Genomic DNA, 54987 nt, shown 5'->3' on the forward strand with positions numbered 1-54987 from the left:
TGTGTCCTGCGGCAAGCACGATCTTTATTCATTGCCAAAGAGTACAAGCACGGAACCATCACGCCAACCTGGCTGCGTGAGCTTGCCAAGCTCTCGACATTTGATGAAGGCCCAAAGCTCGCCCGGGAGTACCTCGCCCGTCACGGCATCACGCTTGTCATCGAAAAGCACTTCAAACGTACTTTTCTCGACGGCGCTGCGATGCTAGACAACGATCGACCAATTGTTGCTTTGACGTTGCGACATGACCGCTTCGACAACTTCTGGTTTGCTTTGCTCCATGAGTTGGCGCACGTTGCCAAACACCTGACCCCAGAGTCTCCCGTGTTCATCGACGACCTGGATCGCAGCAACCCCCAAGAGGTTGAAGCGGAAGCTGATGCTATGGCCCAGGAGGCGTTGATCCCTGAAAAGAGTTGGCGCACCGCCAAAGTACGTCAAACACTACTCTCTGAGGATGCGATCTCTTTCGCAGATGAGATCAGCGTGCATCCCTCCATCGTGGCGGGACGCTTGCGCCATGAAGAGAAGAACTTCCGCTTGCTTTCGCATCTCATCGGTAAGACGGGGCAGGTCAGCCAGATCCTGAGTCAATGAACAAAAATCCCAAAAAGGGAAACAACCATTTGCGTTGATCCTTTTTCGGGATTATCATAGAATCTACTCACCAGTACGGAATCGAACTCCCGAACGAGCCAGTGGCCGTGCTGATAGAAGTCACGGTGTTGGCAGCTGGGTTTGTACCCAGTCGTCAACACCAAAGAAAAAGGCCCCGAAGTGCTACCAACACTTCAGAGCCTTTGGTGAGGTGAATAGGGGGCTACCAAACCACCCATGCACATCATGTCTTGAACGGACAGCGGATTTTACCAGTTCGCGGTGTGCTGGCAAGCCCAAACCCCCTCAACTTTCATGAGGAGTTGGCCATGGCCTACCACCGATGGAAGAGCGTCTTTGTGCGCGCATACACCCGGTTCCGGTTCGGACGCCGGGAGGCTGTGTGCCAGCACTGGCGATCTCATCCGGGTCAGATGCAATTGTTTGCCTGATCCATCCCTGACGGGACTCAGCAGGACCTGACTCCCGTCTCCCCTCTTTCCGCGAACTGATAAGGAAAATCCTATGTCCTCCAAGAAACCGACGAACGAACACACCTCCGCCCGCGTGGCATCGACCGCTGCCAAGCTGTTGAGCAACCCACGCACACCTGCATCCGTCAAATCCGTGGCGGCATCGGCACTGACCCAAAAGGCCAGTTCCAGCAAGGCAAAAGGCAAGTAATCGTTGTTGTCACCCGATTTCTGCTCAGCGCCGAAGTCGGGTGACGCAGCGATCAGCTGTGGCACTGACGACAGCAACACCAGGAGGTTCTCTTGTTCTTCAACACTCAACCCTTCCGAATCATTTCTCGCCCCAAGCTGACTGGCCTGGGGGAACACTGGGGCGTTCAACTGCCCGACGGCAACGTCGCGCACCTGACCCCTGAAGGCGAACAAATTGTGAGCTTCACGGAGTTCGCACAAGGCCGCCCTATCAAGGAAGTCCGACGCGCTGCACCCGAGCAGCGGGCGCAAATCATGCAACGGCTCTCCCTATCGCTGCAACACCGGGGCCCCTACCGGCTACTGGACCGCAATTGCGAAACCTACGCCACGTGGCTGCTGGGCGAAAAACCCCGGAGCCCTCAGGTGGAAGGCGTCATTTTCTTGGGCGTGATCGCAGCCCTCCTGCGCTTCGCGTGACCTTGTCCACAAACCTGCGCAGTCCTTCGTTCAGGAGCTACTGACACTGATCACGCTCCTTTCCGGGCGGGCTGTACAGAGATTGAGCAAACCACGCTGGTGAGCAGAGAAATCCAATCTGCTCGAGGGTTTCCATACGAATTTTGTATGGAGCCCACCGATGACAACCAAGTACTGCGCGCACTGCGGCCACCCCTTCGAACCCCGCCCACAGGTTCCCGACCAAGCCTTCTGCTCAGCCCCTGAATGCCAGCGTGCTCGCAAGCGCGAATGGCAGCGGGCAAAACTCCAATCCGATCCTGACTACCGCATCAATCAGCAGGCGGCCCAGCGCGCGTGGTCACAGCGCAATCATGACTATTGGCGCAATCACCGAGACGCACAACAGGCCGACGGCGATCAAGGATCGCAACCGGATACGGCTCATCAGCAGCGAGTCATCGATCCTGTAAAGATGGACGTGTCAGCCCTGCCTTCCGGCATCTACCGGATCACAAGACGGCCAGATTTTCCGAAGGGAACGCCGGGTTCTTGGGTGGTTGAAATCACGCTGCTGTACGAAACCTGTGAATGCAAGATGGATGCGTCAAGAGATGACTTGATCGACAACCAGGGAGTCCGGCCTTAACTTCAAGCCCAAATGGGCTCTCGATCATCCTGGATGGCAACAATTTCAACCATGTGCATTCCGGCCGCGCATTGCAGGCCACGTGTATGCCAATGAGGTGAAAGGCAGGCCCGAGAGCAAGTTCACACAACATAAAGTGATCGGGTCTATGCAGGCAGAAGAGTTCTCCATTCCGGGGGCGGATCAGCCACCGACATTTCGGGCCGCCGAGTACGTGCGGATGTCGACCGAGCACCAGCAGTATTCGACGGAAAACCAAGCCGACAAGATCCGCGAATACGCTGCCCGGCGCAACATCGAGATCGTTCGCACCTATGCCGACGAGGGCAAGAGCGGCTTGCGCATCGATGGGCGCCGGGCGCTGCAGCAGCTGATCAAGGACGTCGAGGCAGGCATCGCGGATTTCCAGATCATTCTGGTCTATGACGTCAGCCGCTGGGGCCGGTTTCAGGATGCCGATGAGAGTGCCTATTACGAATACATTTGCCGCCGCGCCGGAATCCAGGTCGCGTACTGCGCAGAGCAGTTCGAAAACGACGGCTCGCCTGTGTCGACCATCGTCAAGGGCGTCAAGCGCGCGATGGCTGGCGAGTACAGCCGCGAGTTGTCGGCCAAGGTATTCGCCGGGCAGTGCCGCCTGATTGAGTTGGGTTTCCGACAGGGTGGCCCGGCTGGCTATGGGCTGCGACGCGTGCTGATCGATCAGTCCGGCACGCTCAAAGGTGAATTGGCTCGCGGCGAGCACAAGAGCCTGCAAACCGACCGCGTCATTCTTCAGCCGGGGCCGGATGATGAGGTTGCCGTGGTCAACCAGATCTACCGCTGGTTTGTCACCGACAACCTGACGGAGCTGGACGTCGCCGAACGGCTGAACGCACAAGGGACACGTACCGACCTTGGGCGTGACTGGACACGCGCAACCGTCCGCGAGGTGCTGTCCAACGAGAAATACATCGGTAACAACATCTACAACCGTCGATCTTTCAAGCTCAAGAAGCACCGGGTGGTTAACAGCCCCGACATGTGGATCAAGAAGGAAGGTGCATTCGAGGGCATCGTGCCGCCGGAGCTCTTCTACACGGCGCAGGGCATCTTGCGCGCAAGGGCACATCGCTACAGCGACGAGGAGTTGATCGAGAAGCTGCGCAATCTGTACCAGCGCCACGGGTACCTCTCCGGCCTGATCATCGATGAGGCAGATGGCATGCCATCTGCGGCGGCCTATGCACATCGATTCGGCAGTTTGGTTCGCGCCTACCAGGCGGTGGGCTTCACTCCGGATCGCGACTACCAGTATCTGGAGGTGAATCAGTTTCTGCGCAGACTGCATCCAGAGATCGTCAGCCAGACCGAACGGATGATCGCCGAGGTCGGTGGCATGGTCGAACGTGATTCGGCCACCGATCTCCTCACCGTCAACCACGAGTTCACCGTCTCGCTGGTGCTGGCCCGTTGCCAGTTACTCGACAACGGGCGGCGGCGCTGGAAGGTGCGCTTCGACACCAGCCTCGCGCCCGACATCACGGTGGCCGTGCGGCTCGATGAAACCAATCAGGCGGCGCTGGATTACTACCTGTTGCCGCGACTCGACTTCGGTCAGCCCCGCATCCATCTGGCCGATCACAACGGCATCGAGTTCGAGTGTTACCGCTTCGACAGCCTGGACTACCTGTACGGCATGGCCCGGCGCATCCGCATACGGAGGGCCGCATGAACCAAGACAAAGAGCATCGCCACTCAGAATTGCGGATGATCCCGCTGAGCCAGATCGAGGTTCTCAACCCCCGCGAACGCAACAGTCGCGTGTTCGAACAGATCGTCGGCAACATCCAGAGCATCGGCCTGAAGAAGCCCATCATCGTGACGCCACGCCCGGGGAATGATGGCGAGCACTACCTGCTCATCTGCGGCGAGGGGCGTTTCAAGGCCTTCAAGACGCTCGGCCACCAGGAAATCCCCGCGATGGTGATGAACGTCGATGACGAATCGGCTTTCATCATGAGCCTGACGGAGAACATCGCACGGCGAAAATTCAGCCCGTTGGAGCTGCTGATCGGCATCGAACAACTGCGGGATCAGGGCTACGACAAGAAGGACATCGCCCAGAAAACGGGCCTGAGCCCGGAGTATGTCCAGGGCATCTTGTACCTGCTCAAGAACGGCGAAGAGCGCCTGCTGATGGCCGTCGGCAGCGGGCGCATCCCGCTCAACGCGGCGATCACCATTGCTGGCGCGGGCACGGATGACAAGGCAATCCAAGCCGCCCTGCAGGAAGCCTATGAATCCGGCAAGTTGCGTGGCAGCCAACTGATCCAGGCACGTCGGGTGATTGAGCGTCGCCGCACGCAAGGTCGGGCCGTCGGCGGCAAGATGTCATCCCGCAAACCCAATGCGGATGTGACCACGTCGAGTCTCGTGCGCAACTACCAACGTGAAGTCGAGCGCCAGAAACAGCTGGTCAGGAAGGCAGAAACCGCGCAGCGCAACCTGCTGTTCATCGTCGGCGCGCTGCGTCAGTTGCTGGCGGACGAGAATTTCACCAACCTGCTGCGCGCCGAGGGAATGGATTCGTTGCCGCAGTATCTGGCAGATCGGGTCTGGGCGCGGGGGTGTGGCACATGAGCAGACCTCCACTGGGCTTCGTGCCGGAGCCACTATTTCTTGAACTTTCAGCCATCCTGCCATCGCGCAAGACCCCCGAGGGCTTGTTTGCCTCCCGAAAATTCAAGCAGATCCTCGCGTCCATCGAAGCTATCGGGCTGATCGAACCCCTGTCGGTTGGAAAACCCTCCCGCGAGGGCCAGTACATCTTGCTCGACGGACACACACGGCTGGTGGCGCTGAAGCAGTTGGGCTTCGACAATGCGCCGTGCCTCGTGGCCACCGATGACGAGAGCTACACCTACAACAACCGGGTCAATCGTCTCTCCAGCATTCAGGAGCACCTGATGATCCGCCGCGCCGTCGAACGCGGCGTCACCCCGGAAAAGCTCGCGAAAGCATTGGACGTGGACATCAGCCACATCATCAAAAAACTGAACCTGCTCGACGGTATCTGCCCGGAGGCTGCCGAGTTGCTGCGCGACCAAACCTTCTCGGCCAACCTTGGCGCGGTGCTGCGCAAGCTCAAGCCAACCCGGCAGGTCGAGTGCGTCGAACTGATGGTCAGCGCCAACAACATCACGGTGGCCTACGCGCAGGCCTTGGTGGCCGCCACACCCAGCAATCTGCTCGTCGGCGAAACCAAGCCCAAGAAAATGACCGGCGTCAGTGCCGATCAGATGGCCAAGATGGAACGGGAAATGGGCAATCTTCAAGAACAGTTCAAGCTGGCCGAACAGACCTATGGCCAAGACATTCTCAATCTGGTGCTGGCCAAGGGCTATCTCGCCAAGCTGATGGCCAACGAAGCCATCTTGCGGCACCTGACAAAGAATCATCCCGACGTGCTGAACGAGTTCGACAGCATCGTCCGCTTGGTGGCGCTGGACAAGTAAGTGGCGCGTACTCAGAAGTCGTGAGCGAAATCCTTCCTACCGGAAGGTCGTAGTGCTGCCCGCGTGGGCGATACGCTGTTCTTTAACAATCTGGATGTATCAGGGCCATCGTTGCTGAGGCGGACGTCCCGTCTCGTCTGCAATCAGGAGCGATGGCCGACAGGCTTGCCGCTGGCCTGCCCATTCGTAGAGGGGCGTGCGAGTGGGCGAACAGCGGCTCCCTGCCTGATTTCTGGCTCGTTCCCCTGCCGCAACACGATAGTACAGAATCATTTTCTTCCTCTGGCCTAGAGAGCCCACCTATGGGAGAATTGGCAACTCTTGGCAATATATGGTCAATGGCGGCAAAGGCGAAGCAATGGCAAACGCTGAAGATGAGATCCTGACTCTGGACGAGGTTGCCGCCTATCTGAAGGCTGGCAAGCGAACGGTCTATAGGCTGGCTGCAGCCAAGAAGATCCCTGCCTTCAAGGTTGGCGGGACGTGGCGGTTCTTGCGCGCAGATATCGACCGCTGGATCAAGCAGCAGTCGATGGAAGGGCTTGCCCCCGGTCGTGACGGGGATGACACAGCCGATGGCCAAACGAGCGATGGGGAGCGTAAGTAATGCTTGGACTGACTCTACGGGATGAATTTCGGGGCAAGCGCCTCAAAGGGACGGCCATTGAGCTCTCCAACGACTCCAACACCGGCGCGACCCAGATCGCGGCCCGGCAGTTCTTGGAGATTACCTACCCCACGCATGATCTGCTGAAGGGCATCGAGGCCGTTGGCCCCAATCAGGGGCGTCCGGTAGTAGTGATCGGTGAGCGCGGCTTGGGTAAGTCGCACTTGATGGCCGCGCTCTACCATGCCGTCAGCGATGCCACATCGACCGGTGCATGGCTGAGTTCTTGGGCCACTACGCTGGGTGACGCCAACATCGGCAAGATCGCCTTGCGCGATGGAATGTTGGTCATTGGCGAGAGCTTGCACCGTCAGCGCTACAAATTCCTGTGGGACTTGCTGTTCGAGCGCCATCCTCGTGGCGAGTTCATCAAAGGCAAGTGGGAAGGTATGGGGTCGGCCAAGACCGATATCCCCTCCGACAAGCTCATCATTGAGCTGCTGGAGCACACGCCGACGATGCTGCTACTGGATGAATTCCAGACCTGGTACGACGGCCTGACCAATACCAAGCAGTACCCGTGGAAGAACTGGGCGTTCAACTTTATCCAGATCCTTTCGGAGATTGCCAAGGAGCGGCCTGATCTGTTGGTGCTCGTGATCTCCGTGCGCAATGGTGGCAGCGATGCCTACCAGCAGGTTCACCGCGTCAATCCGGTGGCCATCGACTTCAAGGCGGGTGGCAACGCCGAGCGTATCCAGCAGGATCGTCGGCGGATGTTGTTGCACCGCCTGTTCGACAACCGCCTGCAGATTGCCGACGGCACCATTGAATCACTGGTCGCCCAGCACGTCTCGGAATGCTTCCGCCTGCTTGATGTGCCACCCTCCGAACAGGATCGCAAACGCCGCGAGTTCACCGAGTCTTGGCCTTATGCACCGCACCTGCTGCGTCTGCTTGAGGAGCAGGTGCTGATCGCCACTGACGCGCAGGAAACGCGCGACATGATTCGCATCCTGGCCAATCTTTACAAGAGCCGGGGCGAAGCCGTTCCCGTGCTCACCGCCGCCGACTTCCGGCTGGATGACGATACCTCGGGCATTGGCGCGCTGTTGGATTCGGTGTCCAACGAGCACCATCGCACCCTGCGCGAAAAGGCACAGCACAACATCATCTCGGTTACCGAGGCGGTGTACGACCACGCCAACCTTGCGCCACACCTGCAAGAGATCGTGGGCGCACTGTGGCTGCGGTCGATTGCTGTTGGTAACCTCGCTGGAGCCGATCCGGCCACGCTGCAGGTGGACATCACCCGCAGCAAGCCAGTGGACAGTAATGCCTTCCAGGTCGAGCTGGCGACGATTGTCGAGAACAGTTTCAACATCCATCAGGATGGCCCGCGTCTGGTCTTCCGTGAGGAAGAAAACCCACGTGCCAAATTGATGGCTTGCGCTCGTAACGACAAGTTGTTTACAGATGGCTCCGATCAGGCGCAGCTGGCCAAGCAGGTTCGCTACGTCATCGGTGGCAGCGACGAGGTCGCCAAAACCTTCCGCGTGATTGCGCTGCCGAAATCTTGGCAGACGGACCCATGGACATCGCTCGACGAAGCCGAGCAGCCCGAGCGCTGGGACGACCGTTTGCCCGTCCTGGTGCTGCCGGAAGAGCCGGAGAAAGTCGACCAAACGCTGGGGCGTTGGCTCAAGGATCACCTGCAAAAGCGCCGCAACACCATTCGCTTCCTGCTGCCCAGATCGGGTTCCACCAATGCATTCTTGGATCGAGACTTGCTCATCCTCGCACGTGCCGAAATGAAGGCGCAGGAATGGAGCGGCCAGAATCCGGAATACAAAAAGCTGCACAAAGAATTCGAAGGCACACTGCGTGACAACCTGAAGAAACGCTTTGACCGTTTCGCCGTCCTGCACCGCTACGATCACCAGAACCCGCAGCAATCCCTGTTCAGTGTCGAGCACCTGAAAAAGCAAGGTGCGCAAATCCCCGAGGGCATCGAGGAAACGCTGGCCAACGATCTCTTTGTGCCAGAAGACTTCGAAGACCTCGTGCTCGAAGCGGCCTCGGAGAACGCGTCCCTTGGCAAGCTGCTGCGCGAATTGCAGGAGCCACGCCCGGCGGGTCAGGACTGCATCCCTTGGCTGGGTGAAACCGCAATGAAGGAGCGCATCCTTCGTCTGTGCGCACGCGGCAAGATCGCCATCAACCTGCGCAATCTGGAGCATCTGCAAACCCACGCGGGCGAAGACGAGGACACCGCGTGGCGGCGCTTGCGGCCCAAGCTCTCCTACACGGGGCGTCAGCTGGATGAGGTATTCCTGATGGAGCCCTCGGCGGTGCCTGCCACTGGTGGCACTACGCCGCCCGCGCCGCAGCCGCCTGCTGGTGGAAACGGCGGTGATATCTTTGGCGGCGGAGGCACGACTACGCCACCCGCCCCACCTGCCGGTGGCGACAACACTCCCGGTACTGGTACATCGCCGAACGGAGGCGACATTTTTGGTGGCGGCACAAGCACCACCAAACCGCGCATCCCGCTCTCTAACCCGCCAACCTCGCCGCTCAACCTGATCGGCAAGCTCGAAGGCTGGGGCATTGGCCCGGCCACGCCCGTGGCAGAAGTCTCGATCAAGGTGTCTGCCGCCACCGGCGCGCAGCTCAGGGAACTGCTCAAGAAACTGCCCGACGGCATGACTTTCGAGCTGAGTCTTGAGAAGGAGGACAACTGATGGCGCTCGATGCAGGAATATTGCAGCGCCTGACTCAAGGCTCCGCTGCGGACGCGTGGCGCTTCATCATCGAACGCACGCTCGACATCGCCTCACGACCATTGGCAGAGGGCAATGCCCCGGGCGAGGTCATCAAGCGCGACCGCGAGATCGGCGAGCTCGATCTGTTCCTTGCGTCCAGTGGTTGGGATCTGTGGCGATGCTTCGGACAACCCGAGACCAGCGGCGTGGAACGCACCTCCGACCGCCTTGCGCGTTGGTGGGCCGAGCCGAGTTATGGCAACGGTGCTGCCCGCGCCGTGCTGGTTCTGGATGCCTTGAGCCTGCGAGAACTGCCTTGGTTGCTGCAGGGCGCAAAAGAACGCGGCTTCACCCTGCAGGGCGTCACAGCCACCGCCTCCGAATTGCCCGGCGAAACCAACGAATTTGCCCGTGCAATTGGCTTGTCCAGTCGAAGCCAGTTGCAGGCCAACGGTGGCGGTTTGGCTCACAAGCTGCAACCGGCGCAGACCGAAACCATCGATCTGCCGTGGAAGGACTGCGAAGGCTTGGTGGGCAGTGCCTCGGGCGCGAAGAACTGGGTGTTCTGGCATCACTGGCCAGACGCCAAGCTGCACGACTACGGCGCAGGCCAAGGTCTGGAGCTGCTGACCAAAGATGCCGCGCAGCAACTGTCCAGCGACGATTTCTGGGCCTTTGTTGAGCGCCTCGCCACTGGACGGCGCTTGGTCATTACCTCGGATCACGGCTACGCCGCCACGGGTTACTTCCCCGATGCCGATGGTGAGGTCGCCGCCCATCTCAAGCAGACGTTTTCCAGTGGACGCAGCAAATCGGGTAATGGTGACGCAGGCCCCTTTGTTCCTCCGGTCGCGTTGCAAATCGACAGCCCGCACGGCGCTCACCTGTTGGCGCTGGGCCGACGAAAGTGGCGCAGCCAAGGCGGTTACCCGACGCTGACGCATGGCGGCCTCTCGCTGCTGGAGGTGCTGTCGCCCTTCGTTGAACTATCGAAGTAGGTAGATATGACAGCCGCCGAATTGCCAGACGATTTTTTCGCAGACATCCAGGGGGTTTTTCGCAAAACCCCGGTGCTGCTAATCGGGTCTGGCTTTTCCTGCGGCTATGGCCTTCCCGGCATGGGGGCCTTGGCGGAGCACTTGGCAACCGCTGTCCGCGATGTGCTGTCCACCGATGAGGCAAGGAATACCTGGGCGCAATCAGTCGAAGCGATTAAGGAAAATCTGGAGACTGGCCTGAATGGCATTCCGCTTGGCATGGCGGAATGGGGAGAGATCGTGTCAGCCCTACGCGGAGAAACCGCGAAGTTGATTCTTGATAGAGCCATTGCAGCAGAGGCAAAGATTCTTGATGAAAAGGTGGCAGGCGGTCATGCGCCGTCACGTCTCCTGAACCGTTTGTTCAATGGCTCACCGCAAAATGCGGAAAGCATCCACGTCATTACGACCAACTACGATACGTTGGTGGAATTGTTTTGCGATCTCGCGGAAATTCCTCTGGACACTGGATTCACAGGGCTCCGTCGGCGTAAGCCACGCCCCCGACCACTTTTTCAGACGCAATACAGCCGTGTTTTGGTGGCCGACAAACGCCAACAGCAGATCGATCACCGCATCTGTAAAACCGTTCGGCTGTATAAGCCTCATGGCTCGATCAGTTGGCTGACAACGGACGAGGGGCCATTGGAAGTTCTGAATGATGTTTCCATCGCAGAGCGAGCCATTGTCGTACCCGGCCCGTCAAAGTATCAGGATGCATTAGTCAACACGCTGTTCGATGCAATGCGTACCGAGATGAATGCGGTACTCGCCAATGCTCAGGCTCTTTTGTGTATCGGATTTGGCTTCAATGACGACCATTTGCAAGGCGTCATCAAGCGTCGACTGGCCGCAGGCATGCCCGCAATCATTGTCACGCGTGATCCCACCCTAAACATTGAACAACTGCTTGGCGAACACCCTCACGTGATTGCCGTGTTCAAAGACGGTGACGGGGCGGTTTGTCGCTGGAACGGGAAGGCACTGCGGTCACCAGAGCCGCTCTGGCAGCTTGATGACTTTTTGAAAAAATTTGTGGAGTGAGGCGAGGATGAGCATTTTCAATTTCACCGACGAGCAGTCATTGGGCGAAGTCCGCAGTGTTGAAACCTCGCGGATCACCGTGCGGGTAACGGACGGTCAGCGCCTGCAAAAAGCGCGCGTCGGTCGATTGGTTGCCATCCAGTCGATGGGGGATGAATGGCTGATTGGCATCATCGAACGGGTTTGGCGGCACCCGGTGGAACTACCGACGCTGCCCGAAGCTGATCCGCCAGCGGATTTGGTTGGTGTGCCCCAAGAGGAAAACGGCGTGTCGATCAGCTTGGTCGGCACCTATCGCGCTCGAGACGGGCAACGTAAGGACACCTTCACACGAGCTGTTTTCCTCTTGCCGGAAATCAACCGGTCGGTGTTCCCCATTGAAGAAAAATCTCTCGAAGACTTCATGGGCATCTTGAGCGCGTCCTCGAAGGCTGACGCAGCAGCCCCGCTCAAGGTCGGCACCTACACCCTGGACGGCAAGGCCAGCGCCTACATCGATGGCGACAAGCTCTTTCAGCGCCACTCTGCGCTGCTGGGTAGCACTGGTTCGGGAAAATCTTTCACCGTCGCCTCCATCCTTGAGCAGTCCGCACAACTACCTCACGCGAATATCGTCGTACTCGATTTACATGGCGAGTATTCGAGCATGAAATTCGCGTCGCATTACCGCATCGCAGGCATTGGCGACATTAAGACCAAGAAAGACGGCGCGATCTTCCTGCCATTCTGGCTGCTGACCTATGACGAGATGCAATCAGTTTTTGTGGATCGTTCGGGGGACAATGCACCCAATCAGGCACTTGCCCTGATGGATTCGGTCGTTGAAATGAAACGTGCTGCCATCAATGCGCTTGGCAAGCCAGAGCTGCTGGAAGGGTTCACGGTCGACACACCGGTTCCCTACAAGTTGAATGACTTGGTGGAATCCCTCGACCGAAAAAACGACGAGGTCATTCCCACGGGCGAGGAATACGTCAGCGGTGCAAAGAAGGGCCAGCCCAAAACCGAAAAAGGCCCATTGAACGGCAAGCTCTCGCGCTTCTTAATTCGCTTGAAAACCAAGATGAACGACCGCCGCTATGCGTTCATGTACCAAGCGCCGGAGGAGTACGAGACTTACGAGGCGCTGCACGAACTCGCAAAAAAACTGCTCGGCACGGGCAGCGTCAGCGATGGCGTCAATCCCGGCATCAAGATCATCGATTTCTCCGAGGTACCCTCGGACATCCTACCGGTGGTGGTGGGCTTGGTCGGGCGTCTGATCTACCAGATCCAGTTCTGGAGCAGCCCGGGCGAAGACGGTGATGCGCGCCACCCGATTGTCATCGTCTGCGATGAGGCTCACCTGTATTTACCAAGCAGTGCTGCCTCCACCGGGCCACTGGAAAAGCGCGCCCTAGAAAACTACGAGCGCATTGCCAAAGAGGGCCGCAAATACGGTGTTGGACTGATGGTGGTTAGTCAACGCCCCTCGGATGTCAGCACGACCATTCTCAGCCAGTGCAGCAACATCATCAGCCTGCGCCTGGCCAACAAAACCGACCAGGCGGTGGTCAAGCAGCTCTTGCCAGAAAGCCTGGAGGGGCTGATGGAGGTGCTGCCGACGCTGGACGTAGGCGAGGCTGTGGTGGTCGGTGATGCCACCCTGCTGCCGACCCGCATCAAGATGTCGAAGCCCAAACACGAACCGCGCAGTGCAACGATCCCCTTCTGGACCCGCTGGGCTGCGCCCAAGGCAGATGTCGATTTGGTTGCTGCTGTAGAAAACATGCGCAGGCAATCCCGCGCACAAGAAGATTAAGGACGCTTGAATGGCCACCAAAAAAGAACTACTCGCTCAGGAAGTCGCCAAGGCCGTTGGCGCGGGCAAGACGGTTGCGCTTGAAACCGTCGACTTCAACGATCCGAACCGTCCCAAGACTTGCTTGGAGGTCGATTTCCCGATCCTGCCTGTCAATCAGGTGGCCATCATTGAAGGTAATGCGGGCAAGCCGATTTACCAGATGTCGAAGTGGTGGGCGCGGCGACGTTCCAGTGTGTTCCGTTCGATGTTGATCGCGGCGGCCACCAAGGCTCCGGAAGACAAGTCGCACGCGGCCAAGCTGGTGTGGGACAACTACTACGCCAACCACCAGAAGAAAGGCGCGTTCAAGCACCTGAAGGTGGCCGACATCTTCATGGGCGGCGGCACCACGCTGGTGGAAGGCTCGCGTCTCGGCATGCAGATGGTCGGCAACGATCTGAACCCGGTCGCGTGGTTCGTGGTCAAGCAAGAGCTGGCCAACGTCGATCTGGAACAAGTGAAAAAGCTGCTCGCCGACATCGAGGCCGAGGTCAAGCCGCAGATCATGCCGTACTACTACTGCGACGGCCCGAACGGCGAAAAGGGAACGTGGACGCACCTATCGACCAAAAAGGTGATGCCCGCCGACTTCGACCCGCTGACCATCCCGCGCGACGAGCGCAAGGACTACCGCTACGAAGGCCCGGAGGCCATCTACACCTTCTGGGCCAAGCACGGCCCTTGTCAGGTGACGGGCTGCGGCCATCGCACGCCGATCATGAGCAGCCCGGTGATGGCGGTGAAGACCATCAGTGTGAAGCACTGGGAGCATTCGTGCAGCAAGTGCAGCGGCGAATTCCACGTTGAGGAAGACGCGGCACGCATGGCCCCGGATGCGCCACTGTATGTGGCACCGTCCGAACATCCGTTTTCCGTGCTCGACCGCCGGAAGGGCGTGATCTGCCCACATTGCGGTCATACGGCGATGGTCAACCTCGGGAAGGGCAAGAACAAGAAGGTCGAATTGAGCTTGCTCGTGCATCCGCAATGGTTGGCCGGTTCGCCAAAGCAGGATGCGAATAGTCAGCCTTACGGCGGCTCGGCGCAGGACGATGTGGCCGCGACCACCAGGTGGGACAGTGAGCGCGCATCCAAGATTCGGCTGCTGGAGGTGCGTGGCACGCTGCCGGAGGAAGTGACGTGCCCGGAAACGAAGATCACCTTCGCACCGGAAAACGGCACGGTGCCAAAGAAATCGCACTACGCCTGCGCTGCCTGCGGCACGGTGCAGGATGTGCTGACGACCATCAAGGCGACAGGCAAGACGGGGCCGATGGCCGCCTATGCGGTGCAGGGCTACGCACCCAAGCGCTATGCGGCAGGTAAACCCTACAGTGGCCGCTTCTTCGCTGCATACGGCACTGCGCACGCTCAGCAATACGACACCGCGTTCGCTGAATGGGAAGCGCGCAAAGATGACGACCTCAAGGACTACTGGCCGCGCTCTGAACTTCCCTACGGTTTCATGACCCACCATCTGCAAGGTGGCGTCCCGAACCACGGCTTCACCCACTGGTGGACGATGTTCAACCCGCGCCAGTTGCTGGTGCACACACAACTGCTCAAGGCCATTGTTGAAGTCGGCAACTACGACTGGAAGGTGCGCGAGTATGTGCTAGGCGCTTTCCAGAATTTCTTGCGCAATCAAAACTCGCTCGCTTTCTGGCACATGAAGCTCGACAAACTGGCTCCAGCCATGTCGAACAGCAACTTTCATCCTAAGAACAATGTGGTTGAAGTAGGTGTGTTCCCGCCAATGGGCTATGGCCCGTGGTCGTCCACCTATGAAGTTCTATTCAAAGGTGGGGAATGGGCGAAAACTCCGTGGGAGGCAGTGAGTGCGGAGTACCTAAATCGGCACGCACCGAGCATCGCTGGTGAGGTGTCAGGTAAAAGCGAAAAGGTTTACCCCGGCGATTCCTTGCTAGGCGCAACTACGTATCAGGGATCGTCCACCGATCTGGCGCAGCTAGAAAGCGGTAGCCTCGATCTGGTCATCACCGATCCTCCGTTCGGTGGCCTGCTGCACTACTCGGAGCTGGCCGACTTTTTCTACGTCTGGCTGCGCTTGGCGCTCAAAGGCAAGTACCCAGAAATTTTCAATGCGGAGTACACGCCCAAATCGCTGGAGGCAGTGGCCAATCGCGCTCGTGAGCCGGAAGATCCGGATGGTTTCTACCAACGCCTGCTCACCCAGTGCTGGCGCGAGGCGCATCGCCTTTTGAAGCCCAGTGGCATCTTGGCCTTCACCTTCCACCACAGCGAAGATGAACCGTGGGTGGCGGTGCTGGAGTCCTTGTTTGATGCCGGGTACTACCTCGAAGCGACGTACCCAATACGCTCCGACGAGACCAAGGGTGAAGGCGAGTTCGGCTCCAAGACCATCGAATACGACATCATCCACGTCTGCCGCAAGCGCACCGAAGAACCCAAGCCGGTGAGCTGGGGCCGCATGCGTCGCGAGGTGATGGCCGATGTGCGTCAGTTGCAGGCCATGCTAGAAAACCACGCCAAGGAGGGCCTGCCCGCCGCAGACATTCAGGTGATCCGGCGCGGCAAGGCGCTGGAATATTTCTCTCGCCACTACGGCAAGGTCTATGTCGACGAAGGGCGCACGATTTCGGTCAAGGATGCACTGGTCGGTATCAACCAGCTCATCGACGAAGACGCCGACAAGGGCAAGGAGCCGCCGCCGGTGAATGCCGAGCCGATGACGCGGCAATTTCTGCGCACCTTCGGGACCGCGACAGAAATGAAGCGCGACCAATTACAGAAATTCCTGCGCGGCACCATCACCACACCAGATGACTTTGAGCAACGCGGGTGGTGCCGCGAGGTGAAGAAAGTTGTCACACGCACCAATCCGCTCGATTTCGCCCGCGATTGGTCGGGCAAACACAAGCGCAAGCTTACTTCCGACCTCGATCAGGCCCTGGTGCTGATCGGCGCATGTGTCGATGGCAGCGGCATCAATGCCTCGGACACGCTGAAGAACGATAACTTCAAGCCGCACGTGGCGCTCAAGCCGCTGCTGGAATGGCTGCAGAAGAACGGCCCGGATCAAACCACCCGCAACGCAGCCTCACGCGCGGTGTCGATCTTCACCACCTGGCAAGCCAGCCAAGCACCCAAGCCTCTGCAGGCTTCGCTGTTCGATGACGATGGGGAGTATGCGTAATGAGGCAGGTGCTCGATACGGTGTGGCAACGGCGCGGCACCAGCTGGCTGTGGGATGAGGAAGCACGCAACACGGTGTGCGCAGCGGGAGAGGTGTGGAGTCTGCGGCAGTTCTTGCAGGCCGCCGCCCCGAATGGAAGTGGATGGCCGGATGACCTCCCCAGCAACGACAACCAGACGCTGGTGGTGGCCGGTCTTGAAGGCAGTCTTGATCTGCTGGCTCCCGATCAGGGCGAAATATGGCTATCCGACACGATCAAGCGCGCCATCCTTTCGTTTCAGGATGCCTACGCGGGCGAAGCCGCGCTGATTTTCTGGTTGCCACAGGGCAATAGCCGTCTCAAGGTGCAGACGTCCACCGATGCGGTTTCGTGGTTGTGTGAAGCGCCACACCGGGGCAGTCAGCTCGATTTTGGCCGCCTGCTTTGGGGCGAGGCCAACGAGTACCCGCAGGAGATTCTGCTGCGCGAGGGCGCGAAAGCGGCGGGCCTCTTCCACTTGCGAATTACCTGAGGTCGGCGCGTGGAAGCAGAGGCTCAGTTTCAACCCGGCGAACGGATCACCCACCACGAATTCGGCCAAGGTGTCGTTCTTGACCCGGCGCGTGATGGCTATTTGCGCGCCTTCTTCGGCGTGGGCGAGCGCCGTGTGCCGGTGGGTGCGGTGCGCCGTCAGCTCTCGCGCACCGAGCGCATCCTGCGTGCCGTCGATGGTGGCGCAGAGCGGGCGCGCAAAGCGTGGCTGTCCTACGAGGCCCACGCGCTGCCCGTCATGGAAAGCGCGTCGGCGCTGACCTCGGCCAAGATCGACCTGCTGCCACATCAAGTGGTGCTGACGCACCGTATTGCCACTGCATCTCCCCGGCGCTATCTGATTGCCGACGAGGTGGGCTTGGGCAAGACCATCGAAACCGCGCTGATTTTGCGAGAGCTGGCCAGCCGGGGCGAGCTGAACCGCGCGCTGATGGTGGTGCCCGCCGGGCTGGTGAACAACTGGCACCGCGAGCTGAACGAAGTGTTCAACCTCGACTTCGAGGTGTTCGGCTCCGAGGGCGATATCACCGACCGCAAGACCAATGCTTTCGCCAAGCACGACCGGCTGATCGCGAGTATCGACACGCTCAAACGCCCGGCGCGTATCAAGCGCCTGCTGGACGCGCCGCGTTGGGATCTGGTGGTGTTCGACGAAGCACACCATCTGACGGCCTACCGCACCGGCGGCAAGGTGCGGAAGACGGAGAATTACAAGCTGGCCGAGGCGTTGAAAGATCATTCGCGTGACCTGATGCTGCTGTCGGCTACGCCGCACCAGGGCAATCACTTCCAATTCTGGATGCTGGCGCAGCTCCTGAACCCCACGCTGTTTGGCAGCCCCGAAGAGATGCTGGAGAACCGCCACCGTCTCAATACGGTGATGTTCCGCCGCACCAAGGCCGATGCCTGCCAGCCCGATGGTTCGCCGCTGTTTGCGCGGCGCTGGGTACATACCGAGTCTTTCCTGATGAATCAGGACGAGCGGCTGTTCTACGAGAAGCTGCGCGAGTATCTGGAGGATGGCTTCGATCTGGCACGTCGCCAGGGCGGCCAGGGGCGAGCCCTCGGCTTCTTGATGGCGATCTTCCAGAAGATTGCGGCATCGAGCTTCGCTGCCGTGCGGCGAACCATGAAACGCCGCCTGCTGATGCTGACACTGCACGAGGCGCTGCTGCGCGACAAGGAGCTTGATATTGAAGGCCGTGAGCGGCTGACTGACGAAGCGCGGGCACTGATTCACGAAGAATTCGGACTGCCGCAGGACAGCATCGGGCGCAGCGAGGTAGATCGTGTGCTGGCTGACCTCAAGTACCGCTTGGTCAAAAAGCTGGACGAGGAGGCGCTGGAAATGGCCTCCGACCCTTACGGCAGCGAATATTCCGCAACGCACGCCGAGGAAGCGGCGTCGGCAGTCGTGGAACTCCACCTGCCCGAGGAGCGCCTGCGCATCGGCGATCTGCTCAAGGTCTTCCCGCAGCAGCGGGAAACCAAGGCACAGAAGCTGCTCGATGGTCTGGGCTATTTGTGGCGGCAGAATGCAAGCGAGAAGATCGTTATCTTTGCCACCTACCTCGGCACGGTTGATCTGATTGCCCGAGAGATTGAGCAGGCCTATCCCGGCCAGGGTGTGGTGGTGCTGCGCGGCGGTGACCACGGTGCCAAGCTGGCGGCAGAGCGGAAATTCCGCCTGAAAGACGGACCGCGTGTTCTGGTGTGTACAGCGGCTGGCCGCGAAGGCTTGAACCTACAGTTCGCGCGCATCCTGTTCAATTTCGATTTGCCGTGGAATCCGATGGATGTGGAACAACGCATCGGGCGCATCCACCGTTATGGACAGAACCACACGGCACAGGTCTACAACCTCGTCCTGTCCGACACCATCGAAGGGCGAATTTTCCTGATGCTCGACGAGAAGCTGACGGAAATTGCCAAGACGGTCGGCAAGGTCGATGACCAAGGCAACGTGGCCGAAGACCTGCGCGCACAGATTCTTGGCCAGCTATCCGAGCGCCTCAATTACGACCGCTTGTACCAGGAGGCGTTGTCCGACCCTGAGCTGAAACGCACACAGGTGGAGTTGGAGGCTGCGCTCTCGAATTCACGCGAAGCGCGGCAGGTGGTGTTTGATCTATTCCAAGACCTCGAAGGCTTCAGTCTTGATGACTACAAGCCGTTCTCCGACGTGTCCTCCAGTCTGGATCGACTGGTGCGTTTCCTCTCGGCAGCGGTGGTGGATCGTCAGCAGCGCTTGGTCAAGATCGACGACGAGACCTACGACCTCGTGACTATTGATGGCGCACGTCGGGCACGATTTACCTTGAGCCGCGATACAGCCACGAGCAGCGATAGCGTGGAATTGATGGGTCTGGATCATCCGCTGATACAGGAAGAGCTTGGACGCTGGCGCAGTGTTCCGCCCGAGGATGTTGGCATTGCGGTTTCAGGGGACGTAGACGCGCCGGTTCTACTTTCTCTCTGGATGGTTGAGGCGTCCGCAGGCAACGGTGAACGCCGCGTCGTCGTTCAACCCATTGCCGTCAAGCAGGATGGCACACGGGTTCCGGCGGTCGAGAGGCAGGCTGAGCAATACCTGCAGGCACCAGTAACGTCTCCGAGGTTTGCGCCAGAGCAACGGCAGGAACTATTCGCGCATGTGGTTGAACCGACTCTGCAGCGGGAACTGAAACACAAGGGCGCAGCGAATGGAGACGGCAGCTATTCGGCGGAACTGATTGGATACGTTGAAATCATGAATCAGGGGGCATGATGTTGGACGAATACTCCATCGAGCAGCGCGCGACGCAGATTTTCGACGCGCGCAGCAAGGAATATTTTTCCGAGGTGTTGAGCTGCTATTCGGCAGGCAACCATCGGTCAGCGGTCGTGATGCTCTGGTCGGTCGTGGTCTGCGACCTGTTGTTCAAGCTCCAGCATTTGGTTGATCTCTACGGGGATGCCAAGGCTAAGGGCATTCTGGCCGAGATTGGACAGATGCAGCAGGATAACGAGCGGTCGCCCGTGTGGGAAACGAAGCTGGTGGAATCGGTGGCCGAGCAGACTCAGCTACTGGACATTGCTGAACGTGAAAATCTGCTCCATCTTCAACGGCAGCGCCATCTTGCAGCGCACCCGGTGGTCAACGCGAATTTTCAGTTGCATCGCCCAAACCGGGACACAGCCCGCGCCCTGATTCGCAACGCACTTGACGGTCTGCTCACGAAGGCTCCGATTCTGTCGAAGCAGATTGTGGGTGATCTGGTCGAGGACCTTGAACAGGCATCTGGCATCCTGATCGATGACAAGAAGCTGAAGGCGTACCTGGAGAGCAAGTATTTCTCGCGCTTCAATCCGGAGGTCGAAAAGGCCGTATTCAAAGCCCTCTGGAAATTCGCATTCCGGCTGACGGACGAAAAATGCGAGAAAAACCGCGCCATCAACTACAGCGCGCTGACTCTGCTCTATAGTCGCAACCCCGGCCAGTTTCGAGCGCAGATCGAAGCCGACAAGGATTACTTCAGCACGATAGCGACTGGCGGCACGGCGCTTGTTTGCCTGATCCACTTTCTATCGCGTTCGGCCCCGATCTACGGGCTGTTGGCAGATCACGCTAAAACCGCGATTCAGCATGTCGTCGACAATGACGTGTCATCCCGATGTTTGGCGTGCTTCACAGCAGCGTCCTTGCCGGAGCATGCCGAACGCCTGCGTGCGTGGATTGTTGGGGATACGTATCCGGAGATCGGGCGCGAAACCTGGAATGCTTTGCGGGAAATATCGGATTCTCTGGAATGGGAGAAAACGGTAGTGCGTCTTGCAAGCGCGTACTATGTAGCAAGCTCCAGCTACGACGGCGCGGACAGGCGCTTCAATGAGGCAATCCGGCCTTTGCTTCCGAAATTTGATCTGGACGACTGCATTGAGCTGATTCGCGGCATCGAACAAAACGGTCAGACGTGGGAGCGACGCGGAGCCTACACAGACCACAGGGAGCTTCGTGCTCGCGCGCTGGAGATAAACCCAGCAGCAGATTTGACCGAGTACCAAGTGTTCAATCGGCACCTCGGATAATTACATCAAGAGAGCCAATTCAGCGTGGCGACGGGCAACCAGTCCCGGCAGCACTTTCCCGCCGCCATAGACCCAGCGCCGAAGCTCCGTCGCGGCGGCAGCCCACTCCCGCTGGTTGACGCGCCGTCGCAGCGTCGATGTCTGCAATCGCCCTGCGCCAAGGTTGAACGTGAAATCCACGATGGCCGCGAGCCTTCTCTCGGGCTCTGTGGCCAGCACCGGGCAGTAGCGCAGCGTGGCGGCGAGCGCTGATTGCAGGTCGCGCGCCAGATAGACCTCGGCTTCGGCCTCGGTGATCGGCAGGTGCATTGGATCACAGAGGTGCCCGTAGCCAATCGTCCAGAAGCCTGCGGGGCAGATGTAGGGGACGGCGGTGATCTCGACACCACGCTTGACCTTGCGCTCGAAACCTTCGAAGCGCTTGGCCAGTTCGATGGCCGTTCTTGGCACCTCGATCACGGTCGCACCCGGTCGAACACGCGCCCGAGGAACCAGAAGTTCAGCACCCCGGCCCATAGGGCTTGGTCTGCCTCCGTCCAGGCATACAGGATGGCAACGCCCCAGCCAGCGCCACCCGTCACGGCGGCTGCGACTGTTGCCGTCTTGGTCGCACAGTACAGCGCCATGAACCAGTAGGTGATGACCGGGCGGACGCTGGAACTCAGTGCATCGGCCCAGCGCACGCCGGTCTTCTCGCCCTGAGAGCGAACGGCTTCGCGCAGTGTTTCGATGGCCCCGACATTCCACGCGGCGTCGGCACCAGCGCCGATTTCCGACATCCGCTGTGCGCCGCGAATCTTCTCGAATTCCAGCGCCTTGTCCTGCATCGCCAGTTCGTGGCCGCGCTCACCCTTGCGGTCGAGCCACTTGAGGACTTCAGGGGCAAGACGGAAGGCCCCGCCAAGGAGGCCGCCAAGTAGTGTCTCGATCATTGCGGGCCTCCCATCAGTTTTAGCTTGATGGCGGCACCGACCAGCAGCGCGGCCAGGATGCCGGTGGTGATGACCTTGACGGTGGTCTGCCACGCGGTGCGCCGGGCGTCACGCCAGGCTTCCAGCAGGTCGCGCAGTTCGCGGATGTCACGGGCGGCGTGGCCGTTTTCCAGCCCGAGATGGGCGAGCACACGCTCGGCACCGCGTTCAGCGGCGTGAGCCAGTAGTTCGTCGAAGTCCTCGCGGCGCAGGAGCAGCATGTTCTCTACGTGCGCAGGCTGTTGTTGTTCGGGTTCGGTCATTGGCGTTCTCCAGAAATGCGAAACCCGCCTCGGGGGCGGGTTTCTGGTGGGTGCGAAGGAAGGAAAGTCAGATGGCGAGGCCTGCGCTCCAGCCGGTGGACTTGAAGGCCGAGAGCTTGGCCTCGTCCTCGATGTAGCAAAGCCAGCCGATCTTGGGCGTGTGGTACTCCCAGGCATCGGCGATGCGAGCGGCGATCTGGTTGGTCTTGCCTGCCCACACGCCGGTGGCGGCGGCAGGAATGAGGTAGCGGTCGCCGTTGGCGGGGCTGGCCGGTGGTGTGGTCAGGTCGCGGTCTTTCACGGACAGGCCGACCACCGCGCCGAGGCGCTTGAGGTTGGCATCCATGCCGGTGTCCCAGCCGCTTTCGCCGAGTGTCCAGCCGTAGTTAATTCCAAGGTTCGGGTCGATTGATGACATGGTCTATCTCCAGAGATTCGCTGCTTGGCGAATGCGTCGGACTGCTTCCGGATCGCCGGTTCGGTGGCTCTGCTGCGGGTGCTGCCGCCAGTGACGCCCGACGATAGGCAGGTACAGCACACCGCCACGCTTGGCCACCAGCAGGGTCAGCAGCCAATCGGCAAAGTTGTTGAGGTCGGTGGTTTCTTTGAGCACGGTTTCCACGGCAGATCGGCGCATCACGATCAGGCCGTGAACGTGACTGGCGCTGTTGGCGTGTTGCCAGCGGCTGTAGGCCAGACGTCGCACGGCGATGTCGTGGCCAGCCTCGTCCGTCAGCGCCTCGTCGGTGTAGGCCATCACAGCCTGCGGGCAGGCATCCAGCGCATCGGCCAACTGCGTGAATGCGTTGGCTTCGTACAGGTCGTCGGGATCGACGAAGGACACCAGCGGCAGCGTGCCTTGCGCATAGCCAGCGGCGCGCGCTTCGCCAATACGGCCCGGGATGCCCGGCAAGACGTGCAACTGGATCGGTGCGCCTTCGAGGCTGGCAATACAGGCTTCACGCCATTCGGTAAGTTCGTTCAGGGTGAGCAGGTGAACATCGATGCGTGGTTCCATTGGCGTTTCCATCACACACCTCCCCAATACTGTCCCCAGCGCAGGCCGTAGCCCGTCCGATCCATGACTCGCACCTGTGGCTGCCAGCTGCTCAGGCCATCGCGCTCGGCGCTGATCTCCACGGTGATCCGGTCGACCAGCGCACCGGCATCCAGCGCGGCCACTGCTGCCGTCCAGATAAAGGCAGTGCCGAGCAGTCCCGTTTCGGTGTGCACCAACACGCCGTTGCGATTGCGGATACGCAGCGTGTAGGTCACGCCCAGTTCCGGCCCGATATCGCCTTCGTCTTGCTGAACGAGGTAGGCGGTCTGCTGCGTGCGGTCGCGATGCGCCCACGCCACGGTGAGGTCACCGGCCACCACGGCAGGCTCGGTTTGGCCATTGATGCGGATGCGACCGGGGGGATACGGCAAAGCCTGCCGACCGGCCAGCGTCATCGGCTGCCCATTCGCGGCCAGCACTGGATCGCCCTGATCGGTCGACGTGCGTGGAATCGCGCCCACGAACACCGATTCGCCCGGGGCCCGCTCCGCACCTTCGGATGCCAGCCATTCGCCGACACCGATCAACCGAGTCCCCGAGGCATGTGCTTGGGGTGTGGTGTCGAGCACGCCGCGTGCGAGATCGATGGTCGCGTTGGCAGCATCGAAGGCCAGGACGGCAACGGCCTCTGCAATCGCCCCACTGGCATCCACCAGATAGGCGTAGTCGCCCTCGGCCATTCTCTCCGGCTGGCTGATCGCCGTCACTGGTACACCGATGGCATCGGCCTCACTGGCAGGCAAGGCTGCATCAAGCGTCAGTAGCGGCGCATAGTCCTCGCCCACCACGGCAGTGAGGTCGCCGCCTGAAGCGCCGGTAGCCAGTTGCCAATTCAACTGCCCGCTGCCACCGGCGGTGGCCAGCGCACCGAGATAGGTGTCCGTATCGGTCAGGTAGGCCAGATCTGCGCGCGACAAGCGCCGGGCCAGTTCCCAATACGGCACCTCGACGGCCAGCACCAAGGCGGGCGACAACGGTTCGATGGTCGGCTCCTCGACGTGCGGTGGCGGGGGCGACAGCACGGTGTTGCTCATGCCGAACACATCTTCCATGGCTTCGATGCGCCACTCGGCTGCGCCCAATGTGCCGGTGTCGATGCCGGTGACGCGCACCACCATCTGATCCACACCCAAGCGTGGCCAGTTCAGCAGAAATACATCACCCGGCAGCGGCGCACGCTCCAGGGTGTCGCGTGCCACCGTCAGGCTCATCCGGGCCAGGGGCGAACCCAAGGCGCGCAAGTCACGCAATGCCAGCCGCGCGGCCAGTGGCCCGTAGTTGACGCCCGGGTAGTCGCGGCGTTGATTGATCACGCCGCCTTGCAACTGGATGGCGGCCAGGTTCTCGACCGTAACGGCAGCATCACCGCCGTTCTGCCAGTCGGTGTAGACAACCGTTAGTTCGTTGGGAAGCTCCCCCCACTGGGCGCGTTCGAAGCGTTCCAGCCGCACGATTTCGTCAGGCCCCAACTGCGGTAGGCTGTCGATCCAATAGTCGTCGCGCAGCAGCTTGAGCTCAAACGTGCCTTGCTCCGGGTCGGTGTAGAGGATGCCGCCAATGTGGTCGATGACCTGGCCGATGAAGCTCTCGATGGGCTGCTGGCGCGTCCAGATCAGATTTAGGCCGAAGGCCTCGCTCGACAGGGCCCACGCTGCGTTCCAGAAACTCCAACCGATGGTGCTCTGCGGATAGCCCATGCCCCAGTGCGGATCGGTGAGGCACTGCACCAGGATGTGCGCCGGGTTCATGCCGACGCTGATTTCCCGGCCTTCGTCCTCATCCCAGGTGCGGACTTCGGAATCCCCCATCCACGCGTGATCATGCCAACCGGAATTGAAGCGACGCACCCGTACCGCCCACGGCTTGATGTAGGGGTTGTTGGCCGCGAACAGGATCTTGCGTGCCACCAATGACAGCACGCCCCGGAATGCCGGAATGGAACTGCCGAGGCGGCTCATCAGGTAGTCGTTGCGTCCTTGTCCGGCATGACCAGACAGCACATCGATGGTGCCGACCACGCCCCCTTCGCGCTCGTCGCCGCCAAACAGGGTTGGCTTGTTGATGCTCAGGCTGGTCAGCCCGTGGCCGGTGGACAGCGACGCGCGGTCGGCATCACCCCACGCGGTACGGTCGCCCATCTGGATTTCCTGCACGGCATCGACGGGCCCCTGGCACAAGGCCAGATGCAGCCCCATCCGGTAGCGGTAGCCAACGGTTTGCGATTTGCTGCTGCCACCCATCAGCCTTGCTCCCGCTGGCTGGATTGATTGCGGGCGTGCTCGACCACACGTTGGGCCATTGCATCGCCGGTGGCCAGCAAGGTGTCGGCGTCACAGCCATCGCGCAGGAAGGCCCGGAAATCCAGATCGTGACGCGCAAACCACGTACGCGTGCCGTTCACGCACAGGCCCACGGCGCGCACGTGATCGATGGTGATGACAGTCTGAGTGGTCATTTCTTGCCACCTTTCTTCTTGATGGGGTCGGCTTCCAGATCGCCGTACCAGACGACGTTGGAGCCACGCAGCAGCACGGTGCCGAACACGACGGGAATCGGTCGGCCTTCTTCTGCGGTGGGGGCATCGACGTCAGATAAGGATGCCGGTTTGGGTTCGGGCGGTTTCGGTGCGAGCGCGACCGAAACCAGCGCCGCCACCACGATGACGACGAGGTACCACATGGCGATTTCTCCAGGGATTCAGAACACGCCCGTCGAGAACGGGTTTTTGCTCGGGATGGCGGGAAAGCCGCCGTAGTTGTCGAGGTTGCCGAAGCGCGACTCGCACGTGGCCGTGCTGTGATCGCAGCCGACCGTCAGAAGTACCTCTGTGCCGACGTCTATGGCGACCGGATAGAGCAACTCGACGCCGCCACCGTAGTCATTGACGATCATGTGGCGGGCACCTTCCGAGGTTTGCAGCCAGCCACCGGCCAAGCCACCACTGACGCTGCCGGGCGTGCCACCGTCGAGATCGACGTTGCGGCCATTGCTGTTGCTCACCAAGGCGCTGGCAGAAATCGGTGAGGCACCACAGGCAGCCGAATACAGCACGTGGGAACACTTGCGGCTGTAGAGCCGCCGCAACCCGATGCGCTTGAGACTGACTTGCGCCGACTCGCAGCGAACGCGAGCCACATCGTCAGCAACTTCGACGCCCAGCACCCGGCCCATCCAGCGCGTGCCGGAGATCCACCAGTAGTCGCCCCAAGTGTCGCGCCGTCCGATGCGCAGGGTGATCGAGGTGGTGTCGCCGGTCAGCGAGTTGGCGAGCAGGTGGCGTACCAAATCACAGTTCGGCGGCAGTTTCAGATCCAAGCCAGCCTTCGCAGCTTCAGCACCCAGCGCCAATTCGTTGCGTTCCAAGGCCAGGCTCTTGTAGAGGTTGCCATCCAGATCAACATCGAATTCGTGCGGCGTCAGATAGAACTGCGCGCTGTTGCTGGCGAAGGCATACAGCTCGATTTCCAATAGAGGACTTTGGCTCATGTTCAGGCAGGCTCGTAAGTGACGCGGTCGTTGCCGCGTGGTTCGGGCAACTGGCGCGCGGTCAAGGTGATCTCCAGCAGCGTCGGGCTGTGCCAGTACAGATCGATGGCGTCGTGGTCGAGGCGGCAGCGCACGAGGCGAATGACGCGGCTGCCTGCAGGCACCCAGTCGTCAAGGCCCGAGCGCAGCACCAGCACACCGCCTTGATCCAGATGGCTGGTCGCCGTCAGGGCGTACTGCCTATAGCCGTCTGGATGCACGATCACGCAGCCGGCGGGGCGATGCCAGAACGCCGAGATGTCTTTGCCATCCGCGCGCAGGAAGCCATCTTCGGGATCGGCTTCGACGTTCACCCACAGGATCGGAGCCAAGCCATCGGGCAGCCAGAAGGCTTCCAGACGGCCTTGGGTGCGCCACAACCGCGCCCGCCAGATCTCGATTTCATCGAGTGAGCTGGCCAGATAGCGCCGCTGCAAAGTTGTCGTCGCCCACGGATCGTCCCGGCGCACCCACGGATCTGCAGGCGAGAAGTCTTGGCGGGTGATCGTGGCTTGCGCGGCGGCCGTTGGATCGTCACGCCAGTTCCCATCTGGCCAGACCGGGATCTCGTCGAGCCATGGGCCATCGAGAACATCCTGGTCGGGCAGTGGCGCAGGCTGGATCTGTGTGGGAATGTTGCCGCCGACCATGCCGGGTACCCACTGCGTGAGATCCGCCGGATCGATGGCCTTGCCCCACACCAAGGGCATGATGGTGCTACCCACGGCTGCGGCGCGTGCCAACGGTTCCATCAGCCACAGCAGAGCGCTTTCCACATCGCTGAGTTGGGCGATCTGCCAGCCATCGGCGGCGATGATCAAAATCCAGCGGCCATTGTTCTCAGTTTCCTGCCAGCCCTGCACACCGTCATAGGTCAGTTGCACATTGGCCGAGAGTGTCCCGAACTGTCGCCCGTCAGCTTCGGTCACATTGAGTGCCAGTGCGCCACGTTCGCAGGACTCGGTCAGGTGCACCGCGTACTGCGGCAGCGGCCACAGCGCCATTTGACCGAGATGATCGGCCAGCCAGTCGGCCACCAGGGCATCGATCTGGCGAGCGTTGCCCACCTTGTAGGTGAGCCAGCGCCGGGGAACGCGTCGGCGTGCCTGCCGTGATTCATTACCACTGGCCAGCCGCGTGACGCTGGTCTGCCACTCCAGCCGTTCCACGAGGGGTTCTGCCCAATCGTGGCGGAAGGCAAACACACCGCGTTGTGCGTCGGGCCACGGCTGGTCGCCAAAGGCATCCATACCGGTGGCGACGATGGCGCTTGATGCCGTATCCCGGCGCAGCACTTCGACCAGAAATATCGGTGCATCGATGGGTGGCCAAGGGCCCGCCAAGGATTCCGCCAGCAGGCTGGCCGCCAGATTGGGAGGCAGCGGAGCGACAGCCGTTTCCGGCGTGAAGCTGGCTGCGCTCGCCCCAAAAGTGGCGCGCGAGAGCACTTCACCCTGGAAGGCGGTCAGTTCGCTTCCCGGCGTCGGCTTGCAGGAAACCTCAGCGATGTCTTGAACGATGACGCGATCCGTCATGCCGACTCCACGCCGAACTCAGCGGCATTGAAGGCGGCCTCCGTCCACTGCACGTTGCCGTTCGGGTTGCGTTCGAACAGCGTGCTCTGCCAGGCCAGTTGCTCCTGCAGAATGATGTCGGTGCTGACGGCGCTTTGCGCACCACTGACCACGAGGCCTTTGACCTTGCCCAGACCGGCGTCGGTCTTGCGGGCCAGCATCGTGAGCTGGACGCCATAGATGGCGGGCGTGGCCATCACCGGCAACGGCTCGACATCGAAGGACTGGCGCAGCCCCACGTTCGGTGCATTGATCGCCGTAGCTTCGTCCTCGTCGCTCACGGCTTCCCATGCGGCGGTACCGACCGGGCTGGCCGTCCACTGGTTCAGGCTGCCATCGGCCTGTGCCTGCAAGGCATCGACGCGCACATCACCGAGGAAGGTGTTGTTGATCGTGCCGCTGGTGTCAGCAATGTAGAAGTCGTCGACGTCGATGGTGAGCGGGCAGCTCTGGCCGGGCACCGCGCCCACGAATGCCGTGAGCAGTTGGCCACCACCTTGAATGGTGTTCTGCGCAGTCATCTGGATGGCCAGGATGCCGTTGATGCGTACTGACAGAATGCCGTTGCTGGTGCCCTGCGTGACCTGCAACTCGATGTAGTGCCAGCCGCGCGCCGGAGCGCTGGCAACTGAGACAGAGATCAACTGGTCATAGCCGTATTGCCAGCGGTAGAGCTTGAGCCGACCGTCCTCGCCGATTTTCACGAGATGCGCGACCTGCGAGTTGGCATCGCGCACGCCCAGCAGCAGTGGCTCGGTGTAGGTGTTTTGGTACGGCACCACGCGAATGGCCGCCCCGACGATCAGGCTGGTCTTGGTGGCGTCGAGGTTCTTGACGTAGCCACCCCCCGAACCTTCCGGCAAACGCAGGGCATAGGAGGACGGGCGACGGCCATTGATACAGGTGGCCTGCGGCGACAGATACGCCGCCTTGCCACGCGCAAGCCACGGATCGCCAAAGCTGTCCACGGCTTGCGGGTCGTAGTGGTCGAAACCGTCGATGAACAGAAGTGCCATTGGACTTTCCCCTGAAATTCAGCCTTGCAGCGCCGCACGGATGGCCCGTGCATTGCGCCCGATGATGTTGACGATGACTTTCTCTCCGGCAGGCGACTGCAGGTGGTCGTGGGTCACACCCGGATCGACCGCGTTGACGATGCGCACCGCCTGATTCATCTGCGGCTGCGCGGGCGGCACTTTCACCTCTGGTACCAGTCCGCCCGCTGCGAAGGCCAAGTCGCCACCCTTGAAACGTGGGCCTGCCGACAAACCGTTGAGCGAATCGAGGAAGGCCACACCGAGCTGGCGCACGGCGGCCGCCCGCATCACGTACTCGCCTGCGGACAGACGCGCCGGGATCGAATCCGAGGTGGCGCTGCCCGGCCCGGAGACCAGACCACCGCCCGCAAACTTCTTGATGCCACCCAAGAGCGCCATCACAGCGGCGACCATGGCTACCATCGCGGCTACCGCGAGTGCCGGGCCAACGTAGGGAATGGAAGCCTGCGACGCCGCCGCCCCGGCTCCCGCCTTGGCTGCATCCATCGACACCACGGCGGTGGTTTCGGTGGTCTTTTGGGCGACCTTGGCGGCGCTGGCCGCCGCATCGACGGTCTGCTCTTGCTGGATGAAACCGAGCTTGAGCGCCAGCATCCGCGCCTGCATGGCGATCCACTGCTGGAACGGCTGGATCACGATCTGCTGCAGGAAGGCGTCGGACACCTGCTGGAAGATGCTCGCCAAGGCACTGCGCCAGGTCTGCGCGCCGGTGATCATCCCGTTGAGCGCACCGCCAAAACTCTCGCCGATGCGATTCCACAGCGGGGCCATTTCATCGACCGTGAGCCGGGTGCGATCCAGCTCGTTGCGCCACGCCTGCACGCGAATCACCGCATCCGGCCCGATGGCCTGCGCAGCTTGCTGCATGGTCGGCAACAGGCGCTCCATCTCGGTGGCTGATTGCTGTTGCAAGGCCACGATCTGCTGACGCGCCTGTGCTTCGGTTAGCAGCCCAGCCTGCTGCTGGGTCTGAATGGCCTCCTGCGCATTACGCAGACGCTCAGTGACTTGCCGCCACTGAGCTTCAAGCGCAGCCAGATTGGCCTGTGCAGCCTTCACATTGATCAGCCGATCAACGAGCGACACACCGTCGGCATCGCTTTCTGCTGCCAGCCGTGCCCGCAGATCCCGGTAGCTGCGCTCGATGGCGGCTTGGCGGTCGGTATCCGTCGCCGTGCCGGTGATCTGCGCCAGTTCCTCACGCGCCTGCGCCAGCGCATCGGCCAGCTCACGCTCGGCTTGTGCCGCCTTGCGGGCGTTGGCCTGCTCGATGTCCGTGCGCCGATTGTTGAGCGTGATGAGGTCGGCTTCCGCCTTGGCGACCTCAGCCTTGGCTTTCAGGCGGTCGTTTTCCGATTTGCCCGTGGTGGCGACTTGCTGACCGCGGGCCAGCTCCTGCTGCTTGCGCGCGATCTCGGCTTCGACCTCGCGCTGTTCGAGGGCATTTTTCTGCGTGTAGTAATCGCGCACCGATACCAGACGGTCTTCGAGCGCAGCATCCAGCGCAGTTTGTAGCCGGTTCAGACCGTCCTTGAGCAGCGCGAACTCGGCGTCCAGCTGCGCTTTCATCAGCGTGGTTTGCGCGCCGGTCGTGTCCTGCGCAGGCTTGACGGCTTTGGGTTTGGTCAGGCGTTGAAGCAGTTCCGGATCGGCCTGGATCTTGGGTGCCTTGACCTCGATGGGCTTTGGGTCGAACAGGCTGTCACGGAAGGACGCCAGTTCATCCAGCCGTTTGACCAGATTGCCTTTGAGGTCGGCAATGATGGCCTTGGCCCCATCGGTGTTGCCCTTGAGCGCTTCCACAGCGGCGGCGACACCCGCGCCAATGGCTTCGCCCAAGGCGACGAAGGCCTTGCCGACCGTGGCGGCACCGAGCGCCAGGGTCTTGAGCACCAGCACCACGCCATCCAGGATCGCGCGCAGCGTCCCGCCTTGCTTGGCCGACTCGACCATGCCACCGGCCATGTCATTCAGGGCGGGCAGCAAGGACGCGATGATCTGATTGCCGATGCTCTGGGTGGCCAGATGCAGTTTGTCGAGCGCATCGTTGAAGTTGCCCGCCTGCGCCGCAGTCTCACTACTCATCTGCACGCCGAGCGCCTGCATCTCGGCGGCGAGCTCATTGATGCCGTCGCGCCCCTGATTCAGGAACGGGATCAGCTCGGCTCCCGACTTGCCGAACAGTTGCACGGCCAGGGCGGTTTTTTCTGCGCCATCGGGCATGACCTTGAAGCGTTCGGCCAGATCGAGTAGCACCTGATCGGTGGCGCGCAGGGTGCCGTCCTGGTTCTTGAACTCGACACCTACGGCGGAGAATCCGCGCGCGGCATCTTCCGACCCGGTCGCGGCTTCCAGCATTGTGGTGGACAGCTTGCGCAGCCCCTTCTCGAACGATTCGCCGGACACACCGGACTGCTCGGCTGCCGGTTTCCATACCGAAAGGGTCTCGACGCTGACACCGACACGTTGCGACATCTCGTCCAGCGCATCACCAGTGTCGATGGCCGATTTCACCATCGCGGTCAGACCGGCCACGGAGACGGCCACCCCGAGGTTGGCCAGCACGCCGTTGACGCTCTTGGCGGTGTCGGTCAGGCCACCAAGGCCCCGCTTGATCGAGTCGAAAGCGGTCTTGGTCTGGTCGACGGCACTGATCAGGATTTGGGCACGATTGCTTGCCATCAGACTTTGTCCAGTTCTTGTTGAATCGCCCGCGCCAAGGCAGGCAGTGCGCGTTGCACGCCACCCGCCAGATTTAGTCGTCGTTTGAGATCGACGCGCTTGACCAGCACGGCGATGGGAATCTCCTGGCCACGCTTGATCTGCTTGGCCCCGGTACGACCACGCTCAGCGCGCTTGAAGCGGTTGAGTTGCGATGCGTTCTCTTTGATGTTCTCGGCCATCAGCAGCACGCGACCGTTCTTCTCGATGAAGAAGGCATTGCCCGAGCGCATCAGGCCGTCAATGACCGCCTTGAAGCGCTTGGGGCCGATGCGCCCGGGCAGCAGCGGTATCAGCAAATTGCCGCTCGCCGTGCCGCCTTTTTCATGCAGACCGAGCCAGGGAATCTTGCTGCCCACCAGCAGGGCGGGCAGCAGTTCGGGCTTCTTGTCGAACACCTTCACGCCCATCGAGGAGATGAAGCTGTTGCGCTTGACGGTGAAGGCACTGCGCATCTCGGATCGCGCCGCGTCACGCACTTCACGCCCACCGGACTGCATGCCCTTGGCGACGGCGGTGTGGATGGCGCGACGCCGCTCGGTGCTCCACGCCGCCAACTGGCGCGGGTCCAGCAAGCCGGTGGTGGTGAGCGAGAGACGCATGGGTTAGTCCTTCAGAAGATCGCGTTGCAGTTGTTCGATGCCACGCTTCTCGCCCTGGGCAGCCACGGCATGGATGCCGAGCAACTGGGCAAGTTGCTGCCGTTCGATCTGGCCGTCGGCATCCAGGAAGGCTTGCGCCTGCGTGAGCGTGTAGGCCATCACGTCGCCCAGGCGGTGACCGGCGCGGATCAGGCGTGCGACGGCAGCGTCCCACCCGAGTTCGTCAGTGAGCTCAGCGTCGGTGCGAGTCGCTGGGCTGCGCCTTGCACTGCCGGAACGACGTGCGCCACGAAAAAATCCGCGTTCACCTCGAACACGGCGGCGGCCAGTTGCACGGCGTCCTCCAGCGACAGGTCGTTTATCCACGCGCGTTCACGCCGGGTGGTGATCGCCAGCAAATCCAGCACGGCATCGCCGTGCCGTCCCAGCAGCGCCATCCAGTCCGGATCACTGGTGATTTCCTCGGCCAGCGGGCGCACCACGGCCAGCAGGCGTGGCAACTCACCCAGCCGGATCGGCGTCAGTTCCAGCGCAGTGCCGGACAGCGTCACGACCACAGGCTCAGGGGGGAAGGTCTTGAAGCCGTCCATCACAGCAGCACCAGACGTCCGAACTGACCGAGATCACCGCCGACTGGCTTGGTCAGATCCGCCAGTACCTGGCCCGACAGCTCGAACTTCAGCAGTTCGTCCGTGATGATCGAGAGTTCCTTGGCTGGATTGATGGCCACGCGGTACAGGTCGATCACTACCTCGCGGTTGCCGTCGGCGGTGTTGAGCCCCTCGAAGCGAATCCAGCGCTCGGGCAAGGGCTGGGTGAACATCGCCGTGCTCTGCGCCGCGCCATAGGCGTAATCGACGGTGAACGGCTCGGTGTAGGGGCCGCCCGACGTGGCATCCAGCACCACCAGTGAACCGTGCTTGGCATTGACGCTGTACTGGCTGGCCGGGAGCGTCTTTGGCGTGGCATCTGAGTCCTGGATCTGCACCGCCGACACGTTTTGCATGGTCAACGGATACAGACTGCCCGGGGTGACAGGGTTGGGCAGTAGTTCGCCAGTTACCGCGCCGGGGGTGATCGTGGTCGTGGTGCCGTAGAGCGCGAGCGCCAAGTTGGTAGCGATCAGCTCTTCCAACGTGCAGGCGAACTCGCCTTTCTTGGTCTTGATGAGCTGGAGGTCAGTCAGGCGCTGACCCGACTGCGCTTCCTGGTGCTCGATGGTGTCCACCGACAGCGACACCTTCAGCTCGGGCACGTTGCCGACGAAGGTCAGTCCAGCTGGATTGCCGAGGTCATCGCGTGCGCCGATGTAGACGCGGCCTTGTCCGGAAAAGTAAGCCATGTTCAGTCTCCTTGGGTGGCTGCAGTTGTGGAAACACCGGGCGTGGCATCACGGCGGGTGGGTTTGGAATCGGTGGCGGGGATGGCCGCTTTGGCCGTGCCTTGTGCGATCAGCCAACGGGCACTGGCGTCATTCAGATCAAGGCGATCACCCACGGCGAGGCGCTTGCCTGCGTGGGTATGGGGTTTCAGTAGTTCGATGGAGAGATTTGGCATAAGGGGTTCATCCTGTTTGGGTGAGATCAATGGCGTGGGTGCGGTAGCGGATTTCGTAGCGGGCGGGCAGCGCGACGGCACCGGAGTCGGCGTCGTCGAACTCCCATTCGCAGTCGATCTCGCGCACTGCGATGGCCAGACCGCCCAGATTCGGGTCGGCGAGCATTGCCGCGTGGGCCGCGACCAGCGCCTGGTCGGCGACATCGAAGGCATCCGCACCGCGTGCCACCACGGCAAGCCGGACGATCAGCATCCGGTCGACCAGGTGGTTGGCGTGGGCGGTAATGCTGTCGCCATCGACGAACAGCAGCAGCGCTGGACTGGCCTCGCGGGTGACCGGCACGGCAGGCATGCGCAGCACCGGTGTCGGGCCAATCGCAGATGCCAGGCGCGTGACGATCTCCCGCAAGGCGCGCTCGCGGACGGAGTTCATGGGGAGTTCCTCAGAGTTGGGAGAGCGAGGCGCGACGCTCGGTACCGTCGCCAATGGCACGCACGTCGCGCACCTGAAAGGTGTTGCCTGCCACCTCGACCGTGTCCCCGACTGCCAGCGTCAGCCAGGACGCCGGGTAGTCGATCTGGTAGTCCCGCGACAGTGCAAAACCATCCAGCACGGTTTCGTCTGGGGCACGGAAGGCGCATTGCACGGTGGTGCCCGCCACCGTGACGGCGGTCAGGAGTCCGGCATTGCGGGCCGCTTCGTACAGCGTCGCGACATCCATCAGGCTGCAACGAGCTTGATCAGCACGCCCGGGCGGTGGCACATCGGCAGCGGGTTCGACTGCGTGTGCAGATCGGTGCCCCGGTCGAACTTGCGCGGCTCCTGCTTGGCATACAACGGCTGGCCGATGGTATTCACGGTCTCGTTGAAGTCCGCAGGCGCGAAGTACGTGGCGAAGGTATCCACCGTGCCGACCGGGAAGGCATGGGCTTCCCCTGCGGCAATGAAGCGGCGCGACCCCAGCGTGCCGTCGGCCTGCACAAAGGACGCCTGGCCACGGTATTCCTCGAAGGTGATGCCGCTGTAGCTGAAGCCCGAGCGCATGTCGTTGATCAGCACTGCGCCCTGCTGCCAGTTCTGGTAGGCGGTCTTGACCTCCTTGTGGGTGGTCAGCGCCCGGAAGAACTCGGTCGAGCACAGCACATGCACACCGGTCGAGAACTCGCCGGTGAGTCCATCTTCCATGAGCCCCAGCAGTTCCAGGCAGGCAGTCTTGATTTGCCCGTTGTCGGCCGCCGTCGAAAACTCGAAGGACACCGATTGCGCAGTGATGTCGAACTCGTCGAACAGATCGACGAGCTCGCTGCCATCAGCGTCGAGAATCTTGCCCTTGAGCGCCCCCATGCGCAGATGCTCCAGAGTGATCGCGTGCTTGTTGCGCATGGTCTCCAGATGGCGGGCCATGACACCGCCGATGGCTTCCATTTCGGTTTCGGAACCGAAGGCGCGCAGTCCTTGCACTTCCTCTGGCAGCACCACGTCGTCGTGGGGGATGTGCGGGATCACGAAGGAGCGCAGGTTGCGCTTGCCACGTTCACCCACCGTGCCGGGCGAACCGGGCGCGCGGGTGGGCAGCAGGTTCAGACGACCGGCGTACTCCTCGACGATGATCTGCCGGGTGCGCACCGGCTTGGCCGGGAACAGGTTGAGTTGCTCCAGCCGCCCATAGCGGTTGGGCAGGAGGTTGATGGCGGCCGTCAGGCTGGCCATCGAGAAGCCGGGGTTTTCAAAAGGGTTCTGCATTTGGGATCTCCAGAAATGACGAAACCCGCCAGCGGCGGGTTTTGGGGGGAGTGAAACGGAGCGTTGGAAGTGGGTCAGGCGCTATCGCGGGCCAGGACTCCACGTTCTGCGAGTTGCTTGATGGCAGCCACTTTGTGCGCAGTGCTGATGCCGGTCGGCCAGATCAATGCGCCGTGCGCGACGATGGCGTGGCGGGCGATCAGGATCGCGTCCTCACGGTCAATCAGCGTCGCATCGACGTCATTGCCGAGCACGCCGACGGCGGTTTCCGTGCCGTCCGAAGCGCTCGGGTCGAGGGCCTTGAGCTTGGCGGTAGCCGTTTCGCGGCCCACCACGGTACCCAGCGACAGGTTCTGCGCGGCCGCGACGGTGTCTTGGTCACGCGAGTAGAGATTCGGCGCTTCGTACTTCAACAGGTCGCCGAGATTCTTGGGTTGAGAGACAGTGGGCATGGCTTACTCCTTGGCGGTGAGTTTCTTGACGGCAGCGACCACCGGACTGTTTTCCGGGTGCTGGCTGGTTCCTGCATCGGCGGTGATACGCGAGGCAATTTCGGGTTGGTCGGCACGGGCGTCGAGCAAGGCGCGGCGCACCTGCGCTTCCGAGAAGCCTGCTGCGAGGAATTCCGCCGTGCGTTGGGACTGGCCCGCGATCAGGCACATCTCTGCAATGGCCTGAGCTTGGCCGCGCCCGCTGGCGAAGGACTGCGCCAGTGCGGCTTGGGCGGCAGGCGTCGGTTGCGGATCGCTGTCGGTCTGCGGCTGGTCGCCCTGTGGGTCGGTGTCGGCCGGATGGCTCGGGTTTTCGTGGTCGTCTTTGGGGTCGGTCATGGTGTTCTCCAGGGTGAAAGGTTTGCTTCGGGGCGGGTTTGAAATGGATTGAGTGGACAGGCTTCGCGGCGAGGCGCGGGCCACGCCAGGCTGCGCCAACCGCTGCTTGGCCGCCAACGCGTCGGTGAACTCGGTCATCACCGCATCAAACGGCATCACCGCGTCGGCGAGGCCCGCTGCCACCGCCTGCTCGCCATAGAACAGCCCCGCCTCGGTGGCGCGCACGGCATCCGGATCGATTCCGCGCATCTGTCCGACCTGATTCACGAAGATGTCGTACAGGCGATCCACCTCAGTCTGCAACGCGGTGGTGGCCTGGGGGGTGAGTGGCTCGTGCGGGGAGAAATCGTTCTTGTGACTGCCCGCGAAGACAGCGGTGTAGTTCAGGCCGTCCTTGGCGTCCTTCACCGACTGGTCGACGTGCAGCGCGATCACGCCAATCGACCCGACGCCAGCGGTCTGCGACAGCGTCAGGCGCTGGCAGGCAGCCGCGATGGCAAAAGCCGCCGAGTACGCGGCATCGTTGGCGTGCGCCCAGATCGGCTTGATGGTGCTGGCAGCGCGGATGCGCTCGGCCAACTCGAACACACCCGATGCCTCGCCGCCGGGCGAATCCAGATCGAGCAGGATGCCCGCCACCTGTGGGTCGGCCAGCGCGGCGTCCAGTCGGGCTTCGATCTCGCCGTAGGACATCAGGCCAGAGGCGGCTTCGATACCCATCGAACGTCTGACCAGCGTGCCGACCACCGGGATGACGGCAATGCCCGCCTGACCCGATGTGGCGTTCTGGCGCGGCATGGGCAGCGGCATCGCCATGTCCAGATCTGGCAAGCCGATGCGGGAACCCAGCACGGAGAGGATCACGTCGAGTTTGGGACGCGCAATGAGGAGCGGCGTCCCGTAGAGGCGGGACGCCAGATGAACGAGTTGCATGTCAGTTGTCCTGTTGGTCTTGCGGCACGGCCACTGTGGCGGCCGCATTTATGGGAGCGCCCGATGCCGATGGTTGGGGCGCTTTGTCGTGGCGCGGGTCGGAGTCAAAGACCAGACCGAGCTCATCGGCACGCTGGTTGTCGGCGGCGATCTCGCGGTCGATGTCCTCGGCGTCGTAGCCGAAGGCCGAGATGGCTTCCGAGCGAGACAGCAGCCCGGCGCGAATGGCTGTCAGCATCGCGTCGAATTCCTTCTTGGGATCGACCCACTGCCAACCCTGTGGAATCCATTTGGCCGCGAAGTAGTCGCGCTTCTTCTCGGTGAACTGCGGCAGCGCCAGCGCGCCTTCAAGTAGCGCCTGCTCCATCCAGGCACGCCAGATCGGGCGGCACAGCTGGTGGACGATCACGCCGTGCTGGATGGCCTCACAGCGGCGGCGAAACTCCAGCAGCCCGGCCCGGATCGACGAATAGTTCACTTGCGTCAGGTCGCCGGTCAGCATCTCGTAGGTGATGCCCATCGCCGCTGCCACCGCGCGGAACTGCATGCGCAGGAATTCGGCGTAGCTCGCGCCAACGTCGGCGGGCTGACTGAACTTCACGTCCTCGCCGGGCTCCAGGATCTGCATCGTGCCCGGCTCCAGCCCGGCCAATGCCGCTCCGCTGGCATCCGGCAAGCCTTCACCCATCAGGTTGTCCTCAGGTGACAGGCGCGTGATGAAGCCCGCGAACATAGCGGCGGTTTTCTTGCGCACGAGCTCGGCGTCGTCGTACTGGTCGAGTTCGTTGAGCTTGACCAGTGCGCGCGCCAGCCACGGTTCGCCCCGGATCTGTCCGGGCCGCAAGGGACGAAACAGGTGGATGATTTCGCTAGCCGGGACACGCACTGTGTCGAGACCGCCCACCACGCCACCAGTGCCCGACATCGGAGCCAGTGAGCCATCACCCGGGTGTGAGCGATACAGGTGGTAAGCCACCCGCCGTCCGAGCTTGTCGAATTCGATGCCCGCACGGATTACATTTCCCGAAGCCAATTCCTGATTCAGCGTGGCTGGCAGGTGTTCGGGTTCGAGCAACTGCAATTGCAGGCCTACCGGCAGGCCATCCTCCGGGCGGCGATAGCGCAGCCGCACCAGACATTCCCCGCCTTCGAGCATGGCGCGACAGGCCAAGGCCTGCAGTCCGTAGAAATCGGTCAGTCCGGCGGCATCGGCCTCCTCGCACCAGTCCCACCACAGGCTGTGGATCGCTTCGCGCAGGGGCTGATCAGCCAGCATGCTCTGCGGCTTGATGCCGGTGCCGATAGCGTTCGAGACAAAGGCTTCAACGCCTGCCGCTGCCCAGGCATTGCGGCGTACCAGATCGCGGCTCTTGGCGCGCAATTCGTTCTGGGTGAACGCCAGTGCTGCGACTGCGCCTGGATTGCCGACCTGCCACGCCAATGCGCGACGGCCGCCACCGATACCGTCATAGAACGGGGTGCCGCCAAGCAGACTCATGCCGACGCGCCTGCGCATTCGGTCAAACCATTGCATGTTCAGAACCCTTTGCCGGTGGTGACCCGGATCTGGCGTGGCGCACCGGGCCACAGCCCGGTATCCACGGCCTGCTCGAAGAGGTCGCGCTTGACCGCTCCAATGGCGGCCTGGAGTTCATCGACGCTGCGGTACTCGACGGTCTTGTCGCCAAAGGTCACCCGCTTTTCGCCCTTGACCAGCGCCGCTTCCAATGCGTCGAGGTGTGCTTGTGTGTAAGCCATCAGCGGTACACCGTGAGGTTGATTTCGGAGGAGTCGTCGAACGATGCAGACGTGGTGGCGCAACTGATGTCGACGTACTGGGCGGTCTTCTGGTCGGTGGTGGATCGCACAATGGCAATGCGCTGCGTGCCGCTGTTGGTGCTGCTGCGGGCAAGCGCCGTCCAGCAATAGTTGGCGTCGGGCATGGCAACGGAGAAGGTCACGCGGTAGCGGCCCGCCGCCGTCCGGGTCACGCTGGCCACGTTGTGCGATGCGCGCACGACGACCTGCGTGCCGACATAGCCGAAACACACCCACGCCCGGGCCACGCCGGGGTGAGTGGCGTCGATCTTGGTCTTGACCTCGAGCCCGACACGACTGGCCAGCGCACTGATGCGCGATGCGAGGCTCATCAGACCAGCGCACCCACAAAGACCGCGACGAAGTCAGTGTCGGTGTTGCCGACATCACTGGCCGCGACGGCACCGATGTTGCTGCGTGCCTGAAGTTGCTCGGCCACGGTCAGCGACTGCGCCGCATCGAAGCGCACACGGTTGTTGACGGCGGCGAGCAGCGCATCCAGGCCACTGGTGCCGTTCTGCAGCAGTTGCTGGATTTCCACCAGCGTGTCGTAGGCGGCATCGGCACCGCCCAAGATTTCGGTCTTGAGCGCATCGAGCAGCGAGACGATCTTGTTGGACGAGTACGTGGTCGTGGCCGCGACGTGCGCATCGTCGATCACCGCCGACGACACCACGGCGGCTTTCAGTTCGTTGATGGCCGCGACCAGATTTGACTTGTCGGTGGTGGTGAGGTTGGCCAGGTTGCCTGCCTTGGCGCGGACGTCGTTGAATTCCTGCGCGACGCGGATGACCAAGCTTTCGATACGGGTAGCAAGACTCATGTTTTCTCCTTGAGGTGTCAGGACAGCCAGCGGCTTTTGATCACGCGCCGACCGGTGTTACGGTTGCCAGAAACAGCGAGGCCACCGCGTTGGGTGGCCTCGTTGATCGATTCGGTAGGTGTTTCAAGGGCTGGCGGACTGGCCAGCCCCAGTTGTCGCTCCAATTCCCGCCAGTGACGTTCCTCGAAGCGATCCAGACCCGCCGCCGATGCAGCCGCGCGGGCGTAGACGTAGCAGTCGAGCGCCTCATTGCGCTCACGCATCTTTTGCCACTCACGCACAGGGAAGCCGTTGCGGTCGCGGCGGGTGATCAGTTGTTCCGCGCAGAGTTGCTGGATGAACTCAGCGTCGATCTTGGGCAGATGGACGAACCCGGCCGGGAACACCGTGGTCAATCCGTCCTCGCCAACATCGGCGCTCTTGCGCAGGTTGTTGTAGAACTCGAGCTTGGCGATGCTGACCGCCACCGTGTACACCTTGATGCCCCGGCGCAGCTTCTTGCCACCCTGCGAGACATCGATGGCGGTCGGCGTGCCGATCAAGGCTGCACCGCGAGGCACCCCCTTGACCGCCATCACACGCGAATCGCGGCAGGCCCGCACAAAGGCGTAGGCCTCCTGCGTGGCAAACCCGGTATCCAAGGCAAAGCGCACCAGCGGCATCGCCGCGCCCGAGGCATGTGTCCATGTTTCGGCCAGCATTTCAGCGAGGCTCTTCCACACCGCGTCGCGGGCGGTGTCACCCATCAGCACGCGGTGCTCAACCAGCCAGGACTCCTTACCGCGCCCAAAGGCCCAGACCGACGCCTCGATGCGATCTTTCTGCACGTCGGCCGCGCCGACCAAGAGCAGACCACCTTGCGGCACCGTACCGACGCGATAGTCCTCGCGGCGTTCGACCAGTCGTTGCCAGTCCGGCGCTTCGCCTTCCTCGACCCAGGTTTCGCCTAGCTCGGTGTTCTTGAAGGTCTTGATGGCGGCGGCCGATCCCGACTCTTTACTGACGGCGGCTTCCCACGCAGCGGCGATCTCCCGCCACGAACGCCAGCCCACCGGGCTGTACAGCGACGACAGGTGGAAGCCTGCCGTCTTACCCGCGCCATCTGTGATCATCGCGCGCCACTCGCCGTGCTCCAGCATCCACGTCTTGTGGTGCTCGGCAATGGCGGTGTCACATGACTCGCAGATGTAGGCGGCGGTCTCCGGTTGCCCTTTGTCCCAACGCAGCTGCTCGAAACGCAGCCACTGACGGTGGGAGCAATGCGGACACGGCACAAAGTAGCGACGTTGGTCACTGGCCTCGTACTCGCGCTCGATAGCCGATGCCCCTGAGATCGTCGGCGTCGAGACGATAAAGATCTTGCGCCGCGCGAAGGTGCGTGTACGCGCCTCGGCCAGCGAGATTGCATCCCCTTCACCCTCGACGTCCAACGGATAACCGTCGACCTCGTCGAGGAACAGATACCGCACCGGCATCGAGCGCAGCCCGACCGCGCTGTTGGCCCCGGTCATCACCAGCACGCCACCCCGGAACTCCTTGGCCAGGATGGTGTTGCCGGCATCCCGGCTGCGCGCCGGTGCAATCAGTTCAGCCAGTGCGGACGACTCCTCGATCAGCGGATCGATCCGCTGCTTGGAGTTGCGCTTGGCCATCTCCACTGTCGGCCACACCGCCATCATTGGCCCGGGTGCGTGATGGATCACATAGCCGATCCAGTTCGATCCCATCTCGGTCGCGCCAAGCTGCGCCGCTTTCATGAACACAACACGTTCAACCGGCGAGGTCGGCGACAGGCAATCCATGATTGCTTTAAGGTACGGCGTGCGGCTGGTACGCCAGCGCCCGGGCTCGGCAGAGGCCTTGCTGGAGAGCATTCGGTGGCGATCCGACCATTCGGACACAGTGAGCAGCGGGTCGGGCGTCAGACCTTCGCGCCACGCGCGTTCAATCTCGGCAGCGCCTTCGTAGTCCATGTCCATCAATCCACCCTCGGGCGCATCTCGCCCAGTTCCTGCAGGTGCTCACGCACCGCCGCCTCCAAGGCGATGTGCATCGTGTGGGGATCGACGCCGAGCTTGGCTGCCATCTGTGCCGAGATGCGTGCGGGCCAGTTGAGCCAGGCATCGCGTTCGGATCGCGCCAGCTTGAAGACATGGGCGATGGCCTGCGGCCGATCCACCAGCTCGCCCTTGAGTCGGGCCAGACGCACCTTGTTGGTTTGCGCCTTGACCACTTCGTTGACCGTCCGCGCTTGCAACAAGGACGTGCCACCTGCTGCGGATGTTGCTAATGAGGCTGCTTGCCCGTCTCCTGTGGCCCCGCTGGATTCCTGGACGGCGACCTTGACCGCGCGGGTGGCCGTGCCATTGCGCGGTGCATCGGAATTGCGCGCCCACTCGCGGTCGACGCGCTCGGCATCAATCGTTCCGTCTGCCTCCGGCGTGATCCGCCCAGCAGCGATGGCCTTGCGCACCGCTGCATCGGACACCCCTCGGTGGCGTGCGTAGGCACGAATCGAAATACCCATATTTCCCCTTCGGGGCACCTTCAATCATTTGTTCGTCATTCCTGCGGATTGAGCTTGGCTTCCATCTGGAACAGCGCGTTCATACGTTCGTCATCAACACCATGAAAGGACACGGACATGAGCAAGCTCGAACAACTCCTGACCCAGATCGCGCAAAACAAGCTAGGCATCGAAACCCTGGAAACCCGCCGCTCGGACAGCCTCGATTTCCACGATGTAGCGGTCTGGTGCCTACGCGATGCGCTTGAAGCCGCCTTCAACGCGGGTCTTGAGCAGGGGCGCAATGCCAACCCGTCAGACAAGGCCAACACCTGATTGCGAAGCGAAGAAGCCAAGCAGAAAGCGCTTGGCTTCACTTGAGAACAGCGCGTTCATCACATCACCGTCCACCACATCGAAGGAGCAAAACATGACCACCACCCAGCTGACCCCTGCCCAGCACGCGATCCTGGCCCACGCGGTTGAACACACCAGCGGCAAGATCGACTGGTTCCCCGACAACATCAAAGGCGGCGCACGCAAGAAGGTGCTCGACGGACTTTTCAACCGCGCACTGATCACCACCGACAGCACCGACTGGTTTGTCGCTGCGGAGGGCTATGACGCCCTGGGCATTCCGCGTCCCGACGTGAATAGAAAGGACAGCGGTCAGTTCGAAGCCAATCTCGACCAGATCATTGCCAACGCTGAAGGCGCGCCTGCGGCCGCGAGCGATCCCGAACTGGAAGCCGCCGTAACCGCCGCCGAAGCCACGTGGGTCAAGCCACGCACACGCGAGAACAGCAAGCAAGCCGAAGTGATCCGGATGCTGCAACGCCCTGAGGGCGCAACCATCGGCCAGATCTGCACCGCCACCGGTTGGCAGGCGCACACGGTGCGCGGCACCTTCGCCGGAGCCTTCAAGAAAAAGCTCGGCCTGACCATCGTCTCGGACAAGCCGCAGGGTGGCGAGCGGATCTACCGCATCGCCTGAAAGCGAGCACAGCGAGTTTCGGCGATGCCAAAAAGATGGCGAGAGGAGCCATGAATAGCTTGGCTTCTCTCCCCACCAGCGCGTTCATACAGGTGTCGTGATTGACGACGCCATACCAGGAAAACCGCCATGAGCACCATGACCATCACCATCGAACGCACCCCACGCACCCTGCAGTTCGCAGGCCAAAGCCTCCAGGTCGAAGAGTTGAGTATCCGCCTGCCGTTTGCACGCAAATCTGCCGACCTCGGCGAACTGGGCGGTCGCGACCAGCACAAGATCTACGTCACTGAGACCAAGGAGCTCACCCCTGCCGAATTCGACGCCTTTGGGCGCAGCCTGCTGGTGTCACGCGACTGGCTGCGTGGCAAGGGTGGCGGCACTGGTGACGGCTGCCTCTGCGTCGAGGTCACTGCTCCCGGACGCCCTTACCTCTACGTCAATCCCGAGGGCGGTGATTACGCCCGCTACGTAGCCCGTCTCGGGTGATCGAAATTGATCGAGAAAGAAGCCAGGAACAGCTTGGCTTCTCAATCGAACAGCGCGTTACTACAGGTGTCGCAACGATCAACCCGGAGAAGACACCATGACCACCAACCAGATACCCGCCACCCAAAACGAAGCCTGGGGTTTTTGGGGCACGATGAACGAACAGGCCGCAGCAGCCTGGCCCTTGGCGATGATCGCCATCTCGGACGCCACCGGCCAGCCACTCGAATCTGTGCGGACCTTCCTCGACAGCCGCCACGGACGCCACTTTGCCGACGACGTCCAGAACGGTTTGCACCAAGGCCAATCCTTGCAGGATGCGATCAACGCCGCCACCCAACGTTGGATGGGCTGGACGATTGGCCGCCAGACCAGCAAGCAGTACGGCATCCCGCGCGGCCTGCCTTACCTGACAGGCTTTGTGATCCACAGCGAAATCTGCGAAGAGATGGCTGCCTAATGACAACGCCCGCCACCGAACGGGAGCAGGCGCTGCGTTGGCTGATTGCCAACCGGCGTCCAGACGTCTCCATCGAGCAGGCTGTGCGCGTCATGTGCATGGCACTGCCGCGCGATCTCACTACCCTGCAAATCCTGCGGCGCATCGCCGAGGAAGAAGAGGCCAAGCAGCCTGGCCAGCCATTCAACTGGCGCACACTTCCTGGTCTGCTGCCTCGCGGATGGCCGTCTGGCCGGTGAAGTCCTCCCACCGGCGCACGATCACATCCACGTACTTCGGATCGAGTTCGATCAGTCGCGCGACGCGACCTGATTTTTCGGCCGCAATCAACGTTGTGCCAGAACCACCGAACGGATCGAGCACCACGTTACCCGGGCGGCTCGAATTGCGGATGGCTCGCTCAACCAGCTCCACCGGCTTCATCGTCGGATGCAGATCGTTCTTCTGCGGCTTCTTGATAGCCCACACATCGCCCTGATCGCGGTCACCACACCAGTGGCGTTGCGCACCCTCGGGCCATCCGTACAAGATCGGTTCGTACTGGCGCTGGTAATCGGCACGGCCCAGCGTGAAGGTGTTCTTGGCCCAGATGATGAACGTCGACCACTTACCACCGGCGGCGCGAAAGGCGGCCTGCAGCACATCCAGCTCGCTGGATGACATCGCCACATAGATGCCGCCCCGGCAGTTCGCCACGGTGGGCGTCAATGCTGCCAACAGGAAGTCGTAGAAGCCATCGCCCAAGTTGTCGTTGAGGATCGCGCGATCCTTGCCGCGCATCTTGTCCTTGGCGCTGTTGGCGTAGTTCACGTTGTACGGCGGGTCGGTGAAGACCATGTCTGCCACGTCGCCTTGCATCAGCCGGGCATAGCTCTCTGCCACAGTCGAGTCGCCGCACAGCAGGCGGTGCTGGCCCATGATCCAGACATCGCCCGGGCGCGATATTGGAATTTCGCCAACCTCCGGTACCGCATCCTCATCGGTCTGTCCCTTATTGTCCGGCTCGTCGCCCGCGATCAGTTCGGCCAGCGCGTCGGCGTCGAAGCCGGTGATGTCCAGATCGAAACCTTCGAGTTGCAAGGCTTCCAGTTCGATCCGGAGCATCGCATCGTCCCAGCCCGCGTTCTCCGCGATGCGGTTGTCTGCGATGACCAAGGCGCGGCGCTGGGTCGGGCTCAGGTGATCCAGTACGACCACGGGCACGATCTCAAGCCCAAGCTTCTGCGCAGCGGCCAAGCGTCCATGCCCAGCGACGATGATGCCGTCACTGCCTGCAAGGATCGGATTGGTGAAGCCAAACTCGGCAATCGATGCGGCGATCTGCGCCACCTGATCATCCGAGTGCGTCCGCGCATTGCGGGCATAGGGCAGCAGTTTGGCTGTCGGCCACTGCTCGATCTTGTCGGCCAGCCAGTTCATGCCGCCACCTCCATTTCGCGTTCAGTGGCGATCTCCTCGAAAGATTGGCCGGTGGCGATGAGCGTGACCGGCACGCCGGGGTGGTTTTGCTGAAAGCGCTTGATGGCCACGTCCACGTACTCCGGCGCAATCTCGACGCTGCGACAAATGCGGCCAGTGCGCTGCGCGGCCAGCATCGTCGTGCCACTGCCGCCGAACGGCTCGAACACGATGTCTCCGGCGTCGGTGTAGGACTCGATGGCGAACTCCGGCAACGCCACCGGGAAGACGGCGGGGTGATCAATGTCCTGACCGATCTTGCCCTTGTGGCGCATCACGCGAATCACCGAGTCGGGGATTCGGGTGTCCTGCGTCGGCTGACCCTTGTGCGTCCAGTCGCCGACCTCGCCATCCTTACCGCGCATCGCCGTGGACGACCCGTCAGCGCGCAGGTGCGATTCCTGGCCTGCGTGCTTGCAAGGAACAATCTTGTTGGGTTTGCGGGTGCTGCGATTGAAGTGGAAAACAAACTCGAAGCTGGGAGCCAATCGGCCCTGCCAGTCGCCGGGCATGCCTGGCCCCTGATCCCAGACGTACCACGCGAAGCGCCGCCACCCTAGCTGACGCATCCAGGACAGCCAGCCGTCCCAATAGGGGATGACTTCGTTGTCGCGGTGGATCAGCCCAAGATTGACCAGCACCTGTCCGTCGTCCGCCATCGGCAGATGTGCGAACACACCGCGCATCAGGACATCCCAATCGGCAATGCCGCCGGAGGTGTAGTCGCGCTGGTTGCCATACGGCGGCGAGGTGAAGCAAAGCTGCGCGGTGTCACCCTGCATCAGCGTGGCGACCACGGCTGGGTCGGTGGCGTCGCCACAGATCAACCGGTGCGAGCCGATGGCCCAGACATCTCCCTCGCGCGACACCGCCACCACTGGCGTGTCAGGTACGTTATCGGTCGTATCGGGTTCATCGGCGTCTACACCATCCTGCGCCGCAGGTTCTGCTTCGGTGGGCGTGGCATCTGCCAGCAGCGCATCGATCTCGATGTTTTCGAAGCCGGTCAGCGCCAGTTCGAAACCCGCTTCGGAAAGCTCCGCCAGTTCGAGCGCCAACATCTCCTCATCCCAGCCAGCGTCAAGCGCCAGCCGGTTGTCGGCGATGACCAAGGCGCGCTTTTGCGCGGTGGTGAGATGGGCCAGTTCGATCACCGGCACCTGATCCAGCCCCAGCTTGCGTGCAGCAGCCAAACGACCGTGGCCCGCGATGATGCCGTTGTCGCCATCAACCAGGACCGGGTTCGTCCAGCCATATTCGACGATGCTGGCGGCGATCTTGGTGATCTGCGCATCGGAATGTGTGCGCGGATTGCGGGCGTAGGGAATCAGCGCCTCGACCTTGCGGTACTCGACGTTGAGCGTATTCAAAGAGGGTGTCCTGAAAATAGAAAACCCGCCGACGACAACCGTGGGCGGGTTTTGGGGTTGGTGTGAACTGACGGGTGCGAACTGCGAACCGTGCGAACCTTGGTTCGCACCCTGACGCTAAAAAAGCGCCGCGCTGTCGCCCCCCGCATTGGCTTTTGGCCGGGAAGGACCCGTTGATTTCTGGTCTGCTTCCTCTGCCGTCACCTCTGTCCAGACGATAGATGAATACTACGCAAGATCAGGTCGTTTTGTTGCAGGGGTAAAAACCGCTGATTGCCGCGTGATGGCGCACATCCCCGACCATACGCGCCAAATCACGCCAAAACCCTACGCGACCACCACACCATTGAGTTGATCTGCGACCGTCTGCAATGCCCGCTGCCAATGCCGCCATGCCGTCGTGCGGTCGCAGGCAAAGCGGATCGTGATATCCCGCCAGCCATAGCGCTTCGCGCGCATCCATACGAGATGACGTTGCTCGATGGTGAGCCACTGCACCCAGCGCATAACCTCCAGCATTCGTTCAATTGCCTCTGGACTCGGCGGAAAGGATCGGTACACCCTCTCGTCCGCTGCAAAGGTCTCCCATTCGCTTCGGACAATGGCGGGCCAGCAGTTGAAGTAACCCTGCACTCGAACAGGAGGCAACCGTCGACTGGTGCTTGCGGCCTCTTCAAACCGAGCAGCAACGTCCTCGATAGTCCACTTAGTCATTGCGTCGCCCTCCGTAGAGCCGGTCACCGATGCGTCGCACGATCTCGCGCTCGATGAAGTCCAGACGTTCGTCGGATGCGTTGACCACCAGGATGTGTTGGTCACGCCAGCCACGTTCCTTGATCGCATCCAGATCCGTGGCCTGAGGTTGCAGACGACCGAGGGGGCAGCGGTATTGGGGTGTCGGCACCTTCATGTCACACCTCCTGCGTCTCGACAGCCCAGTGCAGCAAGGCCAGGGCGTCGGCTTCGTTGTCGTCGACTGGGGTGTGACCACGCAGGCGGACGGACGCGATCATGTCGTCCTTGCCCGCGTTGCCCTTGCCGGTCGTGTGCTTCTTGATCGTGCCGACCGGAACACCCTGGTAAGGGATGTTGTGATGCTCACACCACGCGGTCAGGTGTCCCATGAAGCCACCGTAGGCGTGCGCCGCATCAACGCCAGCGTGCCGTCGAACCTCCTCGAAGAACACCGCGTTGATGTGGTTGCTGGCCGAGAGCAATTCGTTGAGCCAGCGTTTGAAACGAAGGAAACGCATGCCGCCCCCTTCAAATCGCTGCGGCTTGAAGTGCTCCGTGCCGCTGGTGATAGTGCCGTCCAGGTGCAGCAAAGCCCACCCGGTGTGTGTGCCCAGATCAAGGGCCAAGATTGTCGTGTTCATCGTCGTGCTCCAGTTCGGGGGCGAGTGACGGATGCGACGGGTTCATTGGAAAACAGCCTTTACGTGCGCGCACGCGTAGAGCGTCAATCAGGAAACCCGTCAAATCCGTCACTCGCCCGGATTGCTCAGTCATCTCGGTAGGGGTAGCCATGGCTATACGGCTTGGGCCTGAGGGCTATGCCCGTGATCCCACGTGCGCCCCCCGTCAGCCGACACTTCTCGAACTTGCGGGCCGCCATCAGTTCGGAGAAGCGCTTGACCGAGCCCACGTACTCACCCGCGCGCTCAGCCCATTCACGCCAGTCGGCGAACAATTCGGAAACACCTTCACGGTGGGTCTTGGCCAGCAGGCAACGCTCTTCGATCCACTGCCCGAGCGCGTCCTCGGCCTCGAAATACTCCTCAGTCGCCGACACCACACTGGCGGGTGGCTTCAGTCCTTGGCGTTGCCAAAGGCTGCAGCCCTCGACCGCCCACGCCAGAATGCCGTCCCGTTCCTTGAGCAGCTTTTCCGTCAGCCTGCCGTCACGCCGCTCGGGCGGGATCGTCACCGTGAACGGGATCAGGTGCAGCCGTCGCTTCATCGCCTCATCCACGTTGCGGATCGATGGCTTGTGGTTGCCTGCGATCACCAACTTGAACTGCGGCACGTACTCGAAGAAGTCCTGGCGCATGAAGCGTGCGGAAACCTTGTCGCCACCGGTGATGGCCTTGACCTTGGATTCGTTCCAGCGCCGACCCTGTTCGGTTTCGATGGAGGACACAAAGCGGGCACCGCGCAGGCCCGCCAAGTCGGTCGGATGCCGGTCGGTGCGCGCCTCCATGAACGTGTCCATCGGCGCGTTGGCCGCGTAGTCGCCCAAGATGGTGGTCAGGACGTTGACGAACACCGACTTGCCGTTCGCGCCGGTCCCGTACAGGAAGAACAGCGCGTGCTCGCTGGTCACGCCCGTCAGGCAGTAGCCAACCATCAGTTGCAGGTAGGCAATTAGTTCAGCGTCACCGCCTGTGACGTCGGCCAGGAATGCGCGCCACGTCGGACTGTCGCCCTGCGGTGTGGCCGTGGTCACCTTGGTCATCCGATCATCGCGCCGGTGCGGTCGCATGCGGCCCGTGCGCAGATCAACCACACCGCCTGGTGTGTTGAGTGCCCAGACGTCGGCATCCCACTCCTCGGCGGTGGACGCGTGCTTGGGATCGGAGCGTGCGATTTTCTCGACGGACGAGATCGTGGCGGAGCTGGCCAGCTTGCCTTTGAGCCGAGGGCTGTCCGCCTTGAGTGACGCCATCCGGCAGATACCGCGTGCCAGATGAGACACGTAGAGCACCTGATCCGGATTCCAGCGCACGCCGGTCCAGACCAGCCATTTGCCCCAAAGCGCGCAGTAGCGCCAGTCCTCGCCATAGCGGCGTGTGAAGGCCGAGGACAAGCCGTCCTCCGTAGCCCAGTCGACACCAGTCAGCAGATCCGGTGGTGGCGTCTCCTCGACCGACCGCATCACCGGCATCCGCTCGCCGACGGCGAGGAAGCCCCTCACATCGAAGCCGTCCGGAATGGCGTCAGCCGCATCCCATCCTTCCGGCTTGTCATCGGGTGGCACCAGAATGGCGACCGTGGTCGCACCCGCGTTCAGGATTGCTTGCGATGCACGGTCAGCGTAATCCCAGCCTGGCGCGTCCCGGTCAGGCCAGATCAGAACGGATTTGCCCGCCAGCGGCGACCAGTCGGTCTTATCGACGGGAGCGTTTGCGCCATGCATGGCCGTGGTTGCCACCACGCCGATGGCGATCAGGGCCTGCGCACACTTCTCGCCCTCGACCAGCACAACGTGACCAGCGGCAGCCAGCCCCGGCTGGTTGTACAGCGGGCGCGGATCGGGCGGAGTCATCTTGCGCCGCTTGGCATCCCACGGCCGGAACTCCTTCTTGCGCCCGGGTGGGTCGTAGCGGTACACGACCGCAATCAGTTTGCCGGTGGCATCGAAGTAGTCCCACTTGGCCGTGGCCGGGCCGAGATCATCAACCGGAGCTTCCTTCTTGGCGCGGCGTACCGGCACTGATCGCGAACGACCGAGCAGATCAGCTGCCTCGTCGAGCACCCGGGGAAAGTCGGTGTGGACGTTGGCCCCGAGGTAGGCGGCGATCAAGGCAAAGATGTCACCGCCATCGCCCGTGGCACGATCCGTCCAGAGACCGGCCTTGTCGCCTTCGAGTACCACCTCAAGACTGTCGCCCGGGCTGCCCAGGATGTCCCCGATCAGAAACTTGCCACGACGCTTCTTTCCTGCCGGAAACATCGTGGTCAGGACTGATTCCATGCGTGCGATCAGTTCAGTGCGAATCTCGTCCCGCTCGCTGTCATTGACGTTGCGCCGGCCCGTTTCTCCCGGTGGTGATGTGTCATTGAAATCAAGCATCGGCACGACCCTCTTGTGACGTCTGCTGCGCAGCGATCCAGGCTTCCAGCTCGTTGGGTTTGAAGCGAACCAGTTTGCCGACGCGGTAATGCGGAATGCGACGCTCCTGTCGCTCCTTGGCTTGGGAGAGCCAATACGACGGCAGGTTGAACATCAGTGCAGCCTGGCGCACGTCGATCAGCTGCTCGCCCAGTACGTGATTCAAATTCGAGGTATTCATGTTTGTGTCCTCCAGCAGCGGTCTTGCCAGGCGCACATCCGGCATTCGAAATGGGTCGGGTCATTGAAGGCGCGGGGAAGGAGGTCGCCCGCCTCGGTGGCCGTAATGACCTTGACCGCCCGATCCGACATGCGTTGGGCCAGTGCTGCGTCAAAGGGCACGAGCTCGGTGTAGATCTCCATCGTGTCGGCGTTGAGTGCCGTGAAGATCGCCGGGTGCTCGTGCAGTTCGAGATAGGCTTGGTAGATCGCCACTTGTGCGGCGTAGACGGGCTTGGATAGAGTCAGGCCCTTCTTGTCCAGATCGCTCCAGGACTTGTTGCCGAGACACTTACATTCCCAGAGCGCGGGATAGGCGAAGCCATCGGGGCCGCCGACGATGACGCCGTCGATGTGGCCCTGCAGGCGGCCATCGGCCACCGAGAAACCGAACTGCTCGCCGTCGGCCTTGCGGGTGCGCAGGTCAAAGCCCGCGTCCCGGAGCCACGCGACCATGCAGTCCTCCATGACGTGACCACGCTCGAAGATGCGCAGCATCCGGCCCGGGGTGTCGCGCCCGTGGTCGATGGGTGCCTTGGCGTACTCGAACTGCAGCGCGCGTTCGCAGGCCACACCCAGACGCGAGGCTCCGAGGTACTGGCGCTCGGACTGGCGAGCGCGGGCCTGCTGCAGGCCCGTGTCCACCAGGGTGGTAACCTGACCCGAGATGCTCGATGAGGAGTTGAAGTCGATCATGGCTTCTTCCCCTTCGGCTCTTCCCAGGGCAGGTCGTCCTCCAGATCCGCGAACGGGTTGGCCAGAGGGTCGGGCGCAGGCGTCATGCCGCGTACCGGTGGGTACTTGCTCGCCTCGTGGTGCGTGACCATTGCCTCGGTGTAGCAAGTGACGATGGCGTCGATCACTTGCAGCGCCTCGGCTTCGGAGTAGTCGCCCAGCGGCTTGGTGAAGCCAATCTCGCCCGCAGCCTCGCCGAAGGCCTTGAGGCACTTCTTCATCGCGGCCAGTTCGACATCAGATGGATCGATCATGGCGACCTCCGTACTGTCGACGCGACCTTCCTTGACCCGCAGCCAGTTGCCGTACAGCGCATGAAACGCGTTTTGGCAGCGTTGTGAGCAGAACACCCAGTCGATGGGGTAGCGCCGGGGATGGCCGACACCGTGACGGTTGTCGGTGTGGCCGAATCCCCGGGCCTGTCGTTTGCAGACCCAGCATTTCATCGGCCTCCCTCACTGTGCCCACGACGGCTTGCCGGTCACCGGTGCGCGTTGTGGAGCCGGTGCCTGATACGCAGGCGCAGCCGCCTGCGCCGGAGCGCCGGAATGTCCACTGCCCGGAGCCTTGGGCGGCACGCCCATCAGTTTTGCGTAGTCGGGGTGATCAGGCTCGACCGCGATCTTTACCACGTTCCGGTCTTGGCCCTTGCCATCCTTCTCAATGTCCACGCGCGCCAGAAACTCCAGGCCATCCAGTTCATGAAAGCCCTGGATGCGGCGCGCGGCGGCGGCCTGCGGGCTGTTGTCCTGGGGGTGGACGTTGCGTGCGCTGTTGAGCGCGGCGCGGATGAAACTGCGCCCCATCTGGCCCCAGGTCGGCCCCTTCTTGGAGTGCAGGCCGATGTTGCTCCACATCTTGCGCTTTGCATGGTCGCCAGCCGTGACCACGAATTCAGCGGCGAGATAGATGGAGCCGGTTTCGAAGGACTCGGTGGCGTAGCCGCCGCCCCAGCCTTGTCCCGGATCGTCATAGCCACCGGGCTTGATGGTCATGCGCACTGGCACGACAGCGCCCTTGGGGATCAGGTCAAAGCCCGACTGTTGGGGATCGGCATCTTGGAAATCAAAATAGCTGGACGACATGGCGATTACTCCTTGGATTCGGTGGTGTTTTCAGTAGTGGGGGTGCCGGTGCTAACGGGCATAGGCAATGGCGACTGGCCTGCGCACTTGGCGATCAGTGCGCCGAGATGCGGCGGCTCCAGCAGGTCGAGGCGGCCGCTGCGGTCTTTGGCTGGAAAGCCGTAGGAATTGACGGTGTGGGTGACGAAGGCGCGGTAGGCACTGCCGTCGTCGGCCTTGATCTCGGCCAGCGTCACGACCTCATCGACGATGCCGGGCAACTCCAGACTGGTCTTGCTGCCTTCGATCTGCGGCACGAACACCTTGCGGTTGTAGTCATCGAGACGTTCGTCGAGGATGGCGACGAACACCACGTTCTTGCCGCGTGCGTGCTGCAGATGTGTCAGTGCGCCGATCATTTCCTGGCCAAGCAGGCCATATGCGGCGCGCAGATCGGGTTTGCCGGAACGGTCGCTAGTGGCTCCGGGTTGCGTCTTGCACCACGCGAAGCACTGCCGGGACAACTGCGTGATCGAGTCGAGGAAGAAGGTCTGGTAGCGGTCGAGCTGCGTCGGGTTGCCAAATTTCTCGATGACATGGTCGTAATGCGCCTGCGAAAACGCGCTCTCTGGCGGCAGTGACTTGTCCGGGCCCGCGAGGAACACGAAAAAGTCGCGGCTTTCCGGCCACGAGGCCGGGCGGATGGTGTCGCCCGGCCAGTCGGCCACGGCGAGATCGCCCGCCTCGATGTCGAGGAACAAGGTGGTGGCAGGGTCGAGGTCTTTGAGCCGGGTGGTCTTGCCGATGCCGGATTTGCCCAGCATCAGCAACTTCACACCCTTGCGCTCTGCCAAGCGCTGCTGCGCGGAAATGATCGGGAGGGACATCACGCCACCTCCTTCAGTTGTTCCGCGACCGCGGGATTCCAGAGGATCTGGTAGCCGCTGTGGCCGTTGCGCGAGTACGGCATGGCTTCAGCCCATGCTTCACCGGCCTCGGTCAGCTCCCACTCGTCCCGGTCGTTGCGGAACTGAAGGCCACTGGATGCCAGCAACTGGTTCGTGGCTTTGGCTGAGCGACTCAGCAATTTGCCGAGCTGTGTGGCGTTGAGCGAGCAGATAGGCTCGTTGGCGGCAGGCAAAGCGCGGCGCAGCACTTCCGTGGTCAGGCCGGTGTTTTCCTGAATGCAGGTCAACGTGGCAGCCATTGCAATGCCAGTCTTGACGCCTGGCACCTTGGCGACCGCTTCGCCGATCAGCAGGATGGCAGTGACGCGATCTTGGGTCTGCGCGGGCAAGGCGGCCATCGAGGTGGCGGCGGAATACGCGCCTGTCTTGCGGATTGCAGGCAGCACTTCACCGGTGATCCAGCGCTTGAAACGTTTGGCGGCATCCTTGGTGCTGCCGAGGATCAGGGCGTAAAGGCCTGACTCGTTGACGT

At 61.9% G+C, this 54987-nt stretch carries 61 protein-coding genes (1 of these 61 only partly in view); 20 read left to right on the forward strand and 41 right to left on the reverse strand.

The window, feature by feature from the left end; genetic code table 11:
• On the forward strand, nucleotides 1–597 hold a 597-nt coding region (locus KIT53_RS15555), incomplete at its 5' end, for an ImmA/IrrE family metallo-endopeptidase (protein WP_297754281.1).
• A gap of 269 nt (nucleotides 598–866) precedes the next feature.
• On the opposite strand, the gene KIT53_RS15560 is transcribed toward KIT53_RS15555, so the two are convergent.
• Nucleotides 867–1391, reverse strand: coding sequence for a hypothetical protein (locus KIT53_RS15560; protein WP_263125861.1), 525 nt, complete (start codon nucleotides 1389–1391; stop codon nucleotides 867–869).
• On the opposite strand from KIT53_RS15560, the gene KIT53_RS15565 reads away from it, so the two are divergent.
• From KIT53_RS15565 to KIT53_RS15630, 14 genes are all read left to right on the forward strand, one after another.
• The gene (locus KIT53_RS15565; RefSeq protein ID WP_263125862.1) at nucleotides 1374–1742 is read left to right on the forward strand and encodes a lecithin retinol acyltransferase family protein; all 369 of its coding nucleotides are present in this window, start codon (nucleotides 1374–1376) and stop codon (nucleotides 1740–1742) included. The two genes, KIT53_RS15560 and KIT53_RS15565, sit on opposite strands and share 18 nt — an antisense overlap.
• 160 nt (nucleotides 1743–1902) lie before the next feature.
• Nucleotides 1903–2370 carry a hypothetical protein gene (locus tag KIT53_RS15570; RefSeq protein ID WP_263125863.1) on the forward strand — a complete coding sequence of 156 codons (468 nt, stop codon included), beginning with the start codon at nucleotides 1903–1905 and terminating at the stop codon, nucleotides 2368–2370.
• Between the two features lie 148 nt (nucleotides 2371–2518).
• Nucleotides 2519–4084, forward strand: a complete 1566-nt coding sequence (locus tag KIT53_RS15575) for a recombinase family protein (RefSeq protein ID WP_297754473.1) — start codon at nucleotides 2519–2521, stop codon at nucleotides 4082–4084.
• The gene (locus tag KIT53_RS15580) at nucleotides 4081–4992 is read left to right on the forward strand and encodes a ParB/RepB/Spo0J family partition protein (RefSeq protein ID WP_297754288.1); all 912 of its coding nucleotides are present in this window, start codon (nucleotides 4081–4083) and stop codon (nucleotides 4990–4992) included. Before KIT53_RS15575 ends, KIT53_RS15580 begins: the two co-directional genes overlap by 4 nt.
• Nucleotides 4989–5867, forward strand: coding sequence for a plasmid partitioning protein RepB C-terminal domain-containing protein (locus tag KIT53_RS15585; protein WP_297754291.1), 879 nt, complete (start codon nucleotides 4989–4991; stop codon nucleotides 5865–5867). The genes KIT53_RS15580 and KIT53_RS15585 overlap by 4 nt, the downstream gene beginning before the upstream one ends.
• A gap of 358 nt (nucleotides 5868–6225) precedes the next feature.
• A complete protein-coding gene (locus tag KIT53_RS15590) occupies nucleotides 6226–6474 on the forward strand; it encodes a helix-turn-helix domain-containing protein (protein ID WP_297754293.1) in 249 nt (82 codons plus the stop codon).
• A complete protein-coding gene (locus tag KIT53_RS15595) occupies nucleotides 6474–9218 on the forward strand; it encodes a DUF499 domain-containing protein (protein WP_297754296.1) in 2745 nt (914 codons plus the stop codon). The genes KIT53_RS15590 and KIT53_RS15595 overlap by 1 nt, the downstream gene beginning before the upstream one ends.
• A complete protein-coding gene (locus tag KIT53_RS15600) occupies nucleotides 9218–10237 on the forward strand; it encodes a hypothetical protein (RefSeq protein ID WP_297754299.1) in 1020 nt (339 codons plus the stop codon). The genes KIT53_RS15595 and KIT53_RS15600 overlap by 1 nt, the downstream gene beginning before the upstream one ends.
• A 6-nt stretch (nucleotides 10238–10243) precedes the next feature.
• The gene (locus tag KIT53_RS15605; RefSeq protein ID WP_297754302.1) at nucleotides 10244–11320 is read left to right on the forward strand and encodes an SIR2 family protein; all 1077 of its coding nucleotides are present in this window, start codon (nucleotides 10244–10246) and stop codon (nucleotides 11318–11320) included.
• Nucleotides 11321–11327: 7 nt separating this feature from the next.
• The gene (locus KIT53_RS15610) at nucleotides 11328–13121 is read left to right on the forward strand and encodes an ATP-binding protein (RefSeq protein WP_297754305.1); all 1794 of its coding nucleotides are present in this window, start codon (nucleotides 11328–11330) and stop codon (nucleotides 13119–13121) included.
• Between the two features lie 10 nt (nucleotides 13122–13131).
• Nucleotides 13132–16341 (forward strand): DUF1156 domain-containing protein, encoded by a 3210-nt coding sequence (locus KIT53_RS15615; protein ID WP_297754308.1) that lies wholly within the window; start codon nucleotides 13132–13134, stop codon nucleotides 16339–16341.
• On the forward strand, nucleotides 16341–16853 hold the full coding sequence (locus KIT53_RS15620; protein WP_297754310.1) for a hypothetical protein: 513 nt from the start codon (nucleotides 16341–16343) through the stop codon (nucleotides 16851–16853). Before KIT53_RS15615 ends, KIT53_RS15620 begins: the two co-directional genes overlap by 1 nt.
• Nucleotides 16854–16862: 9 nt before the next feature.
• Complete coding sequence (locus tag KIT53_RS15625) at nucleotides 16863–19640, forward strand: SNF2-related protein (protein ID WP_297754313.1); 2778 nt, start codon at nucleotides 16863–16865, stop codon at nucleotides 19638–19640.
• Nucleotides 19637–20941: a hypothetical protein gene (locus KIT53_RS15630; protein ID WP_297754316.1), complete on the forward strand. Its 1305-nt coding sequence runs from the start codon at nucleotides 19637–19639 to the stop codon at nucleotides 20939–20941. The genes KIT53_RS15625 and KIT53_RS15630 overlap by 4 nt, the downstream gene beginning before the upstream one ends.
• On the opposite strand, the gene KIT53_RS15635 is transcribed toward KIT53_RS15630, so the two are convergent.
• The 28 genes from KIT53_RS15635 to KIT53_RS15770 form a co-directional block, all read right to left on the reverse strand.
• On the reverse strand, nucleotides 20942–21400 hold the full coding sequence (locus KIT53_RS15635) for a lysozyme (RefSeq protein WP_297754318.1): 459 nt from the start codon (nucleotides 21398–21400) through the stop codon (nucleotides 20942–20944).
• A complete protein-coding gene (locus tag KIT53_RS15640; protein ID WP_297754321.1) occupies nucleotides 21397–21873 on the reverse strand; it encodes a hypothetical protein in 477 nt (158 codons plus the stop codon). Before KIT53_RS15640 ends, KIT53_RS15635 begins: the two co-directional genes overlap by 4 nt.
• The gene (locus tag KIT53_RS15645) at nucleotides 21870–22175 is read right to left on the reverse strand and encodes a DUF6127 family protein (RefSeq protein ID WP_070527361.1); all 306 of its coding nucleotides are present in this window, start codon (nucleotides 22173–22175) and stop codon (nucleotides 21870–21872) included. Before KIT53_RS15645 ends, KIT53_RS15640 begins: the two co-directional genes overlap by 4 nt.
• A 67-nt stretch (nucleotides 22176–22242) precedes the next feature.
• On the reverse strand, nucleotides 22243–22593 hold the full coding sequence (locus KIT53_RS15650; protein ID WP_297754329.1) for a DUF2793 domain-containing protein: 351 nt from the start codon (nucleotides 22591–22593) through the stop codon (nucleotides 22243–22245).
• 3 nt (nucleotides 22594–22596) lie between these two features.
• Nucleotides 22597–23193, reverse strand: coding sequence for a glycosyltransferase family 2 protein (locus tag KIT53_RS15655; protein WP_297754332.1), 597 nt, complete (start codon nucleotides 23191–23193; stop codon nucleotides 22597–22599).
• A gap of 11 nt (nucleotides 23194–23204) precedes the next feature.
• Nucleotides 23205–25475, reverse strand: coding sequence for a phage tail protein (locus KIT53_RS15660; RefSeq protein ID WP_297754335.1), 2271 nt, complete (start codon nucleotides 25473–25475; stop codon nucleotides 23205–23207).
• Nucleotides 25475–25690, reverse strand: a complete 216-nt coding sequence (locus KIT53_RS15665; protein WP_024958038.1) for a hypothetical protein — start codon at nucleotides 25688–25690, stop codon at nucleotides 25475–25477. The genes KIT53_RS15660 and KIT53_RS15665 overlap by 1 nt, the downstream gene beginning before the upstream one ends.
• Entirely contained in the window at nucleotides 25687–25914 is a 228-nt protein-coding gene (locus tag KIT53_RS15670) for a hypothetical protein (protein WP_009521704.1), read from the reverse strand. The genes KIT53_RS15665 and KIT53_RS15670 overlap by 4 nt, the downstream gene beginning before the upstream one ends.
• A gap of 18 nt (nucleotides 25915–25932) precedes the next feature.
• The gene (locus KIT53_RS15675) at nucleotides 25933–26721 is read right to left on the reverse strand and encodes a DUF2163 domain-containing protein (RefSeq protein ID WP_297754341.1); all 789 of its coding nucleotides are present in this window, start codon (nucleotides 26719–26721) and stop codon (nucleotides 25933–25935) included.
• Nucleotides 26722–26723: 2 nt separating this feature from the next.
• The gene (locus KIT53_RS15680) at nucleotides 26724–28295 is read right to left on the reverse strand and encodes a hypothetical protein (RefSeq protein ID WP_297754344.1); all 1572 of its coding nucleotides are present in this window, start codon (nucleotides 28293–28295) and stop codon (nucleotides 26724–26726) included.
• Nucleotides 28292–29350, reverse strand: a complete 1059-nt coding sequence (locus KIT53_RS15685; protein WP_297754346.1) for a hypothetical protein — start codon at nucleotides 29348–29350, stop codon at nucleotides 28292–28294. The genes KIT53_RS15680 and KIT53_RS15685 overlap by 4 nt, the downstream gene beginning before the upstream one ends.
• Nucleotides 29351–29368: 18 nt before the next feature.
• Entirely contained in the window at nucleotides 29369–32074 is a 2706-nt protein-coding gene (locus tag KIT53_RS15690; RefSeq protein WP_297754350.1) for a phage tail protein, read from the reverse strand.
• Nucleotides 32074–32715, reverse strand: coding sequence for a DUF6441 family protein (locus tag KIT53_RS15695; protein ID WP_263125888.1), 642 nt, complete (start codon nucleotides 32713–32715; stop codon nucleotides 32074–32076). The genes KIT53_RS15690 and KIT53_RS15695 overlap by 1 nt, the downstream gene beginning before the upstream one ends.
• 3 nt (nucleotides 32716–32718) lie before the next feature.
• Entirely contained in the window at nucleotides 32719–32874 is a 156-nt protein-coding gene (locus KIT53_RS15700; RefSeq protein WP_009521710.1) for a hypothetical protein, read from the reverse strand.
• 29 nt (nucleotides 32875–32903) lie between these two features.
• Nucleotides 32904–33305, reverse strand: coding sequence for a hypothetical protein (locus KIT53_RS15705; protein ID WP_263125889.1), 402 nt, complete (start codon nucleotides 33303–33305; stop codon nucleotides 32904–32906).
• Nucleotides 33305–34057, reverse strand: a complete 753-nt coding sequence (locus KIT53_RS15710) for a hypothetical protein (protein ID WP_263125891.1) — start codon at nucleotides 34055–34057, stop codon at nucleotides 33305–33307. The genes KIT53_RS15705 and KIT53_RS15710 overlap by 1 nt, the downstream gene beginning before the upstream one ends.
• 2 nt (nucleotides 34058–34059) lie before the next feature.
• Nucleotides 34060–34272 (reverse strand): hypothetical protein, encoded by a 213-nt coding sequence (locus tag KIT53_RS15715; protein WP_263125893.1) that lies wholly within the window; start codon nucleotides 34270–34272, stop codon nucleotides 34060–34062.
• A gap of 7 nt (nucleotides 34273–34279) precedes the next feature.
• Entirely contained in the window at nucleotides 34280–34705 is a 426-nt protein-coding gene (locus KIT53_RS15720) for a hypothetical protein (RefSeq protein ID WP_263125894.1), read from the reverse strand.
• 10 nt (nucleotides 34706–34715) lie between these two features.
• On the reverse strand, nucleotides 34716–34994 hold the full coding sequence (locus KIT53_RS15725) for a hypothetical protein (RefSeq protein WP_263125895.1): 279 nt from the start codon (nucleotides 34992–34994) through the stop codon (nucleotides 34716–34718).
• Nucleotides 34994–36016 carry a major capsid protein gene (locus tag KIT53_RS15730; RefSeq protein ID WP_020200538.1) on the reverse strand — a complete coding sequence of 341 codons (1023 nt, stop codon included), beginning with the start codon at nucleotides 36014–36016 and terminating at the stop codon, nucleotides 34994–34996. Before KIT53_RS15730 ends, KIT53_RS15725 begins: the two co-directional genes overlap by 1 nt.
• 74 nt (nucleotides 36017–36090) lie before the next feature.
• Nucleotides 36091–36468 (reverse strand): head decoration protein, encoded by a 378-nt coding sequence (locus KIT53_RS15735; RefSeq protein ID WP_297754363.1) that lies wholly within the window; start codon nucleotides 36466–36468, stop codon nucleotides 36091–36093.
• A 3-nt stretch (nucleotides 36469–36471) separates the two neighbouring features.
• On the reverse strand, nucleotides 36472–37779 hold the full coding sequence (locus KIT53_RS15740; RefSeq protein WP_297754366.1) for a S49 family peptidase: 1308 nt from the start codon (nucleotides 37777–37779) through the stop codon (nucleotides 36472–36474).
• A 1-nt stretch (nucleotide 37780) separates the two neighbouring features.
• Nucleotides 37781–39313, reverse strand: a complete 1533-nt coding sequence (locus tag KIT53_RS15745; RefSeq protein ID WP_297754368.1) for a phage portal protein — start codon at nucleotides 39311–39313, stop codon at nucleotides 37781–37783.
• Between the two features lie 2 nt (nucleotides 39314–39315).
• Complete coding sequence (locus KIT53_RS15750; protein ID WP_263125899.1) at nucleotides 39316–39537, reverse strand: hypothetical protein; 222 nt, start codon at nucleotides 39535–39537, stop codon at nucleotides 39316–39318.
• Nucleotides 39537–39929, reverse strand: coding sequence for a hypothetical protein (locus KIT53_RS15755; RefSeq protein ID WP_297754371.1), 393 nt, complete (start codon nucleotides 39927–39929; stop codon nucleotides 39537–39539). Before KIT53_RS15755 ends, KIT53_RS15750 begins: the two co-directional genes overlap by 1 nt.
• Nucleotides 39929–40420, reverse strand: coding sequence for a hypothetical protein (locus tag KIT53_RS15760; RefSeq protein ID WP_012080616.1), 492 nt, complete (start codon nucleotides 40418–40420; stop codon nucleotides 39929–39931). The genes KIT53_RS15755 and KIT53_RS15760 overlap by 1 nt, the downstream gene beginning before the upstream one ends.
• Before the next feature lie 17 nt (nucleotides 40421–40437).
• Nucleotides 40438–42399 (reverse strand): phage terminase large subunit family protein, encoded by a 1962-nt coding sequence (locus KIT53_RS15765; RefSeq protein WP_297754379.1) that lies wholly within the window; start codon nucleotides 42397–42399, stop codon nucleotides 40438–40440.
• Complete coding sequence (locus KIT53_RS15770) at nucleotides 42399–42947, reverse strand: hypothetical protein (protein ID WP_029043081.1); 549 nt, start codon at nucleotides 42945–42947, stop codon at nucleotides 42399–42401. Before KIT53_RS15770 ends, KIT53_RS15765 begins: the two co-directional genes overlap by 1 nt.
• 117 nt (nucleotides 42948–43064) lie before the next feature.
• On the opposite strand from KIT53_RS15770, the gene KIT53_RS15775 reads away from it, so the two are divergent.
• The 5 genes from KIT53_RS15775 to KIT53_RS15795 all read left to right on the forward strand — a co-directional run bounded on the left by KIT53_RS15775 (nucleotide 43065) and on the right by KIT53_RS15795 (nucleotide 45108).
• Nucleotides 43065–43262, forward strand: coding sequence for a hypothetical protein (locus tag KIT53_RS15775; RefSeq protein WP_055451284.1), 198 nt, complete (start codon nucleotides 43065–43067; stop codon nucleotides 43260–43262).
• Nucleotides 43263–43356: 94 nt separating this feature from the next.
• Nucleotides 43357–43920 carry a DUF3489 domain-containing protein gene (locus tag KIT53_RS15780; protein WP_263125903.1) on the forward strand — a complete coding sequence of 188 codons (564 nt, stop codon included), beginning with the start codon at nucleotides 43357–43359 and terminating at the stop codon, nucleotides 43918–43920.
• 129 nt (nucleotides 43921–44049) lie between these two features.
• Nucleotides 44050–44409, forward strand: a complete 360-nt coding sequence (locus KIT53_RS15785) for a hypothetical protein (RefSeq protein ID WP_263125904.1) — start codon at nucleotides 44050–44052, stop codon at nucleotides 44407–44409.
• Between the two features lie 97 nt (nucleotides 44410–44506).
• A complete protein-coding gene (locus tag KIT53_RS15790; protein WP_263125905.1) occupies nucleotides 44507–44869 on the forward strand; it encodes a hypothetical protein in 363 nt (120 codons plus the stop codon).
• Nucleotides 44869–45108 carry a hypothetical protein gene (locus KIT53_RS15795; protein WP_297754390.1) on the forward strand — a complete coding sequence of 80 codons (240 nt, stop codon included), beginning with the start codon at nucleotides 44869–44871 and terminating at the stop codon, nucleotides 45106–45108. Before KIT53_RS15790 ends, KIT53_RS15795 begins: the two co-directional genes overlap by 1 nt.
• Here the strand turns inward: KIT53_RS15795 and KIT53_RS15800 are convergent.
• From KIT53_RS15800 to KIT53_RS15855, 12 genes are all read right to left on the reverse strand, one after another.
• Complete coding sequence (locus tag KIT53_RS15800) at nucleotides 45053–46288, reverse strand: site-specific DNA-methyltransferase (RefSeq protein WP_297754393.1); 1236 nt, start codon at nucleotides 46286–46288, stop codon at nucleotides 45053–45055. The two genes, KIT53_RS15795 and KIT53_RS15800, sit on opposite strands and share 56 nt — an antisense overlap.
• Nucleotides 46285–47697, reverse strand: a complete 1413-nt coding sequence (locus tag KIT53_RS15805; RefSeq protein WP_297754397.1) for a site-specific DNA-methyltransferase — start codon at nucleotides 47695–47697, stop codon at nucleotides 46285–46287. The genes KIT53_RS15800 and KIT53_RS15805 overlap by 4 nt, the downstream gene beginning before the upstream one ends.
• Before the next feature lie 327 nt (nucleotides 47698–48024).
• On the reverse strand, nucleotides 48025–48411 hold the full coding sequence (locus tag KIT53_RS15810) for a DUF6362 family protein (protein ID WP_088862016.1): 387 nt from the start codon (nucleotides 48409–48411) through the stop codon (nucleotides 48025–48027).
• The gene (locus KIT53_RS15815; protein ID WP_020200558.1) at nucleotides 48404–48607 is read right to left on the reverse strand and encodes a hypothetical protein; all 204 of its coding nucleotides are present in this window, start codon (nucleotides 48605–48607) and stop codon (nucleotides 48404–48406) included. The genes KIT53_RS15810 and KIT53_RS15815 overlap by 8 nt, the downstream gene beginning before the upstream one ends.
• Before the next feature lies 1 nt (nucleotide 48608).
• Nucleotides 48609–49073: a crossover junction endodeoxyribonuclease RuvC gene (locus tag KIT53_RS15820; RefSeq protein WP_088861525.1), complete on the reverse strand. Its 465-nt coding sequence runs from the start codon at nucleotides 49071–49073 to the stop codon at nucleotides 48609–48611.
• 125 nt (nucleotides 49074–49198) lie between these two features.
• Complete coding sequence (locus tag KIT53_RS15825) at nucleotides 49199–51490, reverse strand: phage/plasmid primase, P4 family (protein ID WP_297754409.1); 2292 nt, start codon at nucleotides 51488–51490, stop codon at nucleotides 49199–49201.
• Entirely contained in the window at nucleotides 51483–51710 is a 228-nt protein-coding gene (locus KIT53_RS15830; protein WP_297754412.1) for a helix-turn-helix domain-containing protein, read from the reverse strand. The genes KIT53_RS15825 and KIT53_RS15830 overlap by 8 nt, the downstream gene beginning before the upstream one ends.
• Complete coding sequence (locus KIT53_RS15835) at nucleotides 51707–52444, reverse strand: hypothetical protein (protein ID WP_297754415.1); 738 nt, start codon at nucleotides 52442–52444, stop codon at nucleotides 51707–51709. The genes KIT53_RS15830 and KIT53_RS15835 overlap by 4 nt, the downstream gene beginning before the upstream one ends.
• Nucleotides 52441–52929 carry a DUF6511 domain-containing protein gene (locus KIT53_RS15840; protein ID WP_153166720.1) on the reverse strand — a complete coding sequence of 163 codons (489 nt, stop codon included), beginning with the start codon at nucleotides 52927–52929 and terminating at the stop codon, nucleotides 52441–52443. Before KIT53_RS15840 ends, KIT53_RS15835 begins: the two co-directional genes overlap by 4 nt.
• 9 nt (nucleotides 52930–52938) lie before the next feature.
• Entirely contained in the window at nucleotides 52939–53568 is a 630-nt protein-coding gene (locus KIT53_RS15845) for a hypothetical protein (RefSeq protein WP_263125912.1), read from the reverse strand.
• 5 nt (nucleotides 53569–53573) lie between these two features.
• Complete coding sequence (locus tag KIT53_RS15850) at nucleotides 53574–54434, reverse strand: ATP-binding protein (protein ID WP_297754420.1); 861 nt, start codon at nucleotides 54432–54434, stop codon at nucleotides 53574–53576.
• Nucleotides 54434–54987 carry the 3' portion of a Bro-N domain-containing protein gene (locus KIT53_RS15855; protein WP_297754422.1) on the reverse strand. 208 nt of this gene lie beyond the right edge of the window, so 554 of the gene's 762 nt are visible here — the last part of the coding sequence; the start codon falls outside the window, past its right edge — the gene reads right to left on this strand; it ends in the stop codon at nucleotides 54434–54436. Before KIT53_RS15855 ends, KIT53_RS15850 begins: the two co-directional genes overlap by 1 nt.

The sequence above is a fragment of the Hydrogenophaga sp. genome (assembly GCF_026125785.1).
Lineage (GTDB): Bacteria > Pseudomonadota > Gammaproteobacteria > Burkholderiales > Burkholderiaceae_C > Hydrogenophaga.

Excerpts from the sequence above, each read along its gene's own strand:
- KIT53_RS15850 (WP_297754420.1), bottom strand. The coding sequence starts at position 54,434 with ATGTCCCTCCCGATCATTTCCGCGCAGCAGCGCTTGGCAGAGCGCAAG.
- KIT53_RS15710 (WP_263125891.1), bottom strand. The coding sequence starts at position 34,057 with ATGGCTTACTTTTCCGGACAAGGCCGCGTCTACATCGGCGCACGCGAT.
- KIT53_RS15600 (WP_297754299.1), top strand. The coding sequence starts at position 9,218 with ATGGCGCTCGATGCAGGAATATTGCAGCGCCTGACTCAAGGCTCCGCT.
- KIT53_RS15835 (WP_297754415.1), bottom strand. The coding sequence starts at position 52,444 with ATGATCGACTTCAACTCCTCATCGAGCATCTCGGGTCAGGTTACCACC.
- KIT53_RS15590 (WP_297754293.1), top strand. The coding sequence starts at position 6,226 with ATGGCAAACGCTGAAGATGAGATCCTGACTCTGGACGAGGTTGCCGCC.
- KIT53_RS15740 (WP_297754366.1), bottom strand. The coding sequence starts at position 37,779 with ATGCAACTCGTTCATCTGGCGTCCCGCCTCTACGGGACGCCGCTCCTC.
- KIT53_RS15680 (WP_297754344.1), bottom strand. The coding sequence starts at position 28,295 with ATGACGGATCGCGTCATCGTTCAAGACATCGCTGAGGTTTCCTGCAAG.
- KIT53_RS15585 (WP_297754291.1), top strand. The coding sequence starts at position 4,989 with ATGAGCAGACCTCCACTGGGCTTCGTGCCGGAGCCACTATTTCTTGAA.
- KIT53_RS15605 (WP_297754302.1), top strand. The coding sequence starts at position 10,244 with ATGACAGCCGCCGAATTGCCAGACGATTTTTTCGCAGACATCCAGGGG.
- KIT53_RS15810 (WP_088862016.1), bottom strand. The coding sequence starts at position 48,411 with ATGACTAAGTGGACTATCGAGGACGTTGCTGCTCGGTTTGAAGAGGCC.
- KIT53_RS15830 (WP_297754412.1), bottom strand. The coding sequence starts at position 51,710 with ATGAATACCTCGAATTTGAATCACGTACTGGGCGAGCAGCTGATCGAC.
- KIT53_RS15655 (WP_297754332.1), bottom strand. The coding sequence starts at position 23,193 with ATGGAACCACGCATCGATGTTCACCTGCTCACCCTGAACGAACTTACC.
- KIT53_RS15755 (WP_297754371.1), bottom strand. The coding sequence starts at position 39,929 with ATGAGCCTCGCATCGCGCATCAGTGCGCTGGCCAGTCGTGTCGGGCTC.
- KIT53_RS15610 (WP_297754305.1), top strand. The coding sequence starts at position 11,328 with ATGAGCATTTTCAATTTCACCGACGAGCAGTCATTGGGCGAAGTCCGC.
- KIT53_RS15645 (WP_070527361.1), bottom strand. The coding sequence starts at position 22,175 with ATGACCGAACCCGAACAACAACAGCCTGCGCACGTAGAGAACATGCTG.
- KIT53_RS15825 (WP_297754409.1), bottom strand. The coding sequence starts at position 51,490 with ATGCTTGATTTCAATGACACATCACCACCGGGAGAAACGGGCCGGCGC.
- KIT53_RS15660 (WP_297754335.1), bottom strand. The coding sequence starts at position 25,475 with ATGGGTGGCAGCAGCAAATCGCAAACCGTTGGCTACCGCTACCGGATG.
- KIT53_RS15785 (WP_263125904.1), top strand. The coding sequence starts at position 44,050 with ATGAGCACCATGACCATCACCATCGAACGCACCCCACGCACCCTGCAG.
- KIT53_RS15745 (WP_297754368.1), bottom strand. The coding sequence starts at position 39,313 with ATGCAATGGTTTGACCGAATGCGCAGGCGCGTCGGCATGAGTCTGCTT.
- KIT53_RS15815 (WP_020200558.1), bottom strand. The coding sequence starts at position 48,607 with ATGAAGGTGCCGACACCCCAATACCGCTGCCCCCTCGGTCGTCTGCAA.
- KIT53_RS15845 (WP_263125912.1), bottom strand. The coding sequence starts at position 53,568 with ATGTCGTCCAGCTATTTTGATTTCCAAGATGCCGATCCCCAACAGTCG.
- KIT53_RS15675 (WP_297754341.1), bottom strand. The coding sequence starts at position 26,721 with ATGAGCCAAAGTCCTCTATTGGAAATCGAGCTGTATGCCTTCGCCAGC.
- KIT53_RS15765 (WP_297754379.1), bottom strand. The coding sequence starts at position 42,399 with ATGGACATGGACTACGAAGGCGCTGCCGAGATTGAACGCGCGTGGCGC.
- KIT53_RS15760 (WP_012080616.1), bottom strand. The coding sequence starts at position 40,420 with ATGAGTCTTGCTACCCGTATCGAAAGCTTGGTCATCCGCGTCGCGCAG.
- KIT53_RS15705 (WP_263125889.1), bottom strand. The coding sequence starts at position 33,305 with ATGGACGGCTTCAAGACCTTCCCCCCTGAGCCTGTGGTCGTGACGCTG.
- KIT53_RS15735 (WP_297754363.1), bottom strand. The coding sequence starts at position 36,468 with ATGCCCACTGTCTCTCAACCCAAGAATCTCGGCGACCTGTTGAAGTAC.
- KIT53_RS15780 (WP_263125903.1), top strand. The coding sequence starts at position 43,357 with ATGACCACCACCCAGCTGACCCCTGCCCAGCACGCGATCCTGGCCCAC.
- KIT53_RS15730 (WP_020200538.1), bottom strand. The coding sequence starts at position 36,016 with ATGCAGAACCCTTTTGAAAACCCCGGCTTCTCGATGGCCAGCCTGACG.
- KIT53_RS15570 (WP_263125863.1), top strand. The coding sequence starts at position 1,903 with ATGACAACCAAGTACTGCGCGCACTGCGGCCACCCCTTCGAACCCCGC.
- KIT53_RS15685 (WP_297754346.1), bottom strand. The coding sequence starts at position 29,350 with ATGGCACTTCTGTTCATCGACGGTTTCGACCACTACGACCCGCAAGCC.
- KIT53_RS15840 (WP_153166720.1), bottom strand. The coding sequence starts at position 52,929 with ATGAAATGCTGGGTCTGCAAACGACAGGCCCGGGGATTCGGCCACACC.
- KIT53_RS15690 (WP_297754350.1), bottom strand. The coding sequence starts at position 32,074 with ATGGCAAGCAATCGTGCCCAAATCCTGATCAGTGCCGTCGACCAGACC.
- KIT53_RS15580 (WP_297754288.1), top strand. The coding sequence starts at position 4,081 with ATGAACCAAGACAAAGAGCATCGCCACTCAGAATTGCGGATGATCCCG.
- KIT53_RS15575 (WP_297754473.1), top strand. The coding sequence starts at position 2,519 with ATGCAGGCAGAAGAGTTCTCCATTCCGGGGGCGGATCAGCCACCGACA.
- KIT53_RS15630 (WP_297754316.1), top strand. The coding sequence starts at position 19,637 with ATGATGTTGGACGAATACTCCATCGAGCAGCGCGCGACGCAGATTTTC.
- KIT53_RS15750 (WP_263125899.1), bottom strand. The coding sequence starts at position 39,537 with ATGGCTTACACACAAGCACACCTCGACGCATTGGAAGCGGCGCTGGTC.
- KIT53_RS15640 (WP_297754321.1), bottom strand. The coding sequence starts at position 21,873 with ATGATCGAGACACTACTTGGCGGCCTCCTTGGCGGGGCCTTCCGTCTT.
- KIT53_RS15720 (WP_263125894.1), bottom strand. The coding sequence starts at position 34,705 with ATGAACTCCGTCCGCGAGCGCGCCTTGCGGGAGATCGTCACGCGCCTG.
- KIT53_RS15670 (WP_009521704.1), bottom strand. The coding sequence starts at position 25,914 with ATGTGGTACCTCGTCGTCATCGTGGTGGCGGCGCTGGTTTCGGTCGCG.
- KIT53_RS15700 (WP_009521710.1), bottom strand. The coding sequence starts at position 32,874 with ATGGCCTACACGCTCACGCAGGCGCAAGCCTTCCTGGATGCCGACGGC.
- KIT53_RS15775 (WP_055451284.1), top strand. The coding sequence starts at position 43,065 with ATGAGCAAGCTCGAACAACTCCTGACCCAGATCGCGCAAAACAAGCTA.
- KIT53_RS15725 (WP_263125895.1), bottom strand. The coding sequence starts at position 34,994 with ATGGATGTCGCGACGCTGTACGAAGCGGCCCGCAATGCCGGACTCCTG.
- KIT53_RS15790 (WP_263125905.1), top strand. The coding sequence starts at position 44,507 with ATGACCACCAACCAGATACCCGCCACCCAAAACGAAGCCTGGGGTTTT.
- KIT53_RS15695 (WP_263125888.1), bottom strand. The coding sequence starts at position 32,715 with ATGCGTCTCTCGCTCACCACCACCGGCTTGCTGGACCCGCGCCAGTTG.
- KIT53_RS15595 (WP_297754296.1), top strand. The coding sequence starts at position 6,474 with ATGCTTGGACTGACTCTACGGGATGAATTTCGGGGCAAGCGCCTCAAA.
- KIT53_RS15800 (WP_297754393.1), bottom strand. The coding sequence starts at position 46,288 with ATGAACTGGCTGGCCGACAAGATCGAGCAGTGGCCGACAGCCAAACTG.
- KIT53_RS15665 (WP_024958038.1), bottom strand. The coding sequence starts at position 25,690 with ATGACCACTCAGACTGTCATCACCATCGATCACGTGCGCGCCGTGGGC.
- KIT53_RS15820 (WP_088861525.1), bottom strand. The coding sequence starts at position 49,073 with ATGAACACGACAATCTTGGCCCTTGATCTGGGCACACACACCGGGTGG.
- KIT53_RS15795 (WP_297754390.1), top strand. The coding sequence starts at position 44,869 with ATGACAACGCCCGCCACCGAACGGGAGCAGGCGCTGCGTTGGCTGATT.
- KIT53_RS15650 (WP_297754329.1), bottom strand. The coding sequence starts at position 22,593 with ATGTCATCAATCGACCCGAACCTTGGAATTAACTACGGCTGGACACTC.
- KIT53_RS15715 (WP_263125893.1), bottom strand. The coding sequence starts at position 34,272 with ATGCCAAATCTCTCCATCGAACTACTGAAACCCCATACCCACGCAGGC.
- KIT53_RS15620 (WP_297754310.1), top strand. The coding sequence starts at position 16,341 with ATGAGGCAGGTGCTCGATACGGTGTGGCAACGGCGCGGCACCAGCTGG.
- KIT53_RS15615 (WP_297754308.1), top strand. The coding sequence starts at position 13,132 with ATGGCCACCAAAAAAGAACTACTCGCTCAGGAAGTCGCCAAGGCCGTT.
- KIT53_RS15770 (WP_029043081.1), bottom strand. The coding sequence starts at position 42,947 with ATGGGTATTTCGATTCGTGCCTACGCACGCCACCGAGGGGTGTCCGAT.